This is a genomic window from Brevundimonas sp. (genome assembly GCF_046295595.1).
Taxonomy (GTDB): domain Bacteria; phylum Pseudomonadota; class Alphaproteobacteria; order Caulobacterales; family Caulobacteraceae; genus Brevundimonas.
This window is the reverse complement of record NZ_JBKBMX010000008.1, coordinates 57,672-111,569: the sequence shown is the minus strand read 5'-3', so window position 1 is coordinate 111,569 and position 53,898 is coordinate 57,672. Positions and strand designations below refer to the sequence as shown.

At 67.8% G+C, this 53,898-nt stretch carries 67 protein-coding genes and 1 tRNA gene (2 of these 68 running past the window's edge); 63 read left to right on the top strand and 5 right to left on the bottom strand.

Features of this window, described 5'->3' with window-relative positions:
- A protein-coding gene (locus ACK4JY_RS07805; protein ID WP_409604415.1) for a DNA adenine methylase crosses the window boundary here: on the bottom strand, positions 1-25 show its 5' portion. Its footprint begins 779 nt before the window's first position; 25 of the gene's 804 nt are visible here — the first part of the coding sequence; the start codon lies at positions 23-25; the stop codon falls past the left edge of the window.
- A 407-nt stretch (positions 26-432) separates the two neighbouring features.
- Here ACK4JY_RS07805 and ACK4JY_RS07800 point away from each other — a divergent pair, with 407 nt between their 5' ends.
- Positions 433-1,074: a hypothetical protein gene (locus ACK4JY_RS07800; protein WP_409604413.1), complete on the top strand. Its 642-nt coding sequence runs from the start codon at positions 433-435 to the stop codon at positions 1,072-1,074.
- Here the strand turns inward: ACK4JY_RS07800 and ACK4JY_RS07795 are convergent.
- Positions 1,071-2,135 (bottom strand): phage portal protein, encoded by a 1,065-nt coding sequence (locus ACK4JY_RS07795; RefSeq protein WP_409604411.1) that lies wholly within the window; start codon positions 2,133-2,135, stop codon positions 1,071-1,073. The genes ACK4JY_RS07800 and ACK4JY_RS07795 overlap by 4 nt on opposite strands.
- On the bottom strand, positions 2,128-3,975 hold the full coding sequence (locus ACK4JY_RS07790; RefSeq protein ID WP_409604409.1) for a terminase large subunit domain-containing protein: 1,848 nt from the start codon (positions 3,973-3,975) through the stop codon (positions 2,128-2,130). The genes ACK4JY_RS07795 and ACK4JY_RS07790 overlap by 8 nt, the downstream gene beginning before the upstream one ends.
- A 233-nt stretch (positions 3,976-4,208) precedes the next feature.
- On the opposite strand from ACK4JY_RS07790, the gene ACK4JY_RS07785 reads away from it, so the two are divergent.
- The 29 genes from ACK4JY_RS07785 (at position 4,209) to ACK4JY_RS07645 (ending at position 23,314) form a co-directional block, all read left to right on the top strand.
- A complete protein-coding gene (locus ACK4JY_RS07785; protein WP_409604407.1) occupies positions 4,209-5,111 on the top strand; it encodes a GPO family capsid scaffolding protein in 903 nt (300 codons plus the stop codon).
- A gap of 56 nt (positions 5,112-5,167) precedes the next feature.
- A complete protein-coding gene (locus tag ACK4JY_RS07780) occupies positions 5,168-6,235 on the top strand; it encodes a phage major capsid protein, P2 family (protein WP_409604405.1) in 1,068 nt (355 codons plus the stop codon).
- Between the two features lie 56 nt (positions 6,236-6,291).
- Positions 6,292-7,239 carry a phage terminase small subunit gene (gene gpM / locus ACK4JY_RS07775; protein WP_409604403.1) on the top strand — a complete coding sequence of 316 codons (948 nt, stop codon included), beginning with the start codon at positions 6,292-6,294 and terminating at the stop codon, positions 7,237-7,239.
- Positions 7,240-7,398: 159 nt separating this feature from the next.
- On the top strand, positions 7,399-7,893 hold the full coding sequence (locus tag ACK4JY_RS07770; protein ID WP_409604401.1) for a head completion/stabilization protein: 495 nt from the start codon (positions 7,399-7,401) through the stop codon (positions 7,891-7,893).
- Complete coding sequence (locus ACK4JY_RS07765) at positions 7,893-8,120, top strand: tail protein X (protein ID WP_409604399.1); 228 nt, start codon at positions 7,893-7,895, stop codon at positions 8,118-8,120. The genes ACK4JY_RS07770 and ACK4JY_RS07765 overlap by 1 nt, the downstream gene beginning before the upstream one ends.
- 3 nt (positions 8,121-8,123) lie before the next feature.
- Positions 8,124-8,423, top strand: a complete 300-nt coding sequence (locus tag ACK4JY_RS07760) for a hypothetical protein (RefSeq protein ID WP_409604397.1) — start codon at positions 8,124-8,126, stop codon at positions 8,421-8,423.
- Complete coding sequence (locus ACK4JY_RS07755) at positions 8,420-8,758, top strand: hypothetical protein (protein ID WP_409604395.1); 339 nt, start codon at positions 8,420-8,422, stop codon at positions 8,756-8,758. The genes ACK4JY_RS07760 and ACK4JY_RS07755 overlap by 4 nt, the downstream gene beginning before the upstream one ends.
- Positions 8,755-9,219, top strand: coding sequence for an N-acetylmuramoyl-L-alanine amidase (locus ACK4JY_RS07750; RefSeq protein WP_409604393.1), 465 nt, complete (start codon positions 8,755-8,757; stop codon positions 9,217-9,219). Before ACK4JY_RS07755 ends, ACK4JY_RS07750 begins: the two co-directional genes overlap by 4 nt.
- Positions 9,219-9,479: a hypothetical protein gene (locus ACK4JY_RS07745; RefSeq protein ID WP_409604392.1), complete on the top strand. Its 261-nt coding sequence runs from the start codon at positions 9,219-9,221 to the stop codon at positions 9,477-9,479. Before ACK4JY_RS07750 ends, ACK4JY_RS07745 begins: the two co-directional genes overlap by 1 nt.
- Positions 9,480-9,520: 41 nt before the next feature.
- Positions 9,521-9,967 (top strand): hypothetical protein, encoded by a 447-nt coding sequence (locus ACK4JY_RS07740; RefSeq protein ID WP_409604390.1) that lies wholly within the window; start codon positions 9,521-9,523, stop codon positions 9,965-9,967.
- Positions 9,918-10,148, top strand: a complete 231-nt coding sequence (locus tag ACK4JY_RS07735) for a hypothetical protein (protein WP_409604388.1) — start codon at positions 9,918-9,920, stop codon at positions 10,146-10,148. Before ACK4JY_RS07740 ends, ACK4JY_RS07735 begins: the two co-directional genes overlap by 50 nt.
- Before the next feature lie 4 nt (positions 10,149-10,152).
- On the top strand, positions 10,153-10,650 hold the full coding sequence (locus tag ACK4JY_RS07730; protein ID WP_409604386.1) for a phage tail protein: 498 nt from the start codon (positions 10,153-10,155) through the stop codon (positions 10,648-10,650).
- Positions 10,651-10,672: 22 nt separating this feature from the next.
- Positions 10,673-10,813, top strand: a complete 141-nt coding sequence (locus ACK4JY_RS07725) for a DUF2158 domain-containing protein (RefSeq protein WP_409604385.1) — start codon at positions 10,673-10,675, stop codon at positions 10,811-10,813.
- Positions 10,813-11,508: a phage virion morphogenesis protein gene (locus ACK4JY_RS07720; protein WP_409604384.1), complete on the top strand. Its 696-nt coding sequence runs from the start codon at positions 10,813-10,815 to the stop codon at positions 11,506-11,508. The genes ACK4JY_RS07725 and ACK4JY_RS07720 overlap by 1 nt, the downstream gene beginning before the upstream one ends.
- Positions 11,509-11,621: 113 nt before the next feature.
- A complete protein-coding gene (locus ACK4JY_RS07715) occupies positions 11,622-12,563 on the top strand; it encodes a baseplate J/gp47 family protein (RefSeq protein ID WP_409604382.1) in 942 nt (313 codons plus the stop codon).
- A complete protein-coding gene (locus tag ACK4JY_RS07710; RefSeq protein ID WP_409604380.1) occupies positions 12,560-13,114 on the top strand; it encodes a phage tail protein I in 555 nt (184 codons plus the stop codon). Before ACK4JY_RS07715 ends, ACK4JY_RS07710 begins: the two co-directional genes overlap by 4 nt.
- An 11-nt stretch (positions 13,115-13,125) precedes the next feature.
- Complete coding sequence (locus ACK4JY_RS07705; RefSeq protein ID WP_409604378.1) at positions 13,126-14,820, top strand: hypothetical protein; 1,695 nt, start codon at positions 13,126-13,128, stop codon at positions 14,818-14,820.
- A complete protein-coding gene (locus tag ACK4JY_RS07700) occupies positions 14,820-15,212 on the top strand; it encodes a hypothetical protein (RefSeq protein ID WP_409604376.1) in 393 nt (130 codons plus the stop codon). Before ACK4JY_RS07705 ends, ACK4JY_RS07700 begins: the two co-directional genes overlap by 1 nt.
- Positions 15,213-15,364: 152 nt before the next feature.
- A complete protein-coding gene (locus ACK4JY_RS07695; protein ID WP_409604374.1) occupies positions 15,365-15,502 on the top strand; it encodes a hypothetical protein in 138 nt (45 codons plus the stop codon).
- Positions 15,503-15,587: 85 nt separating this feature from the next.
- The gene (locus ACK4JY_RS07690) at positions 15,588-16,169 is read left to right on the top strand and encodes a phage baseplate assembly protein V (RefSeq protein WP_409604372.1); all 582 of its coding nucleotides are present in this window, start codon (positions 15,588-15,590) and stop codon (positions 16,167-16,169) included.
- A complete protein-coding gene (locus ACK4JY_RS07685; RefSeq protein WP_409604370.1) occupies positions 16,166-16,516 on the top strand; it encodes a GPW/gp25 family protein in 351 nt (116 codons plus the stop codon). The genes ACK4JY_RS07690 and ACK4JY_RS07685 overlap by 4 nt, the downstream gene beginning before the upstream one ends.
- 11 nt (positions 16,517-16,527) lie before the next feature.
- Positions 16,528-17,685 (top strand): phage tail protein, encoded by a 1,158-nt coding sequence (locus tag ACK4JY_RS07680; RefSeq protein ID WP_409604368.1) that lies wholly within the window; start codon positions 16,528-16,530, stop codon positions 17,683-17,685.
- 50 nt (positions 17,686-17,735) lie between these two features.
- On the top strand, positions 17,736-18,242 hold the full coding sequence (locus ACK4JY_RS07675; RefSeq protein WP_409604366.1) for a phage major tail tube protein: 507 nt from the start codon (positions 17,736-17,738) through the stop codon (positions 18,240-18,242).
- A 183-nt stretch (positions 18,243-18,425) separates the two neighbouring features.
- The gene (locus tag ACK4JY_RS07670; protein ID WP_409604364.1) at positions 18,426-18,743 is read left to right on the top strand and encodes a phage tail assembly protein; all 318 of its coding nucleotides are present in this window, start codon (positions 18,426-18,428) and stop codon (positions 18,741-18,743) included.
- Positions 18,744-18,760: 17 nt separating this feature from the next.
- Positions 18,761-18,883, top strand: a complete 123-nt coding sequence (locus ACK4JY_RS07665) for a GpE family phage tail protein (protein WP_409604422.1) — start codon at positions 18,761-18,763, stop codon at positions 18,881-18,883.
- 1 nt (position 18,884) lies between these two features.
- Entirely contained in the window at positions 18,885-21,434 is a 2,550-nt protein-coding gene (locus tag ACK4JY_RS07660) for a phage tail tape measure protein (RefSeq protein WP_409604362.1), read from the top strand.
- Positions 21,434-21,853, top strand: coding sequence for a phage tail protein (locus tag ACK4JY_RS07655; RefSeq protein ID WP_409604360.1), 420 nt, complete (start codon positions 21,434-21,436; stop codon positions 21,851-21,853). Before ACK4JY_RS07660 ends, ACK4JY_RS07655 begins: the two co-directional genes overlap by 1 nt.
- Positions 21,850-22,893: a phage late control D family protein gene (locus tag ACK4JY_RS07650; protein WP_409604358.1), complete on the top strand. Its 1,044-nt coding sequence runs from the start codon at positions 21,850-21,852 to the stop codon at positions 22,891-22,893. Before ACK4JY_RS07655 ends, ACK4JY_RS07650 begins: the two co-directional genes overlap by 4 nt.
- 94 nt (positions 22,894-22,987) lie before the next feature.
- Positions 22,988-23,314, top strand: a complete 327-nt coding sequence (locus ACK4JY_RS07645; protein WP_409604356.1) for an ogr/Delta-like zinc finger family protein — start codon at positions 22,988-22,990, stop codon at positions 23,312-23,314.
- 268 nt (positions 23,315-23,582) lie between these two features.
- Here ACK4JY_RS07645 and ACK4JY_RS07640 read toward each other — a convergent pair whose 3' ends face one another.
- Positions 23,583-23,756, bottom strand: coding sequence for a hypothetical protein (locus ACK4JY_RS07640; protein ID WP_409604354.1), 174 nt, complete (start codon positions 23,754-23,756; stop codon positions 23,583-23,585).
- Positions 23,757-24,030: 274 nt separating this feature from the next.
- Positions 24,031-24,107 (bottom strand) — tRNA-Asp (locus tag ACK4JY_RS07635).
- A 265-nt stretch (positions 24,108-24,372) separates the two neighbouring features.
- Here ACK4JY_RS07635 and ACK4JY_RS07630 point away from each other — a divergent pair.
- From ACK4JY_RS07630 to lpxD, 33 genes are all read left to right on the top strand, one after another.
- The gene (locus ACK4JY_RS07630; protein ID WP_409604352.1) at positions 24,373-24,750 is read left to right on the top strand and encodes an NADH-quinone oxidoreductase subunit A; all 378 of its coding nucleotides are present in this window, start codon (positions 24,373-24,375) and stop codon (positions 24,748-24,750) included.
- A complete protein-coding gene (locus ACK4JY_RS07625) occupies positions 24,720-25,376 on the top strand; it encodes a NuoB/complex I 20 kDa subunit family protein (RefSeq protein WP_409604350.1) in 657 nt (218 codons plus the stop codon). The genes ACK4JY_RS07630 and ACK4JY_RS07625 overlap by 31 nt, the downstream gene beginning before the upstream one ends.
- Before the next feature lie 23 nt (positions 25,377-25,399).
- The gene (locus ACK4JY_RS07620) at positions 25,400-25,996 is read left to right on the top strand and encodes an NADH-quinone oxidoreductase subunit C (RefSeq protein WP_409604420.1); all 597 of its coding nucleotides are present in this window, start codon (positions 25,400-25,402) and stop codon (positions 25,994-25,996) included.
- Entirely contained in the window at positions 25,996-27,276 is a 1,281-nt protein-coding gene (locus tag ACK4JY_RS07615; protein ID WP_409604348.1) for an NADH-quinone oxidoreductase subunit D, read from the top strand. Before ACK4JY_RS07620 ends, ACK4JY_RS07615 begins: the two co-directional genes overlap by 1 nt.
- Positions 27,276-27,674: a hypothetical protein gene (locus ACK4JY_RS07610; protein WP_409604346.1), complete on the top strand. Its 399-nt coding sequence runs from the start codon at positions 27,276-27,278 to the stop codon at positions 27,672-27,674. Before ACK4JY_RS07615 ends, ACK4JY_RS07610 begins: the two co-directional genes overlap by 1 nt.
- Positions 27,671-27,859, top strand: coding sequence for a hypothetical protein (locus ACK4JY_RS07605; protein WP_409604344.1), 189 nt, complete (start codon positions 27,671-27,673; stop codon positions 27,857-27,859). Before ACK4JY_RS07610 ends, ACK4JY_RS07605 begins: the two co-directional genes overlap by 4 nt.
- A complete protein-coding gene (gene nuoE / locus ACK4JY_RS07600; RefSeq protein ID WP_409604343.1) occupies positions 27,859-28,521 on the top strand; it encodes an NADH-quinone oxidoreductase subunit NuoE in 663 nt (220 codons plus the stop codon). Before ACK4JY_RS07605 ends, nuoE begins: the two co-directional genes overlap by 1 nt.
- Positions 28,518-28,784: a hypothetical protein gene (locus ACK4JY_RS07595; protein WP_409604341.1), complete on the top strand. Its 267-nt coding sequence runs from the start codon at positions 28,518-28,520 to the stop codon at positions 28,782-28,784. The genes nuoE and ACK4JY_RS07595 overlap by 4 nt, the downstream gene beginning before the upstream one ends.
- A gap of 3 nt (positions 28,785-28,787) precedes the next feature.
- Complete coding sequence (nuoF, locus tag ACK4JY_RS07590; RefSeq protein ID WP_409604339.1) at positions 28,788-30,101, top strand: NADH-quinone oxidoreductase subunit NuoF; 1,314 nt, start codon at positions 28,788-28,790, stop codon at positions 30,099-30,101.
- Between the two features lie 2 nt (positions 30,102-30,103).
- On the top strand, positions 30,104-30,601 hold the full coding sequence (locus tag ACK4JY_RS07585; protein ID WP_409604337.1) for a hypothetical protein: 498 nt from the start codon (positions 30,104-30,106) through the stop codon (positions 30,599-30,601).
- Positions 30,601-30,846: a hypothetical protein gene (locus tag ACK4JY_RS07580; protein WP_409604336.1), complete on the top strand. Its 246-nt coding sequence runs from the start codon at positions 30,601-30,603 to the stop codon at positions 30,844-30,846. The genes ACK4JY_RS07585 and ACK4JY_RS07580 overlap by 1 nt, the downstream gene beginning before the upstream one ends.
- Positions 30,846-32,903 (top strand): NADH-quinone oxidoreductase subunit NuoG, encoded by a 2,058-nt coding sequence (nuoG, locus tag ACK4JY_RS07575; protein WP_409604334.1) that lies wholly within the window; start codon positions 30,846-30,848, stop codon positions 32,901-32,903. Before ACK4JY_RS07580 ends, nuoG begins: the two co-directional genes overlap by 1 nt.
- A 6-nt stretch (positions 32,904-32,909) precedes the next feature.
- Complete coding sequence (nuoH, locus tag ACK4JY_RS07570; protein ID WP_409604333.1) at positions 32,910-33,974, top strand: NADH-quinone oxidoreductase subunit NuoH; 1,065 nt, start codon at positions 32,910-32,912, stop codon at positions 33,972-33,974.
- Positions 33,971-34,195 (top strand): hypothetical protein, encoded by a 225-nt coding sequence (locus tag ACK4JY_RS07565; protein WP_409604331.1) that lies wholly within the window; start codon positions 33,971-33,973, stop codon positions 34,193-34,195. Before nuoH ends, ACK4JY_RS07565 begins: the two co-directional genes overlap by 4 nt.
- The gene (gene nuoI / locus ACK4JY_RS07560) at positions 34,195-34,686 is read left to right on the top strand and encodes an NADH-quinone oxidoreductase subunit NuoI (RefSeq protein ID WP_409604329.1); all 492 of its coding nucleotides are present in this window, start codon (positions 34,195-34,197) and stop codon (positions 34,684-34,686) included. The genes ACK4JY_RS07565 and nuoI overlap by 1 nt, the downstream gene beginning before the upstream one ends.
- Before the next feature lie 73 nt (positions 34,687-34,759).
- On the top strand, positions 34,760-35,386 hold the full coding sequence (locus ACK4JY_RS07555) for an NADH-quinone oxidoreductase subunit J (RefSeq protein ID WP_409604327.1): 627 nt from the start codon (positions 34,760-34,762) through the stop codon (positions 35,384-35,386).
- Positions 35,386-35,694 carry an NADH-quinone oxidoreductase subunit NuoK gene (gene nuoK / locus ACK4JY_RS07550; RefSeq protein ID WP_409604325.1) on the top strand — a complete coding sequence of 103 codons (309 nt, stop codon included), beginning with the start codon at positions 35,386-35,388 and terminating at the stop codon, positions 35,692-35,694. The genes ACK4JY_RS07555 and nuoK overlap by 1 nt, the downstream gene beginning before the upstream one ends.
- A gap of 2 nt (positions 35,695-35,696) precedes the next feature.
- The gene (gene nuoL, locus ACK4JY_RS07545) at positions 35,697-37,784 is read left to right on the top strand and encodes an NADH-quinone oxidoreductase subunit L (RefSeq protein WP_409604323.1); all 2,088 of its coding nucleotides are present in this window, start codon (positions 35,697-35,699) and stop codon (positions 37,782-37,784) included.
- Between the two features lie 11 nt (positions 37,785-37,795).
- Positions 37,796-39,274: an NADH-quinone oxidoreductase subunit M gene (locus ACK4JY_RS07540; RefSeq protein ID WP_409604418.1), complete on the top strand. Its 1,479-nt coding sequence runs from the start codon at positions 37,796-37,798 to the stop codon at positions 39,272-39,274.
- Between the two features lie 7 nt (positions 39,275-39,281).
- Positions 39,282-40,727, top strand: a complete 1,446-nt coding sequence (gene nuoN, locus ACK4JY_RS07535; RefSeq protein ID WP_409604417.1) for an NADH-quinone oxidoreductase subunit NuoN — start codon at positions 39,282-39,284, stop codon at positions 40,725-40,727.
- A 2-nt stretch (positions 40,728-40,729) separates the two neighbouring features.
- Entirely contained in the window at positions 40,730-41,482 is a 753-nt protein-coding gene (locus ACK4JY_RS07530; protein WP_409604321.1) for a biotin--[acetyl-CoA-carboxylase] ligase, read from the top strand.
- Positions 41,479-42,261, top strand: coding sequence for a type III pantothenate kinase (locus ACK4JY_RS07525; RefSeq protein WP_409604319.1), 783 nt, complete (start codon positions 41,479-41,481; stop codon positions 42,259-42,261). The genes ACK4JY_RS07530 and ACK4JY_RS07525 overlap by 4 nt, the downstream gene beginning before the upstream one ends.
- Complete coding sequence (locus tag ACK4JY_RS07520; RefSeq protein WP_409604317.1) at positions 42,258-43,934, top strand: ribonuclease J; 1,677 nt, start codon at positions 42,258-42,260, stop codon at positions 43,932-43,934. The genes ACK4JY_RS07525 and ACK4JY_RS07520 overlap by 4 nt, the downstream gene beginning before the upstream one ends.
- Positions 43,935-43,952: 18 nt before the next feature.
- Complete coding sequence (locus ACK4JY_RS07515) at positions 43,953-44,879, top strand: hypothetical protein (RefSeq protein WP_409604315.1); 927 nt, start codon at positions 43,953-43,955, stop codon at positions 44,877-44,879.
- A 61-nt stretch (positions 44,880-44,940) separates the two neighbouring features.
- Complete coding sequence (gene pyrH / locus ACK4JY_RS07510) at positions 44,941-45,684, top strand: UMP kinase (RefSeq protein WP_409604314.1); 744 nt, start codon at positions 44,941-44,943, stop codon at positions 45,682-45,684.
- Between the two features lie 29 nt (positions 45,685-45,713).
- Positions 45,714-46,271: a ribosome recycling factor gene (gene frr, locus ACK4JY_RS07505; RefSeq protein ID WP_409604312.1), complete on the top strand. Its 558-nt coding sequence runs from the start codon at positions 45,714-45,716 to the stop codon at positions 46,269-46,271.
- A 32-nt stretch (positions 46,272-46,303) separates the two neighbouring features.
- On the top strand, positions 46,304-47,059 hold the full coding sequence (uppS, locus tag ACK4JY_RS07500; protein ID WP_409604310.1) for a polyprenyl diphosphate synthase: 756 nt from the start codon (positions 46,304-46,306) through the stop codon (positions 47,057-47,059).
- A complete protein-coding gene (locus ACK4JY_RS07495; protein ID WP_409604309.1) occupies positions 47,059-47,874 on the top strand; it encodes a phosphatidate cytidylyltransferase in 816 nt (271 codons plus the stop codon). Before uppS ends, ACK4JY_RS07495 begins: the two co-directional genes overlap by 1 nt.
- Positions 47,871-49,067, top strand: a complete 1,197-nt coding sequence (dxr, locus tag ACK4JY_RS07490; RefSeq protein ID WP_409604307.1) for a 1-deoxy-D-xylulose-5-phosphate reductoisomerase — start codon at positions 47,871-47,873, stop codon at positions 49,065-49,067. The genes ACK4JY_RS07495 and dxr overlap by 4 nt, the downstream gene beginning before the upstream one ends.
- A 23-nt stretch (positions 49,068-49,090) precedes the next feature.
- Positions 49,091-50,305 carry a M50 family metallopeptidase gene (locus ACK4JY_RS07485; protein WP_409604304.1) on the top strand — a complete coding sequence of 405 codons (1,215 nt, stop codon included), beginning with the start codon at positions 49,091-49,093 and terminating at the stop codon, positions 50,303-50,305.
- Positions 50,306-50,337: 32 nt separating this feature from the next.
- On the top strand, positions 50,338-52,761 hold the full coding sequence (gene bamA, locus ACK4JY_RS07480) for an outer membrane protein assembly factor BamA (RefSeq protein ID WP_409604303.1): 2,424 nt from the start codon (positions 50,338-50,340) through the stop codon (positions 52,759-52,761).
- Positions 52,762-52,795: 34 nt separating this feature from the next.
- Entirely contained in the window at positions 52,796-53,374 is a 579-nt protein-coding gene (locus tag ACK4JY_RS07475; protein WP_409604301.1) for an OmpH family outer membrane protein, read from the top strand.
- Position 53,375: 1 nt separating this feature from the next.
- On the top strand, positions 53,376-53,898 hold the 5' portion of the coding sequence (lpxD, locus tag ACK4JY_RS07470; protein ID WP_409604300.1) for a UDP-3-O-(3-hydroxymyristoyl)glucosamine N-acyltransferase. It continues 506 nt past the right edge of the window; the window shows 523 of its 1,029 coding nt (coding positions 1-523); its start codon is at positions 53,376-53,378; the stop codon falls past the right edge of the window.

Here is a 53,898-nt window from a genome sequence, read left to right as displayed (position 1 = left end):
GGAGGAGAGGGGAGGTTGCGCTCACGTTGGACTCAATCACGAATAGCCCTGCCGGTCAGGCCGGTGGCGGGGCGAGAAGGGGGTGCACCCCTGGACGTGCTGAGTTCCGGCTCGGCGGCTTGGGTGCGCTAACACCCGGGCCCCCGCCTCTTCGACGGCGGCCCGCTTCCGACTGCTCGGTCGTTTCACCTGCCTCTACGCGGGCTTGTTGTCGGGAGCCGCCGGAACAACAAGATGAAGCTCCGAAACCTCCAAGCGTTGGCCGTAGCGGGCGGGTGGGCCTGGGCCGTGCTGTTTGCCCTTTATGGGGCCCGGCGGTGGATGTGCGGAGTGCCATGGGCGGAAGGGTGCCTAGCCGAGTTCGGCAGGCAGACTGAAGCGGCAGTCCTGCTCCTGTGGGTGAGTGAACGCGAGACGCTATTAGGGGCGGCCTTGGCGCTGCTGGGCGGCTTTCTCCTCTACCGGCAGATCCGGCAGGAGCGTGACTTTGAACATCAAAGGCTCGAGCGGCGGTATCGCGCTGCCCGTGCCGTCACGCCCTTGGCGTTGAACGCTGTCATCGACTGGGCCGAAACCATGATTCACCAATGGGTCCTCGCCGGGCGGCGCGTGGACCAGTCAATGTTCGACGAGATATTCCCGGTCGCCCCCGGCGGGCCGACCGCGCCGACCGTGTTCGATATCGTATTTCCGCGGCTAGACAGGTCCGTCGTCCGCGACCTGCAGGGCATGATCGAGGCCACCTTCGCAGACAAGGACGCATCGCCTTTCGTAGCACTCCTGCAGCGCATACAGATCATGGAGAGCCGTTCCCAAGGCTTCCATGCAAAGCTCAATAGTCCACGCACCGTCGAGGTCCTCGTAGGACCCTATTGTTTCGGCCAAGCGGCCGAATGCGCCGAGGTTCACGCGCGAGCCAAAACTCTATTCCGCTTCGCCCGGAACGACGAGGCGACGAAGTCTTCCGAGGTCACCCTGACTGAGATCCAGGAGTCGCTGTACCTCGCCAAGGCCTATGAAGGCTCCAACCCGGAGGTCTTTGAGGCGGCAGAGCGCGCTTTCGGGCCCGGCTAGATCACCGCCGCCGGCGGCGTCCGGTCCACGAACCGCACCACCTCCTGGCCCATCCAGTCGTTCAGCTGCAGGAACCGCTGCTGCAGCGGCACGATCTCGGCCCAGTAGAACACCTCGGCGGCCTTCTGCGGGTCGCCGAGGCCGCCGGCGTTCTGCGGCATGACGCCGATCAGGACGGGCGGGACGCGGTGAGCCGCCAGGACGTCGTCCCGGGTGGTGCCCTTCACGCCCAGGAACTCGTCCTTGGCCGCGGCCTCGCCCGGGTGGATCAGCTGGACGCCCTTCTCCTTGCCGCCGGGGATATGCAGGAACAGGTTCTTGAAGTTCCCGACGCCCTTCGACTTCATCAGCGCCTGCTCGATCTGGTCGGCGTCGACGTCGGAGAGTTTCTCCTCGGAAACGTACATGATGAAGCCGGCGTGAGAGCCGTTCAGGTAGTATCGCCGGCGGAACAGGACCGCCGCCTCGTTCAGGAACGCCGACTGCAGGGCGCTCAGATATTCGGGAACGCCGTAGATCTCTTGGTCGAGGCCCGGGCGCATCAGCTGGTGAACGCTGCCCGGCTCGAATTCGATCTCGCGCGGGATTCCGAGGCCCCCACCCGCCTGCAGGTACCAGAACGCACCCTCGGCCACGCCCCGCCGCGTATACTTGGCCAAGGCGCGCTGCAGCTTCATCGGCCGGCCGAGCATGTTGTCGCGGCGCTCGAGGTACCCGTTGGCCAGCACCAGATAATCCCGGGCCCAGCCTTCGAACGTGAACCGATCCAGCAGCGGATGCGGGATGAAGTCCCTGACCAGCTGCAGCAGCTTGTACTCGATGGCGCTCGAGTGGTGCGGGCTGACGTTGGCCGCCCGCGTCAGCGCGCCCATGGGGATGGGGGTGTGGTAATACCGGCCGTTGTGCCAGCAGTCGATGTGATCGATCAGCTCGCGCCGCGACATGATCGGCTCCGGATCCCCGAAGCCGAACGACCGGACACCGGCTGGCTCCATCGATCCCTCGTCTGTAGCCAGCGCCGGCGGGTCGCCGATCGTCATCAGGTCGGTCGAGTCAGTCATCTTGCTGGATCCTCACGCGGGAGCGTTTCGTGGGTGCGACCGAGGCCTCGAGCGCCTCGTTGTCGAGAGATTGGAACAGGGCCCAGGCCAGGTCGCCATGGCCGCTCTTGCGGGTCCGCGGCGCGTCATAGGTCAGGTGGCGGCCGCCGGCCGTCAGCGTCCGGCGGATCGACATCAGCGCGCTGGTCAGGTCCTGCCAGCCGCGCGGGTACTGCAGGCGCTTCCGGCCGACGACGTCGAGCGTCTTGAGCACCATCCGCGTCTTGGTCGCGGGGTCGTAGCGATGCCCGCGGGCCCGCGGGAAGAAGATCTGCACCAGCTGCAGGACCGCCTTGCCGATGCCGGTCTCGTCGATATCGATCTTCTCGACGTTGTAGCGGCCGCAGAGCTCCTCGATCCGCTTGGCCTGCGAAGCGAAGTCGGCGCCCTTGAACTGCTCTTTCCAGATGACCCGGAAGGCGCCCTTGCCCTCGATCTCGGGCGGCGCGACGATGACCAGGCCGGCGTTGTCGGCGTTCTCGCCGTCGCCGTTCGGATCGTAGGACAGCCAGACCCGACCCTCGTATGGCCGGCCATAGCCCAGCAGCTGCCGGCCGAAGTCGACGTCGTCCCAGGCGTCCCACTCGTCGACCATGCACGGCTGCAGCGCCGCCATCGGGAACACCGACATGGAATCGTCGACGAACTGGCACATGTAGAGGTTCGCCCACGCGGCGGCCCCCTTGCGCCGGCGCAGGCCCTCGAGGTCGAAGAAGTCGAAGCCCAGCGCCACCGCGTCCTCGACGGTGACGATGTGGCGCCAGATCCCGTCGGCGCAGAGGTGACCCTCGCGCAGCGCCTTGTGCGAGACGTCGATCTCGACGCGCTCGGCCTTCGGCCGGTCCTCATTCCAGGCCCGGCCGGTCCAGAAGGGATAGGCCTCGTCATTGATCGAGCTGGGCGTCGAGAAATACGTCAGCCGATATTGCTTGTGCGACGCCATCCCCGAGGCGACGTCCTCGAGCTTCTTGAAGCCGTGGACCCAGAAGAATTCGTCAAAATAAAAATCGCCGTGATAGCTCTGCGCCGTCCGGCTATTGGTCCCCAGGAAGTAGATCGTCGGCTGCGTCTTAAGCAGGCCGGTCTCCGGATCCTCGCCGCGGTCGATCTGGATATGCTCGCCGGTCAGCTCGACGCCGATCGTCAGCTGGACGAACTCGACGATGTAGGACCGGAACACCTGCGCCTGGCTCTTGGAGGCCGACAGGTTGATCTGGTTGTTGCCGGTCTCGAGCGCGTGGATCAGCTGCTCGCGAGCGAAGTAGAAGGTCGCGCCGATCTGGCGCGACTTCAGGATCATCCGGTGACGCTGCAGCCGGTTTTCGTGCCAGATCTTCTGGTGGCCGATCAGCTCGTCCAGATGACGCTGGCGCAGGATCTCCAGCTGCTCGTCCGTGATGACGTTCCGGCGCGGCGCCTTCTTCGCGCCGGCGTTCCGGTTGGCGACCTTTTCGTTCAGGTGGCCGCTATGTCCGCCTTCCGACTCATATTTGCGGATCTTGGCGAAGGTGACGGCCTGGCGGCCGAGGAGATCGATCTCCTTGAAGTCGCGGCCGTCCTTCTGGCCCTTGAGCACCAGGGCGATGAACCGCGCCTCGACGACGCCCTCCATCCGCTCGAGCGTCGACGCGACGTCCCAGCCGTCGCGGCGCTTCCAGCTGGCGACCGTCGCCTCTGACTCGCCCAGGACCGCGGCAATGTCGCAGACGCGCCAGCAGCTCCAGTAGAGGAACTTCGCGGCCCGGCGCGGCTCGAGGTTTTCAGTGACCGGAAAGCCGATCGCGCCCGAGCGCACGAGCATCGCGCCCAGGTCCTCGGGCCCGGCGTCCTGTCCGCTCGCATGATGTTCTGGCCGCTGCCTCATCGGCGCGGACGCTAACCGCGCGACCCCCGGCCGGCTGACGGGCGCTTGTTGTCACGACGCGCCCGGACAACAGCCCCGGCTTGAGAAAGAGGCCGTCTCGACGGTGATCTGCAGCCTCTTAACGGCGCCACGGAAGGCGCTCCGCACCGAAGCAGCTGGATCGCTCACCCATGGCCGACAAGACCGCCCGCAAGTCCAAGTCCTTCCGCGTCGCCGTCGAGGGCGCCACCGCCACGGACGGCCGCACGATCGAGAAGTCGTGGATCCAGGACATCGCCGCCGGCTACAACCGCGAGACCTACGGCGCCCGGGTGAACCTCGAGCACATCCACGGCTATACGCCGAACGGCGACTTCAAGGCCTATGGCGACGTCCTGGCGGTCCACGCCGAGGAAGTCTCGATCGAGCTGAACGGCAAGGCCGAGAAGCGCCTGGCGCTGTTCGCCGAGATCGAGCCCACCGACGAGCTGGTGGCGATGACCCAGGCCAAGCAGAAAATCTACACCTCGATAGAGGTGGCCCCGAACTTCGCCGGCACCGGCAAGGCCGGCCTGGTCGGTCTCGCCGTGACCGATACGCCGGCCTCGCTGGCCACCGAGATCCTGTCGTTCTCGGCCAAGCCGGAATTCGCCGCCTTCAAGACCATGCTGGATGGCCGCAAGACCGACCCCGCCAACCACTTCTCGGCCGCGCTCGAGACCTCGATCGAATTCGAGGAGCCGGCGGCCCCGACGGAAAGCGCGCTCGAGAAGTTCGCCGGCCTGCTGATCGCCAAACTGACCGGCAGCGACAAGCCCGCAACCGAGCCGGTCGTTCAGCAGCAGCTCACGCAGGAGAAGACGGCGCCCGCTGACGGCACGGCCGCCATGGCTGGCATGTTCAAGGACCTGACCGAGGCCCTCGCCGCCGACCGCAAGGCCGACGCCGCGGCCGCCGAGACCCGGTTCAAGACCCTCGAAACCACCATCACCTCGCTCAAGTCGGACCTCGAGAAGACTCCGAAGGGCGGCCAGCCCACCCGCCAGCTCTCGAGCGGAGGCGACTCCACCGCCCGCATCCAGGTCGACTGCTGATCCGCCCCGCCCGTCCCGCCAACGCCTGACCCACTCCCAGCCGGAACCTGACCACCATGCGCAACGAAACCCGCGTCCTTCTGAACGAATACCTGGACCGCCAGGCCGAACTGAACGGGGCGGACGCGGAAGCCGTCCGTGACGGCAAATCCTTCGCCATCTCGCATCAGGCCTTCGCCGCCGGCGAGCCGTCGGTGCAGCAGCGCCTGGTGGACAAGCAGCAGGAAGACTCCGCCTTCCTGAACGCCATCAACATCGTCCTCGTCGAGGAGATGAAGGGCGAGAAGCTGGGTCTGGGCGTCTCGGGCCCGCTGGCCAGCCGCACCAACACGACCGGCGCCGGCCGCCGCGTCACCTCGGATCCCAGCGGCGTCGACGCCGAGGGTTACGAGTGCCGCCAGACGAACTCCGACACCCACATCACCTACGCCAAGCTCGACATGTGGGCGAAGTTCGCGGACTTCCAGGTCCGCGTGAGCAACCAGATCCGCCTGCGCCAGGCGCTGGACCGCATCATGATCGGCTTCAACGGCACCAGCGCCGCGCCGACGACCGACAAGGTCGCCAACCCGCTGCTGCAGGACGTCAACATCGGCTGGCTCGAGAAGTACCGCCTGAACCGCCCGGGCGCCGTCGTCGACGAGGGCGAGACCGAGGCCGGCAAGATCATCATCGATCCGATCGGCGCCGGCGACTTCCGCAACATCCACGGCCTGGTCACCGCCGCGATCTTCGACCTGATGCCGAGCTGGGCCCGCAACGACAGCGACCTGGTCTGCATCCTGGGCGACGACCTGCAGCACGACGTCTTCTTCCCGCTGGTCGACGGCCAGAACGTGCCAACCGAGATGATCGCGGCCGACCTGCTGCTGGGCGCCAAGCGCATCGGCGGCAAGCGCCCGGCGACCGTGCCGTTCATGCGCCCGAGCTCGATCTTCATCACCCGCTTGGACAACCTTTCGATCTACGAGCAGGAGGGCAAGCGCCGGCGCACCGTCAAGGAGGTGCCCGAGGCCAACCGGATCGAGACCTACGAGAGCTCGAACGACGACTATGTGGTCGAGGACTACGACTACGGCTGCCTGATCGAGAACATCCAGTTCGGCCCGACCCCCGCCCCCTGATGACCCGGGGCCGGCTTCGGCCGGCCCTGACCATCCCGTTCTGACCAGGAGCCGATATGTCCCTCTTCAAGCGCGTCCAGGAACGCAAAGCCGCCGGCGAGGCGTTCGATCACGCCGCCGCCCGGGCTCGTGCATCCGAGGCGCAGGCGGCCACAGCCGCTGCGGAAGAGGCCGCGGCGCCGGCGAGCGAGGCGCCCGCCCCGGTGCTCGCCACGCCGCGCCCCACCATTTTCCGCAATCATCGCCTCCGGGTGATGGCCGCCTCAGGCTCCCGGGTCCTGGCGGCGACCGGCGTCCGCGCGCCGACGCGCGCCGGCAACGACAACGCCGAGCCGCAGTCGGTCGAGGAGGCGGAGATCCGCATCCTGCTGATCGACCACAAGCGCAGCCTCAAGGCCATCCAGTCGCGCGAGCAGAAGATCGCCCTCAAGCGTGAGCTGCTGCCGCAGTACGCGGCCTGGTGCGACGGCGTCCTCTCGGCCGACACCGGCGCCTACGACGAGGTGTTCGCCACCATCATGATCTGGCGCATCGACGTCGGCGACTATTTCGCCGCCCTTCCGCAGATCGACTACGTCATCCGCCACAAGATGGAGCTGCCCGCTCACATCGACCGGACGCCGGCGACCTTCGTCACCGAAGAGATTGCCGAAGCCGCCCTTCGCGCCTTCCAGCTTGGCCCGGAGGAGGGCAAGGCCTTCCCCGCCGGAATCCTGGCCGCCATCGAGGAGCTGGTCGACTCGCCCGTCGACGAGCTGCGCTGCGACATGCCGGACGAGGTCCGCGCCAAGCTCCAGAAGGCGATCGGCCTCGCCGTCATCGCTGCCGACGACGAGGACCGCAACCGCCTCGAGGAGGGTCTCAAGCGCTTCCAGCGCGCCCTCGAGCTCGATCCGAAGTCCGGCGTCAAGAAGACGATCGACGGGCTGCAGCGCCAACTCAAGAAGGTGACGGCCCCGGCCGACGCCACCACCCAACCGCCGGCCCCGGAAGGGACCGGCTGACCAGCTCGCCCCCCGGCGCTCGGCGGCGGGGAAGTGGACGACGTCAGCGGGTTCGCCCGACCTGCCGCGGACCTTCCCCCCACCGCCGTAGCCGGGGGGTGATCGAGAGAAAGAGATGCCGGCAGGCGGCACCCCAATAGGAACCCTCGCGTCAGCGCCATGAGCGGCATCTCTTTCAACCCTCCGAATTCCGACAGCCAGCAGCCGGCCGCCCCGCCGCCGGCCGATGAAGTGCGCCTGTCGGACTTCTGGCCCGCGGTGAACATCACCGCCGTCCGCGAGGCCGTGCGCCTCGATCCGAACATCACGCCCGGGCGGCTGCGCGATGCGGTCCGCCTCGCGATGCTGGATATCGCCGGCGAACTCGCGCCCTGGCGGGCCCTGCAGGAGGCCGCCGGCCACGCCGGGCTGACCGACGTCCCCGCCCGGATCATGGTCGACGACGTCAGCGACTACGTCATGCGCTTCAACCGCGCTGTCTATTCGGTCGTCGGCGCGGACCTGGGCGAGCGCCAGATCGGGGGCGGCGTCACGGCCGCCGGCGCGGACCGCGCGGACCAGCTGCGCCTCGACGTCGATATTCACCTGCGCAATGTCCGGTACGCCGTCCGGGACTTCCTCGGCCAGCCCCGCGCCCGCGTGGCGCTCGTCTGATGACCCGCCTTGTATCTCCCCTGATCGCCCGGGCGCTCACAGACGAAACCGTCGACGCCCTGGTCTTCCGCGTGATCGGCAAAGGCTCCTCGGCCGTCGAGGCGGTTCTCGAGGCCAATCCGAACCTGGCCGACCTCGGCCTCTTCCTGCCGCGCGACCAGGCCGTGGTGATCCCGATCGCGGCCGCGGGCCCCGCCGCGCGGCCGATGATCCAGCTCTGGGACTGACCGATGACCTTCTCCGCCTTGCCCCCGCCGCCCCCGCGCATCGGTCTGAACACCGCTACCGTCGGCCTGATCATGGCGATCGCCGTCCAGTTCGCCTGCATCGTCGCTTTCGGCGCCCGTGTCGAAGCCCAGGTTTCGGAGCTGCAGCAGCGGACCGAGCCGTTGCGGAACCGCGGCGAGCTGACCACGCGCGTCCTCAAGCTCGAGGAGACGACCGAACCCATCCGCCGCGGCGACCTGATCGCCATCCAGCGCGACGTCGCGTGGATCCGCGAGAACATGGAACGGGAGCGGTCGCGATGAACCGAGAGCAGATCTTCGCCCTCCTCAAGTCCCTGCCGATGATCCGCTTCGCCCTGATGCTGGGCGGCGGCGGCGTCGCCACCGCCGGCGTGGCCTCGGTGCTCATCTGGCTGCAGGGCGGCGGCGAGTTCCCGGCCGCCGAGTCGATCTGGCTGGCGCGCATCAACGGCGTCGTTGCCCTCGGCCTGGCCATGACCGCGATCGTCGCGATCGTGATGGTCACCCTCGCCTTCGGCCGGGCCGGCCGGCTCGGCGTGAAAGGCCCAGGCGGCCTCGAGCTGGACCTCGACTTCGACAACCCCGATCCGCCGAAAGGCGAGGGAGACCCTTCGTGAGAAAGATCAACCTCATCGTCGTGCACTGCGCCGCCACGCCGCCCACGCTGGACGTCGGAGTCGACTGGATCCGGCGTGTGCATCGCCAGAAGGGCTATGCCGACGTCGGCTATCACCACGTCGTACGCCGCGACGGCCGCCGCGAGGCCGGCCGCGCGGAACAGACGGTCGGCGCCCACGTCTACGGTCACAATCGCAATTCGATCGGCGTCTGCCTGATCGGCGGCGTCGACGCCGGCGGCAAGGCCGAGGCGAACTATACGCCGGCGCAATACACCGCGCTCGAACAGCTGCTGCGCGAGCTGAAGGCCCGCTATCCGGAGGCCAGGATCTGCGGTCACCGCGACCTGTCTCCCGACACCAACCGCAACGGCAAGGTCGATCGGCACGAATGGCTGAAAGAATGCCCGTGCTTCGACGTCGCCGCCTGGTGGAACCCACTCGCCTCGAGGAGCGCCTGATGCCCCAATTTCTCAAGGACTGGCTGGGCCTGGCCCTGCTCGCGGTACTTGCGGCCGGCGTCGCGGCCGTCGGCGCCGCCGCCTCCTTCTTCTTCGGCTTCGCCTGGGCGGTGCTGATCTGCGCCGCCCTCGTCTGGCTGTGTGATCGCTTCATCCCGACGGGCCACTACGGCGAGGGCTCCTTCGTCATCTTTTACATCCTTGTCCTGCTGGCGATCGGCGTCGTCATCGGCCTGATCGCGCGATGGGTGCTGCTGTGAAGATCTCCGACCTCCGCCGCTTCACGCCGGGCCATTGGATCATGATCGCTCTCGCCGGCGTGTGCGCGATCGTCGCCGTCTTCCAGATCGCCGGCGGCCTCGGCTTCCGCTGGGATCCGCTGAACCTGGCCGAGAAGCGCGCCGATAGCGCAGTCGCCGCCGCCGGCCGGGCCAAGGTCGACGCCTCGGCCCGACGCATCGAGACCGCCGGGGCCCAGGAGACGACCCGCATCGTCGAGCAGGCGGCCGGCGATCGCGCGGCCGCCACCGAGATCGTCCACCGATATGCCCTTCAACTCGAGGCCCCCGACCATGACCCTCAAGTATCCCCGCCTGCTGCTGCTGACGACGGCTCTGACCTGCGCGTTGTCTTTGGCCAGCTGTGCGACCTCCGGCCCGCCGTCTGCTCGGACCCCGGTCACGCCGCCGCAACGCGAGATGCCGGCGACGGCCCGCCAGGCCTGCCAAATCCCGGCGCTGCCGGTTGAGATCACCTTTTCCGCGCTGAAGCTGCTCGTTGCAGGCGCGGCCGCCGAGATCCTCCGCTGTGACATCGCCCGTCAGACCGCCGTCGACGTCCACGACGGTGAGCATTCCGACGAGGCCGCCTGGCTGAAGGCGAACACCCCCCGCCCGCTGGGCGTCGGCTCGATCGTCGGCGGGGACTGATAGCGTGAAGAAGCCCGCCCACCTTCGCGAAACCCTGGCGGCCGCCCTCGCGCACAAGCTCGAGCTCGCGACCGATCCGGACCGGCTGATCATGACCGCGACCAACTGGTCGCCGGCGGCGGACATGCGGCCGGGCAGCGGACTGCAGATCGGCTACACGCTCGAGCTCACCTTCCTGGACTTCGTCGGCGACCCGATCGAGATCACCATCCCGATCATGCTCTGGCTCGCCCGGTACCAGCACGACGCCCTGGCGGCATCCGACGGCCGCAAGGCGGTCGAGGGCACATTCGAGCTACTGCAGCACGACAAGTTCGACGCCCATATCCGCCTGCAGCTGACCGAGCGCGTCCGCTACCAGCCGCGCGAAAACGGGCCCGGCTTCGACGTCGTCTACCTCGACGAACCCGAGCCGATGGCGTTCGAGGACGGGCCGCCGCTCCACGAGCTGTTCCTCAATGGCGAGCAGCTCTTCCACTGCACGGCCCATCCCGATGCCTAGGCGGTTGCCGATCGGCGCGCGCGTGGCGCTCAAGAGTGGCGGCCCCGTCATGCTGGTGGTCGACTTCGCCGGCGACATGTTCGTCTGCGCCTGGCGGGGCGGGGCGGGCGCCCGCGAAGCCACCTTTCCGGCCGACCGGCTCTGGCGCCTGACGGACGGCTGATGGCCGAGGACCTGCAGCAGCTCCACAGCGTAGCGTCCTCGATGCTCGAATTCCTCGAGCCGCGGGTTCGCGCCCGCCTGTTGCGCACCCTCGCGCGGGATCTGCGCACGGGCAACCAGCGCCGGCAGGCCCGTCAGGTCGGGCCGGACGGCGAGGCGTGGGAAAAGCGAAAGGCGAGGGCGGAACAGGCCCCGGCCAGCCGGGCGACCCGATTCCTCTACCCGTCCGGAGGCGGCGGCGAGCCCCGCCTCGTTGACATGCGCAGCTGGCGCGGCAACGGCACCTACCTGATCGGTTTCGACCGGGAGGCTGACGGCCTGCGCACCTTCCGAAAGGACAAGGTCATCCGTTACATCACGGCCGAGGGCGCGGCCGAGCCGGGCGGCATGCCGCCGCGCGCCGGCCAGCGTCGCATCAAGGCCCAGGCGATGTTTCGCGGCCTGCGCAGCGCCCGATGGCAGAAGGCGGGCGCGGACGGCGACGGCGCCTGGGTCCAGTTCGCCGGTCGTGCGGCGCGCATCGCCGCCATCCACCACCACGGCGGCCGGGATCGAGTGACGCCCGGCGGGCCCGAGGCCGACTATCCGGAGCGCCGCCTGCTCGGCTTCGGCGCGAACGACGAGGCAATGGTCATCAATCGCTTCATCGACGCCGCAGGCGATGCGCTGGGCTGGGGGCGCCGCGCCGGCCGCTGACATAGGGTCCGCTGTTGTCCGGGCGCGTCGTGACAACAAAGGCCCGTCGCCCTTAAGCCCGCCGCCCGGCGACAACGGAGCCCCCGCTCCGCATCCCGGCAGGCTGAAACTCAGTGACCATTCTCGCAGGCCAGGCCAGCGGTTCCACCGCCGTCAACCTGTCGAAGCTGCCGTTCCCGGCGGTTATCGAGGCGATCTCGTTCGAGGCGATCGTCGCGGAAGCCAAGGCGCTGCTGGTCGCGGAGGTCACCGCCGAGGACGCCACCGCCGGCGCCGCCCTCGAGGCGACGCTGCAGCTCGAGAGCGAGCCCCTCGTCAAGCTGATCGAGATCTTCGCCTATCGCGAGGTCATGCTGCGCCAGCGCATCAACGATGCGGCTCGTGCGGTCACCCTGGCCTATGCCGTGGGGCCTGATCTGGACCATCTGGTCGCGCTGCTGGGCGTCCAGCGGCTCGAGCTGTCGCCGGAATCGCCAGACGGCCTGACGCCGGCCGTATTCGAGTCGGACGAGGCGCTGCGCCGCCGGGCCCTGCTCGCGCCGGAGGCTTTCTCGGTGGCCGGACCCGAGGGCGCCTATATTTTCCACGCACTCGACGCCTCGGGCGACGTCCTCGACGCCAGCGCGACCAGCCCCGACCCGGGCGTGGTGCTGGTGACGGTCCTCTCGCGCCTCGACGGCGGGGAGCCCTCGGCGGTCCTGCTCGATCTGGTCGAGGCGCGGGTCTCGGCCGAGGACGTCCGCCCCCTAACCGACCAGGTCGTGGTCGCCGCGGCCGAGATCATCGAGTACGCCATCGAGGCGGAGATCACGACCTTCGCGGGCCCGGACTCCGAGCTGGTGCTGGTGGAGGCGCAGCGGCGCGTCGAGGAGTATCGGGACGCCTGTTTCCGCCTCGGCCGCGACGCCACCCGTTCCGGCATCATCGCCGCCCTGTTCCCCGAGGGCGTCCAGAACGTCAACCTGGTCTCGCCGGCGGCCAATGTGGTCGTCTCTCGCCAGCAGGCGGCGCGATGCACCGGCATCATCCTGACCCATGCGGGCCTGGGCGAATGACCAGTCTGCTCCCGCCGACCTCCACGCCGCTCGAGCGCGCCGTCGAGATCCTGTCGCGCCGCCTCGATGGGGTGGCGGTTCCGCTCCGCTCGCTTTGGGATCCGTGGACCTGTCCGCTCAATCTGCTGCCCTGGCTGGCCTACGCCCTGTCGATCGACGCCTGGAACCCGGGGTGGCCGGAAGAGGTCAAGCGGAGTGTCATCGCCCATGCCATCGAGATCCAGCGCAAAAAGGGCACCGCCGCCTCGGTGCGCCAGGTGGTCACCGCTTTCGGCGGGCAGATCGCGCTGCGAGAGTGGTGGCAGCTGGATCCGCCGGGCGCCCCGCACACCTTCGACCTGGTGCTGACGCTGAACGGCCAGAACGGCGCCCCCGCCACGGCCCGCTTCGTCGAGGAGGTGGTTGGCGAGGTCTCCCGGACCAAGCCCGCCCGATCTCACTTCACCTTCTTGCAGGGACTGAAAGCGTCCGGCGCGGTCGCGCTGGGCGGCGGCGCGCGCGTCGCCGTCTACCGCCGCCTTTCCCTGTCTGAAGCCCCGATCGCTGCCTGACCGGAGCCACCATGGACCTGACCTTCATCCTGACGACCGCCGGCCTCAACGCCCTGGTCAACGCCGCCAACACCGGCAGCAACGCCATCGTCGTCGACCGCATCGGACTGAGCGCCAGCGTCCTGCCCGGCGATCCGGAGGACAACGTCGGTCTCGTCGCCCTGCCGGCCGAGATCAAACGGCTGGCCACTTTCGGCGGCGACGTCGTCGGCGACGACACCATCCACGTCACCATCCGCGACGAGTCGCCCGACGTCTACGAGCTGCGCACCTTCGGTCTCTACTCGGCCGGCGGCGTCCTGCTGGCCTTTTACACACAACCCTTGCCGATCATGGAGAAGGCGGCGTCTTCGATGCTGCTGCTCGCTGCGGATCTTAAGTTCACCACGCCGATCTCGGCCGAGCTGGTGTTCGGCGATACGACCTTCATCAACCCTCCGGCCACGTCGGAGACCGCCGGCGTCGTCGAGCTGGCGACGGCGGCTGAGACTGCCACCGGAACGGACGCAAGCCGAGCCGTCACCCCTTTCGGCCTCAAGTCCTTGCTGACGTCACTGCTGGCAGGCTTCTCGCCCACCGGTCACACCCACGCCGCTGCCGACGTCGTTTTCGGCACGTTCGCGATCGCGCGCATTCCGGACATCACGGTCGCGAAGATCACGGATTTTGCTGCCGCGATGACGGCGAAGGCTGACGCCGTGCACACCCATGCGATGACGTCGATCATCGGCTTGGCGGATGCGCTCGCCGGTAAGGCCGCCGCGGCGCACACCCACATCATCGGCGATATTACCGGCCTCACGGCGGCTCTGGGTCTCAAGCTTGCGATCTCCGACTTCTCCTGGGGGAGCCTGCCCGGCCGGCCGAATGTCGCCATCAACAACGAGAACGCAGGCTTCGTCGACCTTACGGCATCCGGCACAACTCGTCTTGCCGGATACACGGGGATCGGCACCACGAACCCGCTCGGCCGCCTTCACCTGGTCGGGGGGGTGAAAGCCACGCTGACCCTGGACCGGGCGGGCTCACCAGCGGCGCGTCGCTTCCAGCTCTTCGTGGGTGATGGAACGGCCGGCAGCATCGCAGACGAAGCGTACATCTGCGCCGTCAATACGGACCTGCACTTTGTGGGCGGAGGTTCTGGCGACACAGAGTTCATGCGGATCGGCTTCACGGGCGCGATCACTATGGCGCAGCGCCCGACTTTCGCGGGAAACGCCCCATGGGATAGTGGCAACTTCAACCCCGCCGACAAGGCGAACGCGATCCACTCCCACGACTGGGCCCAGATCACCGGCAAACCGAATGTGGCCATTCAGAACGCCGTCGCCGTCTTCACAGACATCGGGGCGGTCGCCGCGGGAGCGTTCTCGCCACAGGGTGTCCTTCGCCTGGGCGATCAGACCGGCGGCACGCGGATGCTCCACTACGATGGCGCGGTCTACAATCTCCCGGGCGCCCCGTTGATCCTGAACGGTCATCAGGTCTGGACCGCCGGCAACTTCACCCCCGCTGACAAGGCCAATCTGGAGAGCCCGACGTTCACCGGGGCTCCCGCCGCGCCAACGCCTGCCGCCGGCACCAATTCGACCACCCTGGCGACCACGGCCTTCGTCACCCGCGATTTCCAGAAGAAGGTAACGATCTCGACGGCCGAGCCCAGCGGCGGCGCCGCCGGCGACATCTGGTTCGTGGTGAACCCCTGATGCCGATCCGGGCCAATCATGGTGGCGTGGTGAAGTCGGCCTCGCCGCGGTGCCATGCCGGGGCGGGGGTCGTGACCCCCAAGTCGGTGCATATCAACGACGGCGGCGTCTGGAAAAAGGTCTGGCCAGACGGCCCGACCGGGGGCTCTATCAACGGCCAGTGGGCCTACTATTCCGAGTTCGGCGATTATCGGGCCCAGCTGGTCTGCAACGTCCAGGGCGGCGTGGCTCCCTACAGCTACCAATGGTTCACCGAGGGAGAGTTCATCGGTTTCGGGCCGGCCGCGAACCAGGCGGAGGCGAGAAGTTACGACGCCGCGCCGACGCAAATATCCTGCCTAGTCACCGACGGTGAGGGCTACAGCAGGCTGATCACCGGCACGATCCTATAACCGCGCCCCCGCTGTTACGGGCGCAGTCCGGCGATCAGCGTGAGAACTGCATTCTAGCTATGGAGCTCGCTATGGCGTCCAGAAAATCCACACCGAAACGCCAGAGACCGGCAAGGCCCGCCCCTGATCCGAGACCAGCCGAGCTCGCCCGCATGCGCGAGATCGCAAAACGCGATGCAGCGCGCCGATCGGCCGGCGCGCTGCCGGTGCTGTCCGCCGGCGACCTGTCCGGACTCACGCTGCGAATTGACGCCCTGGCCCGCACGCTCGAGGCCGAGCGCCCGTCATAATCGCTATGTCGCGCTGTTGTCCGGGCGCGTCGTGACAACAACACCCTGAGGCAAGCGGCGAGGGCCTGCGCCATCGTCGGGCCCGATGAACCGCCCGACCGCCCGAGATCCCGGAGCCGCCGACGCCGATCGCACGATCGGTGATCTGTTGCGCGTGGGCCTCGTCGAGAGCGTCGATCTCGAGGCAGGTAAAGCCGTGGTCAGCTTCGGCGACCAGGTCACGCCGCCCAGCGACTGGCTGATGCTGGTCGGTGACACGACGATCTGGATCCCGCCCACCGTCGGCGCCCAGGTCCTGGTGCTCTGCCCGGAAGGCGACGTCGACCAGGCGATCATCCTCAACGGGCTCCCGTCCTCGAGCTTCGCTCCCCTGTTTCTCGGCCTGCAGAACGCCATCCGCTTCGCCGACGGCGCCCAGGTCGCATACGACCCGGCGTCGGCCGAGCTCGAGGTTCACACCCCCGGCAAGGTCATCGTCACCGCGCCGGCCGGCGTCACGATCACCGGCGACACGACCATCACCGGCGACGTCTCGATCTCGGGCGACGTCGCGGTCGCCAAGACCGTGACGGCCGCGACGGACGTCGTCGGTGGCGGCAAGAGCCTCAAGGCCCATAAGCACACCGGCGTCACGACCGGCGGCGGCGTCACGGGGGCTCCGCAATGACGGCGATGAACCGCCAGACCGGCCGCGCCATGGACCCGAACAGCGACGCGCACCTGGTGCAGTCGATCGGTGACATCCTGACCACGCCCAAGGGCTCGCGCGTGATGCGCCGCGATTACGGCTCCGAGCTCCCGAACCTGGTCGATCTCCCGAACACGCCCTTGAACCGGATGCGCGCCTTCGCCGCGACCGCGCTCGCCCTGCAGCGCTGGGAGCCGCGGGTTCGCCTCAAGCGAGTCCAGCTGGCCGGCGGCGCCGACGGCGTCGCCGCGCTGCGCCTCGACGTCGTGCGCACGGATCTGCCGCCCCGCCCCGCCACCACCCTGACCATCCCGCTAGCCGTCTAGGAAGCCCGCACATGGCCCTCATGCCCCGCCGCCACGGCGTCACCGTCACTCAGGTTCTCGTCGGCGCCATCGCCCTGCAGGTGGCGTCCAGTTCCATTTGGGGCGTGGTCGTCATTGCCGACGACGCCGACGCCGCCGCCTTCCCGTTGAACACGGCCGTTCTCGTGACCGACACGGCGGCCGCCATCGCGGACGCGGGTCAGGAGGGCACCTTCGCCCGCACCCTGCAGGCGATCTCGGCCGCCGGCCGCTCGATCGGCGTCGTCGTTCGCGTCGCGGAAGGCGCGGGAGAGCTGCCCGAGGAGATTCAGGACGCCACCGACGCCAATGTGATCGCCGGCCTCGAGGTCCTGCGCCTGGCGGAGCAGAGCGTCGCCGTGCGGCCCGTCATCCTCGCCGCACCGGGTCTCGACACTGCGGCCGTGGCCGCCAGCCTGGCGATCCTCGCCGGACGTCTCGGCGGTTTCGCCTATGCATCCGCTGGCGGCGGCACCCCGGCCGAGATCGACACCTATCGCCAGACCTTCGGCGCCAAGGAGCTGATGCTGATCGACGGTGATTTCATCGCCTTCGACGCCGTCGCCGCGGAGGAGGTGACCAGCTTCGCCACCGCCCATGCCGTGGGCCTGCGCGCGGCCATCGACCAGACGGCCGAAGGGTACGCCAAGACGATCTCGAACGTGCCCGTTCCCGGGGTGACCGGCATCGTCTCGCCGCGCAGCTGGGACCTGAGCTCGGCTGACACCGAGATGGGCCTGATCAACGGCGCGGACGTCACCGGCCTGATCATGCGCAACGGGGTCCGCTTCTGGGGCAACCGCACCTGCTCGGCCGAGCCGCAGTTCGCCTTCGAAAGCGCGGTCCGCTCGGGCCAGGCGCTCACCCGCATGGAGCAGGAGCAGCTGCTGCCCTTCATCGACAAGCCGCTGCGCAAGTCCCTGATTGTCGATCTGATCGAGAGCCTCAACGCCGCCGGACGGCGCGAGGTGCGGTCCGGCCGCCTGATCGGCGTCGAGTACTACCTCGCCGACGGCAACACCCCCGATCAGCTGGCCGCGGGCAAGCTGCGCATCGGCCGCCGCTACACGCCGGCCGCGCCGCTCGAGGATCTGGGCATCGACGCCGTCATGACCGACGAATTCTACGTCGACGTCACCCAGGCCGCCTGATCGCGGCCGACCCGACCCACACCGCCTAGGAAAGTTCTCGAGGGATCGACATGAAACTGCCCCGCCAGCTCAAGGACATGAACGTGTTCAATGCCGCGAATTCGTTCGCCGGCGAATGCCTGAGCTTCACCCGGCCCAAGCTGGCCATCAAGACCGAGGCCTATCGCGGCGGCGGCATGCTGGGCGAGGTCCAGCTCGACATGGGCCTCGAGGCGCTCGAGGTGACGCACAAATACGGCGGCGACATCCCGGAGCTGAACCGCGAGTTCGGCGCCAACGAGCTCGACGCGACGCAGCTGCGCTTCGCCGGCGCCTACCAGAACGACGAAACCGGCGGCTACGACGACGTCCAGATCGTCGTGCGCGGCCGTCACGTCGAGATCGACGCCGGCGACGACGAGATCGGCTCCAAGTCCGGCACCGCCTACAAGACGGCATGCGTCTACTACAAGCAGACCCGGAACGGCCGCGTCGAATTCGAGGTCGATATGCTGGCCGGCAGGTTCGTCGTCGACGGCGTCGACCGCTGGGCCGAGCTGCGCGGCATCACCGGCTGATCATGACCCGCCCGTCGCATCCTCCGACCACTTCCGGATCTCCGCCGACATGTCGGCCGGAAAACGGAAGTGCGGCCGGCGAGGACACGCGGCGGGCGGTTCGCCCGCCTGCAGATCCATCCACCTTCAAGGGGGTGCGGCCTCGGCCGGATCCCGTTCACAAGCTCCGGGGAGCCTGAAACCATGTCCGACACGCCGTCGACCAAGAAGAAGTTCGCCACCGTCACCCTCGATGAGCCGCTCGTCCGCGGCGAGCAGTCGATCGACAAGGTCACGCTGCGTCGCCCGTCGGCCGGCGACTTCCGCGGCACGACCATGTCTGCGGCCTATCAAATGGACCCGGTCGCCCTGTCGAAGGTGATCTCGCGGATTTCGGATCCGGTGATCAGCGCGCCCGAGTTCCTGGCGATGGACGCCGACGATGCGGGGGCCTTGGCCGGCGAGGTGGTCGATTTTTTGCTCACGAGGCAGCAGAAGGCGGAAGCTGGCCTGACCGAGTAGAGGACGCCTGGGCGGATATCGCCCTCGTGTTCCACTGGCCGCCGGCCGAGCTCGACCGCATGAGCCTCTCCGAACTGATGACCTGGCGAGAGCTCGCCGTGCAGCGGTGGAACACCGCCCACGGATCCAAGGAGACGTGACGTGGACAAGAAGCTTCGCCTCGACCTGATCTTCCGCGCCGCCGGCAACGTGAAGGGCTTCCTGGGCGGTATGCGCTCGGATGCCGACAAGACCGGCAAGGCGCTCGCCGGCGCCCGCCAGCGCGTCCAGGAACTGCAGCGCGCTTCAAAGGACGTCACCGCCTTCCGCGCCCTGCAGGGCGGGCTGTCGGGCACGAGGGAGAAGATCGCCGCGGCACGGTCGGAGGTGGGCCGACTCGGCGCCGCGATGGACGCGACGACCAATCCGACGCGAGCGATGGCGCGCGGCTTTGATGTCGCCAAGACCAGGCTGCGCGAGCTCGAGACCCAGCAAGGCAAGCAGGTGGCGCGCCTGACCGAGCTCAAGGGCAAACTGGAAGCCGCCGGCGTGTCGACCGAGGCGCTGGGCGCGCATGAGCGGGGTCTCGCGCGCGATCTGCAGAAGGCCAACGTCGAACTCGCGGAACAGTCGCGCCGTATGGAGCAGGTCGCCGATCGGCAGGCGAGGATGCGCTCGGCGCGCGGCCGTTACGACCGAACCCAGCAAATGGCCGGATCTATGCAGGGCGCCGGGTTCAGCGGCATGGCCGCGGGCGCGGCGGTGGCGGCCCCGCTGGTGGCGGGCGTCAAGGCCGCGATGGATCTTGAGAGTCGCATGACGACCATCGCTCAGCGGTCCAACATGTCGGCCGAGGCGACCAATGCTTTCGAGCGCTCGATCCTCGCCACCGGTCGGGCGGCGAACCGGACCCGGGACGAGGCCCTCAACATGTTCGACGAGCTCACGGCCGCCGGCTTCGAGTCCAAGGCGGCGCTGGCGATGGGCGGCGACCTGGGCCGCGCCGCAACCGCGTACGAAATCGACGATCGGGACATCGCCGCCACGGCCGGCTCGCTTCGAAACCTGCATCTGGAGGCGGGGCAGACCGGACGCGCCCTGGACATCATGGCGGTCGCCGGGAAGCGCGGCCAGTTCGAGTTCAAGGACATGGCGGCCTCGTTCCCTTCGCTGACGGCCGGCGTCGAGCGCTATGGCATGAAGGGCCTCAAGGCGGTCGCCGAGATCGCGGCCGCTGCGCAGGTCGCGCGCCGCGGCGCCGGCTCTGGCGAGGAAGCGGCGACGAACCTCGGAAACCTCCTGCAGAAGATCGCCTCGCCCGAGACCGAAAGGAAGTTCGCCAAGCTCGGCATCAACCTCCGCGACGGCCTCGCCGCCGGCGCGAAGGAGGGCAAGTCGGCGCTCGAGACGATCATCGAAATGACCCAGCGGGCGACGGGAGGGGACAAGTCCAAGCTGGGCCAGCTGTTCGAGGACTCTCAGGTTCAGAAGGCCTTGCTGCCGCTGATGGCCCACATGGAGGAGTTCCGCCGCATCCGCGACGAAGCCCTGGGCGCTGATGGCGAGGTCGATCGGGACTTCGCGCGCCGCATGGAGGACAACGCCCAAGCGGTGAAGAGCCTGCACAACGAGGCCGGCGCCGCCTCTATCCGTCTAGGCCGGGACCTGATGCCTGCGGTCACTGCGGTGACGGGTGCTGTGACTGGCGTGCTGGGGGCTTACAACAGCTGGGCTTCCGTCAATCCAGGCGTCGCCAAAGGCGTCGCTGTTGTCGGTGCCAGTATCGCCGCGGTGGCAGTCGCCGGCGGTGCGCTGGCCTTGGTCGTCTCGGCTGTCCTCGGCCCGTGGGCCCTTATGCGCTTCGCGATTGCCGGAGCGCTGCCGTACTTGGGCGCCATGGCCGGCGGAATCGCCACCGCCTCCGGTGCAGTGTGGGCTTTCACCGCCGCGCTTCTCGCGAACCCTGTCACCTGGGTGGTGCTGGCCGTGGTGGCCCTCGCGGCCGCGGCTCTACTGATCTACCGCAACTGGGGACCGATCAGCGCCTGGTTCGGCCAGCTTTGGCAGGGGATCCGGACCGCCGCCTCGAGCGCGCTCGGTTTCCTCGGCCGGATGTTCATGAACTTCAGCCCGGTCGGGATCCTCGTCGGCGCAATCATGCGCGCTTGGCCGGCCCTGCAGGCGCTGGGCGGCCGCTTCATGCAGCTGGGCCGCCACCTGTTGTCGGGCCTCGTGAACGGCGTCCTGGGCGGCATCCCGGCCCTTGTACGGGCGGTCATGCGCGCCGGCGGCTCCGTCATCGCCGGTTTCAAGCAGCGGCTCGGCATCAGATCGCCCTCCCGGGTCTTCGCCCAGCTGGGCGACTACACCATGCAGGGCCTTGGCGTCGGCATCGGCCGCTCGGCCCGGAACCCGCTGCGCCAGATGCGCGGCGCCGCCGGCGCCTTGGCGGCGGCGGGCGTCGTCGGCCTCAACGCCGGCGCGCCCAACGTGCAGTTCGAGGCCGATCCCCGGCTCCAGGCGCCGCCTGCTGCGGCCTCGGCCGGCGCGGGTGCGTCTCGAGCAGGGGTTTCGATCGGCAACGTCACGATTCAGATCATCCAGCGGCCTGGGCAGAGCGATCAGGATCTGGCGCGCGAGATTGCGCGTGTGCTGCAGTCTCCGGATCTCGCTCGCCTCGGCGACGGATCCGACAGCTGGGGCGCGAATTGATGCTGCTCGCCCTCGGCATGTTCGTGTTCTCGATGGACAACGCCCTGTTCGACCAGCTGCGCCGCCGCCGCACCTGGCGCCATCCGTCGGGCGATCGCGTCGGCGCGCGCCCGGCCAGCCAGTTCGCCGGTCCCGGCGACGATAACATCAGCCTGGCCGGCGCGGTCGCACCGGGCCAGGTTGGCCGGCGGGAGGCTCTCGACGAGTTGGCCGCCTTGGCCGACGCCGGCGCGGCCTATCCGCTGCTCGATGGCGACGGCTACATTTACGGGGCATTCGTCATCGAGGGCCTCGACGAGACCGCGCGGAACCTTGGGACGACGGGCGCGCCGCGGCTGATCGACTTCTCGATCGAGCTGCGTCGCGTCGACGACGACGCCGGCGAAACCGGGGCGGCCGGCGAGCCGGTGCGCGCGTGACGAATCCGGCGGCGCGCTACATCCACAGGCAGGCGGCTTACGACCTGGTCGTCGACGGGCAGAGCATCAGCCCGACCGTGAACCCCCGCCTGCTGTCGCTCACTCTGACGGAGCGCCGCGGCGCCGACGCGGACGAGCTCGAGATCGTTCTGGACGATCACGACGGCAAGCTTGGGATTCCTCCTGCAGGGGCGGTGATCACTCTCAAGCTGGGATGGCTCGACCTGATCGAAGGCGCGTCGCCGCAGCTGATCGACAAGGGCAGCTTCAAGGTCGACGAGCGATCGCACTCGGGGACGCCCGATCAGCTGACCATCCGGGCCCGATCGGCCGACCTCACGCGTACCTTCCGATCCCGGCGGACACAGACATGGACCGATACGACGCTCGGCGCTGTCCTCGGCGACATCGCCGCTCGCAATGGCCTGCAGGCGCGCGTGGCGGCCGACAAGGCGGCTATCGTGGTCGACCACCTCAACCAGTCTCGCGAGAGCGACAGCGCCCTCCTGACGCGCCTGGGCCGCCTGCACGACGCTGTGGCGACCGTGAAGGCCGGCCGGTTGCTGTTCGCCGCTGTCGGGGCAGGGGAGACTGCTGGCGGCGGTCAAATCCCGCCGGCCTCGATCACCCGGCTCGACGGAGATCGCCACCGGTGGAAGGCTGCCGAGCGCGAGAGCTACTCCGGCGTCACCGCCGAATGGCAGGACCGCTCGACTGGCCAGCGCCGGACGGTCACCGCAGGAGCCGCAGACAACGCGCAGCGCCTCGGCCGCACCTACGCCAGCGAACGCAGCGCCCGGCGCGCGGCTGAGACCCAGCGGGCACGCCAGGACCGCAAGGGCGCGGAGTTTTCGATCGACCTCTCACGCGGCCGACCCGACCTCTATCCCGAGCGTCGGCTGGCCGTCGCCGGCTTCAAGCCCGAGATCGACGGCACCAGCTGGCTGATCAGTCAGGTTGTGCACCGCCTCGACAGTTCCGGCGGCCTTCGCACTGGCATCGAGATGGAGATCGCCGTCCCGCCGGCGCGCGCAAGCTGATGACTACGTCCGGTTTTGACGCATCGCTGAAAATATTCGCGCGGACAGGGAACCTTTCTGGTATGGAACAAAACAGGGGCAAGTCGGGGAAAAAATGATGTTGCCTACCAAGCGTTACTTGGGGCGCGGCTCCTGCCCTCATTGCAACGGTCCGACCAAGGTCCGCACAGTCCGAACAGTCTCTCCCACCTTTCAGGAACACTACCTCGACTGCCAGGATCAGGGGGACGAGGCCTGCGGTTGGCGTGGAGTCGCCAGCGTGGTGATCGAGCGGACTATCGCGCAGTCCGCCCGGCCGAACCCGAGGATCACTCTCCCGCTCGCCGCGCCGCGCCGCAAGCCGTCCGGGCTCCCGGTCCCCGCCAACGACGACACCGCGGCCGAGGCGAACGCCGCCGCTCCGGAGCAGCTGGCCCTCTAGGCCGCAGCTATCGGCTAGCTAGCCACAGGCCGCGCCGCCAGGCGCGCCTTCCATTCGGCCGCGTGTGCCGGGCAGAGATCCTTGTCCGGCGCGGGCACGTGGGTGCACCGCCGGCAGAGGGGCTTGTCGCAGGTTCCGCTGCGCTTCGACGGTACCTTCCAGTCGCAAAGCTGGGTCGAGACAGCGCCGCAGGCGCAGTGCTGGCGGCTCCTCGAGGTGCAGACAATCGCCCGGCCGCCGCCGGGCAGGGGGACGACATTGCAGGGCATCAGCGCCTGGGCGCGGCCGGCGTGGTGATGGCCGCCAGGCGTTGGAAGTAGCCGTCGACGACGTCCACCGCTCCGCGGCGCGCTGCAGCAGCGCCGATCTCGTCGTCTGCCATCCGCCCCTCGACGAAGAGCCGGCCCGCATCCTCGATCTGGAGCCAGATCTGCGCCGTCACCACGGCACCCGATAGCCGCAGCGGAGGCAAGTCGCCTTGCGGCTGAACATGCGACTGTCGGCCATCTCCTCGTGCTTGCAGGTGGCCCGCAGGATCGACCGGCGTAGGGAGCGCAGCGCGCCCCGGATTCGGGCCGACACGACACTCATCGGGCGGCCTCCGGAGAGAACGTCCGGGCGACAAAAGTTGGAACGGCCCGATTTTTGGAGTTGGAACGCGACCTCGCTAGGCGAGGGGGTCGCGCCACTTCTCCCTGATTTTGCAAAGGAAAAAGTGGCGCGAGTGACGGGGCTCGAACCCGCGACCTCCGGCGTGACAGGCCGGCACTCTAACCAACTGAGCTACACCCGCGTATCCCGGCCGCGGCGCTGTGGTGCGTCGCGGCGAGGGGCGTCGTTTAGGCGGGGGCGCCGCGCACTGTCAAGCGAGGATGCGCGCGCCCCGAACAGTTTTTCCATGGGTTCCGGAGCGCTCGTCAGGGTCTGGTCGGGCGCCTGAATTGCTGCGAACCATTCTCAAGAAAAACCTTTCGCCGCATGGGTTTGAACCAATGCGGTTCCGGGGCTAGAAAGCGCCGAATCCGCCCCTCCCTTGCGGCGGACGAGGTCCCTTCCGGATGAACGCATTCCTTCTCCAATACCTGCCGATCGTGATCTTTCTCGGGATCGCGACGGTGCTCGGCCTCGGCTTCATGCTGGCCGCCTGGGTGCTGGCCCCCAAGAACCCGGACTCCGAGAAGCTTTCCGCCTATGAGTGCGGCTTCAACGCTTTCGACGACGCGCGGATGAAGTTCGACGTGCGGTTCTACCTGGTCTCGATCCTGTTCATCATCTTCGATCTTGAAGTGGCCTTCCTGTTCCCGTGGGCGGTGTCGATGTTCGACCTGTCGCGCGAGGGGATGGTGTTCGCCTTCTGGTCGATGATGGTCTTCCTCGGCGTGCTGACCGCCGGCTTCATCTACGAATGGAAGAAGGGCGCGCTCGAATGGGAGTGACCACGACCAATACTGTCCCGCTGATCGGCGCGGGCAACCAGGGCGCGTCGCCGGTCGGGCCGGGTCCGTCCTCGCCGCTGGCCTTCGGGTCGGCCGGCCGGACCATGGTCGAGGGCTATGATCCCGCGATCCATGACAAATTCTTCGAGGCCGTCAACGCCGAGTTGGGCGAGCGCGGCTTTGTCACGGCCTCGCTGGACGACGTCATCAACTGGGCCCGGACCGGCTCGCTGATGTGGATGACCTTTGGCCTGGCCTGTTGCGCCGTCGAGATGATGCAGGCGTCGATGCCGCGCTACGACATGGAGCGGTTCGGCATGGCCCCGCGCGCCAGCCCACGCCAGTCGGACCTGATGATCGTCGCCGGCACCCTGACCAACAAGATGGCGCCTGCACTTCGTAAAGTTTACGACCAGATGCCGGACCCGCGTTACGTGCTTTCAATGGGTTCCTGCGCCAACGGCGGCGGGTATTATCACTATAGTTACAGTGTAGTGCGCGGTTGCGACCGCGTTGTACCGGTCGATGCTTATGTGCCGGGGTGCCCGCCGACGGCGGAGGCGCTGCTGTACGGGCTGCTGCAACTGCAGAAGAAGATCCGGCGCACGGGGACCATCGACCGATGAACGCTGTCGCCCGCATCGCGAACATGGAATCCGCCCTGACGCCGCTGGGCGCCGAGATGGTCGGCGCGCTGGGCGTGCAGGCCCAGGTGGCGTTCGGCGAACTGACGCTGGTCGCCGAGCGCGGACGCATTCTCGAGGTGTTGACCGTGCTGCGCGACCGCTTCGGTTTCCAGCAGCTGCTCGACATCTGCGGCGTCGACTTCCCGGACCGCGAGGAGCGGTTCGAGGTCGTCTACCACCTGCTGTCCCTGACGCGGAACGCCCGGGTCCGGGTCAAGGTGACGACCGACGAGGTCCAGCCGGTGCCCAGCGCCGTGTCGGTCTTCCCCTGCGCCGACTGGTTCGAGCGCGAGGCCTTCGACATGTACGGCATGCTGTTCTCGGACCATCCGGACCTGCGCCGGCTGCTGACCGACTACGGCTTCCAGGGGCATCCGCTGCGCAAGGACTTCCCGATGACCGGCTATGTCGAGGTCCGTTACGACGACGAGCAGAAGCGGGTCGTCTATGAGCCCGTCAAGCTGACCCAGGAATTCCGGCAGTTCGACTTCCAGTCGCCTTGGGAAGGCGCGGACTATCCGCTCCCGGTGCTGCCTGGCGACGAGAAGGTGACGGGCTGATGGCTGATTCCTCGACCCTGCCCCCGCCGATCGGCGCCACCGACGTGTTCGACGAGCCGCACGACACGCCTCACGATGGGCGCAACGAACACGCCCGCGCGCTCGACGACCGCAAGTTCACGATCAATTTCGGCCCGCAGCATCCGGCGGCGCACGGCGTGCTGCGTCTGGTGCTGGAACTGGACGGCGAACTGGTCACCCGCGTCGATCCGCATATCGGCCTGCTGCACCGCGGCACCGAGAAGCTGATGGAGGCGCGCACCTACCTGCAGAACATCCCGTATTTCGACCGGCTCGACTACGTGGCGCCGATGAACCAGGAGCATGCCTTCTGCCTGGCCATCGAGAAGCTGCTGGGCATGGACGTGCCGTATCGCGGCCAGTTGATCCGGGTGCTCTATTCCGAGATCGGCCGCATCCTCTCGCACCTGCTGAACGTGACCACCCAGGCCATGGACGTCGGCGCCCTGACGCCGCCGCTGTGGGGTTTCGAGGAACGCGAAAAGCTGATGGTGTTCTATGAGCGCGCCTCCGGGTCGCGTCTGCACGCCAACTATTTCCGCCCCGGCGGCGTCCACCAGGACCTGCCGATGGACCTGATCGACGACATCGGCCGCTGGTGCGCCGAATTCCCGGCGGCGCTGAAGGACATCGAGTCCCTCGTCACCGAGAACCGCATCTTCAAGCAGCGCAACGTCGACATCGGCGTGGTGTCGAAACAGCAGGCGCTGGAGTGGGGCTTCACGGGCGTCATGCTGCGTGGCTCGGACGTCGCCTGGGACCTGCGCAAGTCGCAGCCCTACGAATGCTATGCCGACCTCGAGTTCGACGTGGTCGTCGGCAAGAACGGCGACTGCTGGGACCGCTATCTGTGCCGCATCGAGGAGATGAAGCAGTCGGTGCACATCATGGAGCAGTGCATCCACAAACTGCGCAACTGCCCCGGCGAACCGGTCATCACCGAGGACAACAAGATCGTCCCGCCGCGTCGCGGCGAGATGAAGCGGTCGATGGAATCGCTGATCCACCACTTCAAACTTTACACCGAGGGCTTCCGCACGCCGGAAGGCGAGGTCTACGCCTCGGTCGAGGCGCCCAAGGGCGAGTTTGGCGTCTATGTCGTGTCCGACGGCTCGAACAAGCCGTACCGGGTCAAGGTCTCGGCCCCGGGTTTCCGCCATCTGCAGGCGATGGACTGGATGAACCGCGGTCACATGCTGGCTGACGTGTCGGCTATCCTCGGCTCGCTCGACATCGTCTTCGGCGAGGTCGATCGCTGATGGGATTCGCGGTCCAGCCCATCTTCACGACGACGCAGGCGATCTGGTTCGCCGTGCTGCTGACGTTCGGCGTCGCGGTGCAGCTGGCCTTTTCGCCGCGCCGGCGGGCGATGATGGGCGGGCTGAAGTTCGCCATGGCCTCGGCCCTGGTGGCCGCCCCGGCCGCGGCGGGGATCACCCTCGTGCGCGGGGCCTATCGGCTCGGCTATCTGGAAGAGGGCAGGGGCGTCCTCGAAGCCAATCTGCGCTCGGTCGTGTGGATGAGCGGGGCGATCTTCGCCGGGCAGATGGCGATGCGTTTCCTGCCGCCGATGTCGTGGCTGGCGCGCGATCTGAGAGCCGCCGGCAGCGCCGTGTGGAGCGAGCGGCTCGGCCGCTGGTTCGGGAGGCCGCAATGAGCGACAAGCCCCTGAGCGACGCGGTCCGGCAGGGCTGGGAAGTGATCGACTATTCGGTCACCGACAGCAGCGGCGAGACATGGCACCACAATTTCCTGCTGCGCCGCCAGGGCCAGCACAAGGTGCTGACGGTGCGCAAGAAGATGTTGGGCGGCGGCGTCGTCGCCTCGGAGATGGAAGTCTGATGAGCGTTCGTCGTCTCGCCAAGGAACAGCCCGCCTCGTTCGCCTTCTCGAAGGCGACGAAGGCCAAGGCCGACTGGTGGATCGCCAAATATCCGGCCGACCGGCGTCAGTCGGCGGTGATCCCGATCCTGTGGCTGGTGCAGAAGCAGGAAGGCTGGGTCTCCGAGCCCGCCATCCGCGCCATCGGCGAACTGCTGGGCATGCCGTTCATCCGGGTGCTGGAGGTCGCGACCTTCTACACGATGTTCATGCTCGCCCCGGTCGGCACCAGCGCCCTGATCCAGGTCTGCGGCACGACGCCGTGCATGCTGCGCGGGGCCGGCGATCTGATGAAGACCTGCCGCGACAAGATCGGTCCCAAGGACGTGCTGAGCGCCGACGGCCGCTTCACCTGGCAGGAGGTCGAATGCCTCGGCGCCTGCGCCAATGCGCCGATGGCCCAGATCAACGACTATTATTTCGAAGACCTGACGGCGGAGACCATGGCCCAGGTGATCGACGACTTCGCCGCCGGCAAGACGCCGAAGCCGGGCAGCCGCGTCGGCCGCGCCAGCTCGGAGCCTGAGGGCGGAGCCCTGACCCTGACCGATCCGAAGCTGTACGACGGCTCGGCCGCCCAGCCGATTTCGAAGCTGCCCAACAGCGATCCGGTCCCGGCATGACGCGTCCGGACCTCTCTGACGACCAGGCGGTCGCCCGCTACCGCGCCGAACTGCGTCTGGTCGGCCGCAACCAGCGGCTGGCCGGCTTCGCCCTGGTCATCGCCGGCGCCATCGCCGTTTACCTCGCCGGATCGGCCGGGGCCGCGGGCCCGACGATCCAGTGGGCCGGATACGCCGGCCTCGCGTTCGGCTGGGCCCTGATGCTGGCGGCCATCTTCCTGCGCACCCGTTACCACCGCCGCCGTATGCGGGAGATGGACTGAACCATGGTCGGAATCCTCGAAGACAAGGACCGCATCTTCACCAACCTGTACGGGCTCCAGGATTGGGGCCTCGAGGGCGCGAGGAAGCGCGGCGCGTGGAACGCGACCAAGGACATGCTCGACCTCGGGCGTGACTGGGTCATCACCAACGTCAAGAACTCCGGCCTGCGCGGCCGCGGCGGCGCCGGCTTCCCCACCGGCCTGAAGTGGTCCTTCATGCCGAAAGAGGTGAAGGACCGGCCGCACTATCTGGTGGTCAACGCCGACGAGTCGGAACCGGGCACCGCCAAGGACCGGGAGATCATGCGCCACGATCCGCAGCTGCTGATCGAGGGTTGCCTGATCGCCAGCTTCGCCATGCAGGCGCACGCCTGCTACATCTATCTGCGCGGCGAATATGTGCTGGAGCGCGAGCGCATGGAGGCCGCGGTCAAGCAGGCCTATGACGCGAAGCTGATCGGCAAGAACAACATCCACGGCTGGGATTTCGACGTCTACATCCACCATGGCGCCGGCGCTTACATCTGCGGCGAGGAGACGGCCCTGCTGGAGTCGCTGGAGGGCAAGAAGGGCCAGCCGCGACTGAAGCCGCCGTTCCCCGCCGGGGCCGGCCTGTACGGCTGCCCGACCACGGTCAACAACGTCGAGTCGATCGCCGTCGTCGGCACCATCCTGCGTCGCGGGGCCGAGTGGTTCGCCGGCTTCGGCCGCCCGAACAACACCGGCACCAAGCTGATGACCATCAGCGGCCACGTGAACCGGCCGTGCAATGTCGAAGAGGCGATGTCGATCCCGCTGCGGCAGCTGCTGGAGGATCATTGCGGCGGCGTGCGCGGCGGCTGGGACAATCTGAAGGCCATCATCCCCGGCGGGTCGTCGGTGCCGCTGATCACGCGCGAGATGAGCGAAACCGCGCTGATGGATTTCGACAGCCTGAAGGAGCTGCGCTCGGGCCTCGGCACGGCGGCGGTGATCGTCATGGACCAGTCGACCGATCTGGTCCGCGCCATCGCCCGCATCAGCTATTTCTACAAGCACGAGAGCTGCGGCCAGTGCACCCCGTGCCGCGAGGGCACCGGCTGGATGTGGCGCGTGCTGGAGCGGATGGCCATCGGCGAGGCCGACCCGTCCGAGATCGATCTGCTGCTGGACGTCTCGACCCAGATCGAGGGCCACACCATCTGCGCCCTCGGCGACGCGGCCGCCTGGCCGGTACAGGGGCTGATCCGGCATTTCCGTCACGAGATCGAGGAGCGCATCTCCTCCTACCGCAGCCGCCGCGCGAACTTCGCCGGCCACGCGATCGCGGCGGAGTGACGATGCGCCTGACCGCCGTCCTCATGCTGGCGCCTTTCGCCCTTGCCGCCTGCGGCGAGCGGACGGAGACGGCCGCGCCGACGCCGGCCGAAGTGGTGTCCGCCGCGCCCGTGCAGAGCGACGCCGCCGCGACCGCGCCGGCGGTGCTGAACGCCGCCGACCTGCGTCGCGTCTGCCGCGCCGGACTGGCCGGCATTCATGGTCAGGCGCTGGGCGACATCACCATCGACGGCCTCGACGGCCAGGTCGTCAACGCCTCGTGGCGCGCGCCGGTGGACGGCGGCCGCCGCCGGGCCCAGTGCCGGGTCGAGGGCGACCTGATCACATGGCGGCCGTCCGACGCCGCTGACCCCGCACAGGCCCGCTGGATGAACCAGTCCGGCGACCCGGTGACTCGCTTCGTCCTTGACGGCGAGGCCATCACCATCAACACGACGCTCCCGGATGGGACGACCGCCACGGAGACCTATGCCGTGGCGACTGAGCAAGAGGCCCGCTGATGGCTGACGAACCGGACAATCTGGTGCTGCAGATCCTTCGCCGGATCGAAGCTCGTCTGAACGCCGTCGAGGTCAAGGTCGACCGCGTCGGCGAGGACCTTCACGGCCTGAAGGTCCGGATGACCCATGTCGAGGAAGGGATGGCAGGCGTGAACCGCCGGCTCGACAGAATTGATGAACGAGTGGAGCGGATCGAGAAGCGTCTCGATCTGGTCGATCACCCCTACGGCGGAGTCCGCGAATAATGCCCGTCGCCAAGGTCAACGGCGTAGAAACCGAGTTCGAGGCCGGCATGACCGTGCTTCAGGTGGCCGAGCGCGCCGGGGTCGAGATCCCGCGCTTCTGCTACCACGAGCGGCTGTCGATCGCCGGCAACTGCCGCATGTGCCTGGTCGAGGTGAAGCCCGGACCGCCGAAGCCGCAGGCGTCGTGCGCCCTGCCGGCCGCCGAGGGCCAGGAGATCTTCACCGACACGCCGATGGTCAGGAAGGCGCGCGAAGGGGTGATGGAGTTCCTGCTCATCAACCACCCGCTGGATTGCCCGATCTGCGACCAGGCGGGCGAGTGCGACCTGCAGGACCAGGCCATGGGCTATGGCCGCGACGGCTCGCGCTACGCCGAGAACAAGCGCGCCGTCGAAGAAAAGAACATGGGTCCGACGGTCAAGACCTTCATGACCCGGTGCATCCAGTGCACCCGTTGCGTCCGCTTCATCACCGAGGTCGCCGGGGTGCCGGACATCGGCATGATCTCGCGCGGCGAGGACGCCGAGATCACCACCTATCTGGAAAAGAACATCGACAGCGAGCTGTCGGGCAACGTCAACGACCTGTGCCCGGTCGGCGCCCTGACCCACCGGCCGTGGCAGTACCACTACCGCCCGTGGGAGCTGAAGAAGACCGAGTCGATCGACGTCATGGACGCGCTCGGCTCGAACATCCGCGTCGACGCGCGCGGGGCCGAGGTCATGCGCGTGCTGCCGCGGGTGCATGAGGGCATCAACGAGGAGTGGCTGTCGGACATCAGCCGCTACGCCGTCGACGGCCTGCAGCGCCAGCGGCTGGACCGGCCCTATGTGCGCGAGAACGGCAAGCTGCGCGCCGCGTCGTGGGAAGAGGCGCTGGGCGTCGTCGCCGCGAAGCTGACCGCCGCCAAACCGGACCGGATCGGCGTGGTCGCCGGCGATCTGCAGGACGCGGAATCGATGAAGGCGGCGCTGGACCTGTTCCGCGCCCTCGGCTCGGCCAATACCGACTGCCGTCAGGACGGCAGCGCCCTGGGCCACGGCCCGCGCGAAGGCTGGCTGTTCAATTCCGGCCTGCAAGGCATTGAAAACGCGGACGCCGTCCTGATCGTCGGGGCCAATCCGCGGACCGAGGCGCCGCTGCTGAACGCGCGTCTGCGCAAGGCGTGGCTGACCGGCGAGATGCAGGTCGGGGTGATCGGCGAGCCGGTCAATCTGACGTTCGAACACAGCTGGCTCGGCGCCGGCTCGAAGACCCTGGCCAAACTGCCGAAGGCGGCCCTCGACTTCCTCGACAAGGCCGAGCGGCCGGCGATCATCGTCGGCGCGGGCGCCCTGTCCGGTGAGAACGGGCCCGCCGTGCTGAACGCGCTCGGCGCCCTGGCGAAGAAGGTCGGCGTCGTCGCCGCTGCCGAGACCGGCGTCTGGAACGGCTTCAACGTGCTGCACACGGCGGCCTCGCGCGTCGGCGGCCTCGACATGGGCTTCGTCCCCGGCGCGGGCGGCCTGTCGGCGGTCGACATGGTCAAGAAGGGCGCGCTGGACGTGCTGTTGCTGCTCGGCGCCGACGAGATCGACGCCTCGGCCACCGGCGCCTTCAAGGTCTATCTGGGCAGCCACGGCGATCGCGGCGCGCACGGCGCCGAGGTCATCCTGCCGGGCGCGGCCTATACCGAGAAGCCGGGCCTCTACGTCAACACCGAGGGCCGGGTGCAGATGGCCGAACGCGCTGTCTTCCCCAAGGGCCAGGCGAAAGAGGACTGGGCTATCCTGCGCGCCCTGTCGGCCCTGGTCGGCCAGACCCTGCCGTATGACACCCTCGACGCCCTGCGTTCGAAGCTGATGGCGGACCATCCGACCTTCGGTCGCATCGACTATCTGCCGGCGCCGGCGTCGTTCGACGTGGGGAGCCTCGGCAAGAAGGGCGACCTCGGCGACACCGCCTTCCATTCGGCGGTGCGCGACCCCTACCTCAACAACCCGATCGCGCGCGCCAGCGTGACCATGGCCGAGCTGTCCGCCCTGCGGATGGCCCCGGTCGCGATGGCGGCGGAGTAAGGCCCGATGGATTTCTGGACCACGCCCCTGGGTTGGACCCTGATCACCGCCGGCGGCATCCTGCTGGTCACCGTCGGCATCCTGATCTCGCTGGCCTTCCTGCTGCTGGCCGACCGGAAGATCTGGGCCAGCGTGCAGATGCGCAAAGGGCCCAATGTCGTCGGGCCGTTCGGCCTGCTGCAGTCGTTCGCCGACTTCTTCAAATTCGTGCTGAAGGAAATCGTCGTCCCGTCCGGCGCCGACAAGGTGGTCTTCCTGCTGGCCCCGCTGCTGACCTTCGTCCTCGCCTTCATCGCCTGGGCGGCCATTCCGTTCGCGCCGGGCTGGGTCATCTCCGACCTGAACGTCGGCATCCTGTACATCCTCGCGATCAGCTCGCTGGGCGTCTACGGCATCATCATGGGCGGCTGGGCTTCGAACTCGAAGTATCCGTTCCTCGGCTCGCTGCGATCGGCGGCGCAGATGGTGTCCTATGAGGTCTCGATCGGCCTGGTGATCATCAACGTCATCCTGCTGTCGGGGACGATGAATCTGACCGCCATCGTCGAGCAGCAGGGCGGCTGGTTCTGGGACTGGTTCGCCTTCGGCGGCGGGGCGGGGACATGGCCGCTGATCGTCGTGATGTTCCCGATGTCGATCATCTTCTTCATCTCGGCCCTGGCCGAGACCAACCGTCCGCCGTTCGACCTGCCGGAGGCGGAGTCCGAGCTGGTGGCCGGCTATCAGGTCGAGTATTCGTCGACGCCCTATCTGCTGTTCATGATCGGCGAATACGCCAACATCGTCTTCATGTGCGCCATGATCAGCCTGCTGTTCTTCGGCGGCTGGCACCCGGGCTTCCCGACCGACTTCCTCGCCGACTGGCCCGAGTTCCTGGCCAACCTGTTCTACTTCCTGGTCTTCTTCGCCAAGATCATCTTCTGGTTCGCGATGATCGCCATGGTGAAGGCCTTCGTGCCGCGCTACCGCTACGACCAGCTGATGCGGCTGGGCTGGAAGATCTTCCTGCCGACCTCGCTGGTCGCCGTGGTTCTGGTCGCCGCCTGGCGCGTGTTCGCGGTGGGCGCATGAGCCGGCTGCTGACCCTGACCGTGATGGTTGCGGCCGCGACGACGGCCGCCTGCGCCGTGCCGATCTACGAGCCGGAGCCGGTCTCGGGCTATCAGTGGGAACGCCGCCAGCAGGCCATCGAACGGCAGCAGGCCGAGCGCGAACGCCTGTGCCGCATCACGAAAGATGAGGACCCGCGCAAGGAAGAGCTTTGCCGCGGCGTCGAGAGAGAGAACGACTGATGTTCACCCGGATCGTCCAGGCGACCAAGGGCGCGATGATGCTGGACATCATCGGCGCCATCGGTCTGTCGCTGAAATATATGGCGCGGCCCAAGGCCACCGTGAACTATCCGTTCGAGCGGAATCCACAGTCGCCGCGTTTCCGCGGCGAGCACGCCCTGCGCCGCTATCCGAACGGCGAGGAACGCTGCATCGCCTGCAAGCTGTGCGAGGCCGTCTGCCCGGCCCAGGCCATCACCATCGAGGCCGAGCCGCGCGCCGACGGCAGCCGCCGCACGACCCGGTACGACATCGACATGGTCAAATGCATCTATTGCGGCCTGTGCCAGGAGGCCTGCCCGGTCGACGCCATCGTCGAGGGGCCAAACCTCGAGTTTACCGTCGAGACCCGCGAAGAGCTGCTTTACGACAAGGAAAAACTGCTTTCGAACGGCGACCGCTGGGAGCGGTTGATCGCGAAGAATCTGGAACTCGACGCGCCTTACCGCTAAGGCGCACCGCTGAACGGGCCGGGCGATTCCGCGAGGGATGGCCGGCCATAACCGAAAGGGGCGCAGGCCTCAGATGTTGACAGGAATCGCCTTCTATCTGCTGGCGGCGGTGGCCGTGGTCGGCGGCCTGATGGTCGTCACCGCGAAGAACCCCGTGCACAGCGTGCTGTGGCTGATCCTGACCTTCTTCTCGTCGGCGGGTCTGTTCGTGCTGCTGGGCGCGGAGTTCCTGGCGATGCTGCTGGTCGTGGTCTACGTCGGCGCCGTCGCGGTGCTGTTCCTGTTCGTGGTGATGATGCTGGACGTCGACTTCGTGCGCCTGCGCGAGGGGTACGCCCGCTATCTGCCGCTGGCGGCCGTGGTCGCCGGCGTGCTGCTGGTCGAGATGATCATGATCTCGCTGGTTGTGGTGAGCGGCGGGGCCGCCGCCGACGCGACCGGGCCGGCCGTCGCGGCCGCCGACATGACCAACGCCGAGGCCATCGGCCGGGTGCTGTACACCGACTATGTCTACATCTTCCAGGCGGCGGGGATCGTGCTGCTGATCGCCATGATCGGGGCCATCGTCCTGACCCTGCGCCACAAGCCCAACATCAAACGCCAGAATCCCTCCGACCAGGTCGCCCGCGACCGCACGACCGCCGTCGAGGTCAAGGGCGCGGCCACCGGCGCGGGCGTCTCCGCCGAGGATCTGATCTGATGGACATCACACTGCAGCACTATCTGGCGGTCGGCGCCATCCTGTTCACCATCGGCGTCTTCGGCATCTTCGTGAACCGCAAGAACGTCATCATCATCCTGATGTCGATCGAGATGATCCTGCTGGCGGTGAACATCAATTTCGTCGCCTTCTCGGCCTATCTAAACGACGTCTCCGGGCAGATCATGGCCATGTTCGTGCTGACCGTCGCCGCGGCCGAGGCCGCCGTCGGCCTGGCCATTCTGGTGACCTTCTTCCGCAATCGCGGCGACATCGCCGTCGATGACGCCTCGGTCATGAAGGGCTGATCGTGAACCTCGCGCTTCTCGTCACTCTCGGCGTTTTCGCCCCGCTGCTCGGCGCGGCCATCGTCGGCCTGTCCGGCCGGCGGCTCGGCGACCTGCTGTCCAGATCGATCACCACCGGCCTGCTGTTCTTCTCCTGCCTCGTCGCCTGGATCGTCTTCGCCCAGTGGACCTGGGGCGGCCTCGAGGCCTTCACGGTGCAGATCGCGCCGTTCGTCAATGTCGGCGACTTCCAGTCGAACTGGGCCATCCGCATCGATGCCATGTCGGCCGTCATGCTGGTCGTGGTCACCAGCGTGTCCTCGCTCGTCCACCTCTATTCGTGGGGGTATATGTCCGAGGACCCGGACCAGCCGCGCTTCTTCGCCTATCTGTCGCTGTTCACCTTCGCCATGCTGGCGCTGGTCACCGCCGCCGACTTCATGCAGCTGTTCTTCGGCTGGGAAGGGGTGGGGCTGGCGTCCTATCTGCTGATCGGCTTCTGGTTCAAGAAACCGACCGCCAGCGCCGCCGCCATCAAGGCCTTCGTGGTCAACCGGGTCGGCGACTTCGGCTTCGTGCTGGGCATCTGCACCGTCTTCTGGATGTTCGGCACCATCGAGTTCGCCGAGCTGTTCCCGATGATCGCCGCCAGGGCCGGAACCGGCTGGGACTTCCTCGGCTACACATGGTCGGCGCTGGATCTGGCGGGCTTCCTGCTGTTCATCGGCGCCATGGGCAAGTCGGCCCAGTTCTTCCTCCACACCTGGCTGCCCGACGCCATGGAGGGCCCGACGCCGGTGTCGGCCCTGATCCATGCGGCGACCATGGTCACCGCCGGCGTCTACATGGTCTGCCTGCTGTCGCCGATCTATGAGTACGCCCCGGTCGCCTCGGCGATCATCGCCCTCGTCGGCGCGGTCACGGCCCTGTTTGCCGCCACCGTCGGCCTGGCGCAGAACGACATCAAACGGGTCATCGCCTATTCGACCTGTTCGCAGCTCGGCTACATGTTCTTCGCGGCGGGCGTCGGCGCCTATCAGGCGGCCATGTTCCACCTGTTCACCCACGCCTTCTTCAAGGCCCTGCTGTTCCTCGGCGCCGGCTCGGTGATCCACGGCATGCATCACGAGCAGGACATGCGGAAGATGGGCGGGCTGTGGAAGCTGCTGCCGGTCACCTATGCGGTGATGACCATCGGCACCATCGCCATCACCGGCCTGGGCATCCCCGGCGTCGGCGGTCTGTCGGGCTTCTACTCCAAGGACTCGATCATCGAGAGCGCCTTCGCCTCGTTCACCAACGGCCACAGCGCCATCGGGCTGTTCGCCTTCATGGTCGGCATTCTCGCCGCCGGCCTGACCGCCTACTACTCATGGCGTCTGGTGTTCATGACCTTCCACAACAAGCCGGTGTGGAAGGACGAGGCCCATGCCGATCACGCGCATGACGACCACGCGGCGCATCCGGCCCAGCTCGAGACGCATGACGAGCCGCTGGTCGAAGACGGCCATGCCCATGACGATCATGCGCATCACGGACCGCTGAAGCCGCACGAGAGCCCGTGGATCATGCTGGTTCCGCTGCTGCTGCTATCGGTTGGCGCGGTCGCGGCCGGCTTCATCTTCGCGCCGTACTTCATCGGCGATCACGAACACGACTTCTGGCGCGGCGCGATCTTCGTCGCCGAGGCCAACCATGTGCTGCACGACAGCCACTATGTGCCCGTCTGGGTGAAGTGGTCGCCGCTGATCCTGACCCTGATCGGGACCTTCGCCGCCTTCTGGCTGTATGTCCTCAAGGAAGGCATGGCGCGCCGCATGGCCGATCGCGGCGGCATCATCCACGGCTTCCTCTACAACAAATGGTATTTCGACGAGCTGTATGACGTCGTGTTCGTGAAGGGCGCGAGGGCCGTCGGCGACCTGTTCTGGAAGATCGGCGACGTGAAGATCATCGACGGCCTCGGCCCGAACGGCGCGGCCTGGGCCTCGCTGAAATCCGCCGCCCGACTGGGCAAGCTCCAGTCCGGCTATGTGTACCACTATGCGTTCGTGATGCTGCTCGGCGTGGCCGGTTTCCTCGCCTTCGCCATCTATGCGTGGGGAGCCTGATCTTGCCCCAGATCCCCTTCATCCTCAGCGTCGTCACCTTCCTGCCGCTGGTCGGCGCCGGTCTGATCCTGCTCGCCCGTCTGCTCGGCAAGGGCGACGCCGCCGGCGCCGCGCGCTGGATCGCCCTCGGCACGACGCTCCTCGCCCTGGCCGTTTCGGCCGTGCTGGTGGCCGGCTTCGACGCCTCGAGCGCCGCCTATCAGTTCGTCGAGCGCTACGTCTGGTTCGCGGGCGCCGAATACCACATGGGCGTCGACGGGATTTCGATCCTGTTCGTGCTGCTGACCGCCTTCTTGATGCCGATCTGCATCCTGGCCAGCTGGACCACCATCAAGGACCGGGTGGTCGACTATATGATCGCCTTCCTCGTGCTGGAGACGCTGGTCATCGGCGTCTTCACCTCGCTGGACCTGTTCCTGTTCTACATCTTCTTCGAAGGCACCCTGGTGCCGATGTTCATCATCATCGGCGTCTGGGGCGGGGCCAACCGGATCTACGCCGCCTACAAATTCTTCCTCTACACCCTGCTGGGATCCGTCCTGATGCTGCTGGCCATGCTGTGGATGGCGGCCGAGGCCGGCACGACCAGCATTCCGGCGCTGAAGGCGTTCGACTTCCCCGCCTATGCCCAGCCCTTGTTGTGGTTGGCCTTCTTCGCCTCGTTCGCGGTCAAGATGCCGATGTGGCCGGTGCACACCTGGCTGCCCGACGCCCACGTCCAGGCGCCGACGGCGGGTTCGGTCATTCTGGCCGGCATCCTGCTGAAGCTGGGCGGCTACGGCTTCATCCTGTTCAACCTGCCGATGTTCCCGCTGGCGTCGCAGATGTTCGCGCCGCTGGTCTTCGCCCTGTCGGCCATCGCCATCGTCTACACCTCGCTGGTCGCCTTCCGGCAGACCGACATGAAGAAGCTGATCGCCTATTCGTCGGTCGCGCACATGGGCTTCGTCACCATGGGCATCTTCGCCGGCAACGACCAGGGCGTGCAGGGGGCGGTGTTCCAGATGCTGAGCCACGGCCTGATCTCGGGCGCGCTCTTCCTCTGCGTCGGCGTGGTCTATGACCGGATGCACACCCGCGAGATCGCCTTCTACGGCGGCCTGACCTCGCGGATGCCGTGGTTCGCGGCCATCTTCCTGCTGTTCACCATGGCCAACGTCGGCCTGCCAGGCACCTCGGGCTTCATCGGCGAGGTGCTGACCCTGACGGGCGTTTACATCGTCTCGACCTGGACGGCGCTGTTCGCGGCCTCGGGCGTGATCTTCTCGGCGGTCTACGCCCTCACGCTGTATCGCAACGTCATGTTCGGCGAGATCACCAATCCGGCGCTGAAGGCCATCACCGACGTCGACAAACGCGAACTGCTGCTCTTCGCGCCGCTGATCATCGGCACCCTGTGGCTGGGCGTTCAGCCCGGTCTGGTGCTGGATTACACCGCTGCCTCGGTCGAGGCCCTGACTTCCGCCTATCAACTTGCGATCGGCGGGTGAGACCATGATGCCTGATCTGATTTCCGCCCTCCAGCTCTCGGCCCCGGAAGCCGCCCTCGCGGTCGGCGGCCTCGTGCTGCTGATGATCGGCGCCTTCGTCGGCGAGAAAAGCGCCCGGCTGGTCTCGGCCCTGTCCATCCTGCTGCTGCTGGGGGCCACGGCCCTGGCGGTGACCGGTCCGCTGGGCCAGGCCTTCAACGGGGCCTATGTGGCCGACCCGCTGGCCGTCTACGGCAAGGCGCTGATCTTCCTGTCCAGCGCCGTGGCCATCGTGCTCGGCGACGGCTGGATGAAGCGCACCCGGATCGCCAAATTCGAATATCCGGTGCTGATCGTGCTGGCCTCGGCCGGCATGGGGATGATGGCGTCGTCGGGCGATCTGATCTCGCTGTATGTCGGCATCGAGCTGCACTCGCTGGCCCTCTATGTGCTGGCGGCCTTCCACCGCGACGACCTCAAGGCGTCCGAGGCGGGGCTGAAGTATTTCGTCCTCGGCGCCCTGTCGTCCGGCCTGCTGCTGTACGGCGCCAGCCTGATCTACGGCTTCACCGGCTCGATGCGGTTCGACGAGATCGCCGCCTATGCCGCGACAAACGCCTCGCCCGGCCTGATCTTCGGCCTCGTGTTCCTGATCTGCGGCCTGGCCTTCAAGGTCTCGGCCGCGCCGTTCCACATGTGGACGCCGGACGTCTATGAGGGCGCCCCGACGCCGGTCGTGGCCCTGTTCGCCACGGCGCCCAAGGTCGCGGCCATGGTGCTGATCGCCCGCACGCTGGAAGGGGCCTTCGCCGGCTCGCACGACCAATGGGCCCAGGTGCTTATCCTGATCTCGCTGATCTCCTTCGCGGTCGGGGCCTTCGGCGGTCTGGTGCAAAAGGATATGCAGCGACTGCTGGCCTATTCCTCGATCGCCAACATCGGCTACGCCCTGCTGGGCATCGCCGTGGGCACGACGCTGGGCGTCCAGGCCATGCTGCTGTTCATGACGCTGTACGTCATCGACCAGTTCGGCTTCTTCGCCCTGATCCTGTCGCTGAGCCGCAATGGCCGGCCGATCCGCCGCATCCAGGACTTCGCCGGCCTGCGCAAGGACCGGCCGGTGATGGCGCTGGTGCTGACCGTGCTGTCGCTGTCGGTGCTGGGCATGCCGCCGCTGGCCGGCTTCTGGGGCAAGTGGGCGGTGTTCGGCGCCGCCGCCGACGCCGGCTACTGGATGGTCGGCGCCGCCGGTCTGGTCGCGTCGGTCGTGGCCGGCTTCTACTATCTGCGCATCATCAAGCTGATGTGGTTCGACCCGGCGCCGGAAGGCATCGAGGCGATCGATCGTTCGCCGATCGAGGCGAAGACCATCGCCATCGCCGCGGCGCTGTTCTCCTTCCCGCTGGTGCTGGTCGCCCTGACCTGGTTGGAGCCGCTGACGCGGGCGGCGGCGGTCGGCTACGGGGCGGGCTGACGGTGGCTTCGGCCGCGCCCGTCCTGCTGCTCGACCAGACCGACTCGACCAATGCGGACGCCCGTCGCCGGGCCGAGGCCGGCGAGAGCGGCCCGCTGTGGATCGTCGCCCGGCGGCAGTCGGCCGGCCGCGGGCGGCGGGGCCGGGCGTGGGAGAGCGATCGCGGCAATCTGTTCGCCACCCTGCTGACCACCACGCGCAAGCCGCCGGCCGAGGCGGCCCAGGTGACCTTCATCGCCGCCCTCGCCATCGCCGATCTGCTGGACGCCTTCGCGCCGCCGTCGCTGGTGACGATCAAATGGCCCAATGACGTCATGCTGGCCGGGGACAAGGCGTCCGGCGTGCTGGTCGAGTCCGGGGCGCACGAGGGCGGCGGCCTGTGGCTGGCGGTCGGCATCGGGGTCAATCTGGCCCAAGCGCCCGAGGGGACCGAACGGCCGGCGACGGCGCTGGCGAACCATCTGCGCGGCGATGTGCTGACCCCGCCGACGGTGGAGGCCGCGGCGGCGACGCTGGCGGCGGCCTTCGCCGTCTGGATGGAGCGCTGGGAGACGCTGGGCTTCCAGCCGATCCTCGACGCCTGGCAGGCGCGGACGCCGGGGCTGGACGGTCCGGCCGTGGCGCGGCTGGGGCGCGAGACGGTCGAGGGCCGGGCCGAGGGCGTGGCCGCGGACGGGGCGCTGAAACTGAGGCTGGCGGACGGGTCGCTGCGGCTGATCTCGGCCGGCGACGTCTTCTTCGGGGAGGCCGCGTGATGCTGCTGGCTATCGAGCAGGGCAACACCAATACGCTGTTCGCGGTGCATGACGGCGAGGCGTGGATCGCCCAGTGGCGCACGGCCACCGAGGCCAGCCGCACGGCCGACGAATACGCCGTCTGGCTGAGCCAGCTGCTGTCGATGCGCGGCCTGGCGATCAGCCAGCTGGACGGCTGCATCATCTCCAGCGTCGTGCCGCAGTCGATCTTCAATCTGAGGAACCTGTCGCGCCGTTATCTGTCGGTCGAGCCTCTGGTGATCGGCGACAATGTCGAGCTGGGCATGACGGCGCGGATCACCAAGCCGAGCGAGGCGGGGGCCGACCGGCTGGTCAACGCCATCGGCGCGCATCTGGTCTATCCCGGCGACCTGATCGTCATCGACAGCGGCACGGCCACCACCTTCGATGTGATCGCCGCCGACGGAGCGTTCGAGGGCGGACTGATCGCGCCGGGGATCAATCTGAGCCTTCAGGCGCTTCATGAGGCCGCCGCAATGTTGCCCCGCATCGCCATCCAGAAACCCGATCGCGTGATCGGCAAGGACACGGTGTCCAACATGCAGTCGGGCGTCTTCTGGGGCTATGTCGCCCTGATCGAAGGCCTGGTCGCGCGCATCAAGGCGGAGTGGGGCAAGCCCATGACCGTCATCGGCACCGGCGGCGTCGCCTCCCTGTTCGAAGGCGCCACAGAATCCATCGACCGGTTTGATCCGGACCTCACTATCCGCGGCCTCCTCGAAATCTGGCGGCGGAACACCCATCTAAAGGACACATGAAAAAACAATCCAACGACGAACTCGTCTTCGTCCCGCTCGGCGGGTCGGGCGAGATCGGTATGAACCTGAATGTCTACGGCTACGGGCCGGAGGCGAATCGCGAATGGCTGATCGTCGATGTCGGCGTCACCTTCGGCGACCTTTCGACGCCCGGCGTGGACGTGATCGTGCCCGATCCGTCCTTCCTCGACGGCGAGAAGATCCGCGGCATCGTCCTGACCCACGGGCATGAGGACCATATCGGCGCCCTCGGCTGGCTGTGGTCGCGCATCAAGGCGCCGATCTATGCGACGCCGTTCACCGCCTTCCTGATCCGCGAGAAGCTGCGCGAGGCGGGCATCCTCAACGAGGTCAAGATCATCGAGGTGCCGCTCAGCGGCACGATCGACCTCGGCCCGTTCCAGGTGACGATGATCACCATGACCCATTCGATCGCCGAGCCGAACGGTCTCGCGATCAAGACGCCTCTGGGCACCGTTCTGCACACGGGCGACTGGAAGCTGGATCCCAGCCCCGTCATCGGCCAGCCGACCGACATCGCCGCCATCACCAAACTGGGCGACGAGGGCCTGCTGGCCATGGTCTGCGACTCGACCAACGTCTTCGTCGAAGGCCAGGCCGGATCGGAGCTGGACGCCCAGGAGGGGTTGATCGAGCTGATCGGCAGTCTGAAGACCGGCCGCATCGCCGTCGGCTGCTTCGCCTCGAACGTCGCCCGGATGTACAGCGTGATGAAGGCGGCAACCCTGGCCGGACGCCGGGTGGCCCTGGCCGGTCGCTCGATGCACCGCATCACCGCCGCGGCCCGCCACGTCGGCCTGTTCGGCGAGGCCCAGCGCATCCTGACCGAGGAAGAGGCCCGCGTCTGGCCGGCCGACGAGATCCTGTATCTGTGCACCGGCAGCCAGGGCGAGGACCGCGCGGCCCTGTCACGCGCGGCCCAGGGCACCCACCCCTTCATCAAGCTGGGCTTGGGCGACCACTGCATCTTCTCGTCGCGGGTCATCCCCGGCAACGAACTGTCCATCGCCGCCCTGCAGGACAAGCTCGCCGACCGCGGCGTGCGCCTCTACACCGAGAAGGACCATCCGCACGTCCACGTCTCGGGCCACCCGTGCCGGGACGAGATGAAGCAGATGTACGCCTGGGCGCGTCCGCGCATCGCGGTGCCGACGCACGGCATGCGGCGGCACCTGGCCGAGCACGCCCTTATGGCGAAGGACCTCGGCGTCGCCGAACAGGTCACGCCGCGCAATGGCGACATGGTGCGCCTGGCCCCCGGGCTGGCGGCGATCATCGATGAAGTGCCCAGCGGCCGGCTGTATGTCGACGGCGGGCGTCTGGTCACCGAACAGGGCGAAGCCCTGCACGAACGCCGTCACGCCTCGACCAATGGCGTTCTGATCGTCAGCTTCGCCATGGATCGGCGCGGCAAGATCGTCAGCGACATCGATGTGCGGGCCATCGGCCTGCCGGGCGACGCGGAATCGCCGCTGGGCGACGCCCTCGACGATCTGGCGGAGCGCGCCGAACAGGCGGTGCTGAAGCTGAAGGGCCCGGCGCTGGAGGACGAAATGGTCATCGAACAGGCCGTGTCGCGGGCGCTGAAGAAGGCCAGCCAGCAGATCTGGGACCGCCGTCCGATCGTCGAGACGGTCATTCTCAGGCTCTGACGTCACGGAGCGTCGCGAATGAACCAGCGCGTGCGGGATCGGCTGAAGGCCCGGGGCCGCGCGACGCTGGAGCATGTCCGGCACGCGCGGCACCCGCTGCATGGCTGGCGCAAATGGGCGTTGATCCTGCTGCAGGCCTTGCTGGGGATCGTCCTGCTGTTCGCCGCCGTGAACCTGACGCTGAGTCTGACGGCGTTTCGCGGGGCCAACCCGCTTGAGCGGTCGGTCCACGAGGTGCGTGGGCTGTGGTTCAGCCCGGCCGACGGCAAGGCGGTGTCTCCGGACGCCTTTGAAGCCATCTATGGCGATGAGCTGGGCTCCCGGCCGGCCGAGGCGGACATCCGCGCGTACTTCAGCCGGCAGGCCGAGCGGGGAATCTTCCTGCTCGACCATGTGATGGCGGACCATATCGTACGGCGGTTCGGCCGGATTGACGGCCGCACCCTGCCGTCGGGCGTCTATGTCGGGGCGCATGCGCTTGGCCCCGACGGCGACCCGTGGGTCGGGGTGACCAAATGGCCGGCGCATTATCTGATGTTCCCGCGCCACGCCTATATTCTGGTCGTGCCGGAGACCGGGCCGGCGCTGGTCTTTTCGGCCAGCCAGAACGCCAAATTCGATCCCGACCTGCCCGAGGGCGACCGCCTCGGCGCGCGGATGGCGGTCTATGACCGCCACGCCTACGACTTTCCCGGCTCGGGGCAGGCGCTGCACGAGATCACCCTGATCACCGACGATCCGGCGCAGGTGGCGGCGGCACCGGCGGCGCTGGAGCGGGCGCGGGCGGGGCTGGACGCCAGCAACCTGCGCTACGGCCTGCTGGCGCCGAACTCCAACACCGTGGTCGGCTGCATTCTTGAGACGTCGGGGGCGATCAGCCGCGAGCAGCGCGGCCGCATCCTGCTGGCCGTCCGGGCGCCGGGAATCGGCGCGGCCTGCTGGTAGTCTTTGAATCCCGCGCGGGGCCTACCTATAAGGAGCCGAATCCGCCCCCCAGGACCGCCCCATGCCCGAAGTCTCGCCCGAGTTCCGCTACAAGCGCGTCCTGCTGAAGGTCTCGGGCGAGGTGCTGATGGGCGACCAGCCCTATGGCATCGACATGAAAACGGTCGCCACAGTGGCCGAGGCCGTGGCCCAGGTCGCGCGCGAGGGCGTCGAGATCTGCCTCGTCATCGGCGGCGGCAACATCTTCCGCGGGCTGAGCAAGGCCGCCGGCGACATGGAACGCGCCACCGCCGACTATATGGGCATGCTGGCGACGGTCATGAACGCCCTCGCCATGCAGGCGGCGCTGGAGAAGATCGGCGTCCAGACCCGGGTGCAGAGCGCCCTGACGATGAACGCGGTGGCCGAGCCCTATGTGCGTCGCCGCGCCCTGCGCCATCTCGAAAAAGGCCGGGTGGTGATCTTCGCCGCCGGCGTCGGCGCGCCCTTCTTCACCACGGACTCGGGCGCCGCCCTGCGCGCCGCCGAGATGGGCTGCGACGCCCTGCTGAAGGGCACCAGCGTCGACGGCGTCTATACGGCGGACCCCAAGAAGGACCCGTCCGCGACCCGCTACGAGACCCTGACCTATCACGACGTCCTGGCGCGGGACCTCAAGGTCATGGACGCCTCGGCCATCGCCCTGATGCGTGACTCCGGCATTCCGATCGTGGTCTTCTCGATCCGGGAAGACAATTCGCTGCGTCGGACGTTGACCGGGGAGGGGACCTTCACGGTCATCACCTCGAACGCCAAGTCAGCCTGACAAGCCATTCAAGAACGAGAGAAACGACCATGGCCAAGCCTGATCTCAAGACCTATCGCGACCGCATGGAGAAGGCGGTCGGCGCCCTGCGCGAGGAGTTCGCCGGCCTGCGCACTGGCCGCGCCAACGCCGGCCTGCTGGAGCCGGTCCAGGTCGACGCCTATGGCTCGATGTCGCCGCTGCACAGCGTCGCCGCCATCAGCGTGCCCGAGCCGCGCATGATCTCGGTCAGCGTCTGGGACAAGAGCATGGTCGGACCGGTCGAAAAGGCCATCCGCGCCGCGGGCCTGGGCCTCAACCCGATCGTCGACGGCCAGACCCTGCGCATCCCGGTCCCGCCGCTGACCGAGGAGCGCCGCAAGGACCTCGCCAAACTGGCCGGCAAATACGCCGAACAGCAGAAGATCGCCGTTCGCAACGTTCGCCGCGACGCCAATGACGATCTGAAGAAGGCCGAGAAGGCTTCCGACATCAGCCAGGACGAGCAGAAGAAGATGGAGGCCGAGGTCCAGAAGGACACGGACGCGGCCATCAAGCGCATCGACGAGACCTTGAAGGCCAAGGAAGTTGAGATCATGCAGGTTTGACGGCGCGTTTTGCCGTAGGATACGCGCCGGTCATGCCTGTCGAACCCCTTGAGCCTTCGCCCGCCTCTGACGGGCCCCGCCATGTCGCCCTGATCATGGACGGCAACGGGCGCTGGGCGCAGGCTCGCGGCCTGCCGCGCACCATGGGGCATCGCGAGGGCGTCCAGGCGCTGAAGCGCACCGTCCAGGCGGCGCCGGCCCTGGGCATCCGCTGTCTGACGGTGTTCGGCTTCTCGACCGAGAACTGGAGCCGGCCGGCCGAGGAAGTCTCCGACCTGATGGGTCTGGTCCGCTCCTATGTCGCCAGCGACCTGAAGCGGCTGGAACGCGAAGGGGTCCGGGTGCGGGTTCTTGGCAGCCGGGCGGGCCTGCCGGCCGACATCATCGCCATTATCGACAACGCCGAGGCGACGACGGCGCACAACGACAAATTCCTGCTGCAGGTCGCCTTCAACTACGGCGGCCGGGCCGACATCGTCGACGCCGCGCGCCGCTATGCGGATCGGGTGCTGGCCGGGGAAGCCGTCGGCCCGCTGGACGAAGCCGCACTGGGGCAGGGGCTGTCGACCGCCGGCGGACCGCCTGTCGACGTCATCGTTCGCACCTCCGGCGAGCAGCGCCTGTCGAACTTCCTGCTGTGGGAGGCGGCCTACGCCGAACTCGTGTTCCAGCAGGTGCTGTGGCCCGACTATGGGCCCGAGGCGCTGGCGGACGTCGTCGAACAGTACCGGAACCGCGATCGCCGCTTCGGCGGACTGTCATCCGCTCCCGCGCGAGCGGCCGGCTGATGGCGATGCGCGCCGGCGATATCGGCCTCAGGGTCGCGTCGGCCGTGGTGCTGGCCCCGGCGGCGTTCCTCGCCATCTGGGCCGGCGGCCTGTGGTTCCTCGCCCTCGTGCTGCTGGCCTGCGCCCTGCTGGCGGTGGAATGGGCGACGATGAGCGCGGCGACGGCGTGGCGGGTCATGGCCGGCGCGGTCGGCTTCGGGCTGTTCGCCTCGGTTATTTCGGCCCACGCCGAGCAGCTGTCGTTGGCGCTGGTGATGCTGGTGTTCTGCGCCGCCGCCGCCGGGCTGTTCGCCCGCAGCCGCGGGCAGGAGGCGGTCGACGCCGCTTACGGGGTTCTTTACCTCGGCTGGCCGGCGGTGCTGCTGATCTGGCTCAGGGACGGCACAGAGCCGGGCGGGCTGGCCTGGACAGTGTCGGCCTTCGTCATCGCCTGGGCCTCCGACATCATGGCCTATCTGGTCGGTAACCTGATCGGCGGAAAGAAGCTGTGGCCGCGCTTCTCGCCCAACAAGACCTGGTCCGGCTTCATCGGCGGCCTGGCCGCGGGCACCGGCGCGGGCGTGCTGCTGGCGACCTTCCTCGACATGGGAATCGGGCCGGTATGGGGCGCAGTCCTGGGCCTGGCCGCGGCATTGGCCACCATGGCCGGCGACCTGTGGGAGTCGGCTCTCAAGCGGCGCTATGGCGTCAAGGACGCGGGCAAGCTGATCCCCGGCCATGGCGGCCTGCTGGACCGGGTCGACGGCCTGATGTTCGCGGTCGTCATTGTGGCCTGCGGCCGCCTGCTGGTTGTGACGTTCGGGACCGGCGCATGATCCGTCGCCGCGTCACGGTGCTGGGCTCGACCGGTTCGGTCGGGTCTTCCACCCTCGAACTGATGGACCAGGCCGAGGCGGCGGGGACCGGGGCGTTCGAGGTCGAGGCCCTGACCGGCGGCGCCAATATCGCGCGCCTGGCTCAACAGGCGAAGCGCTGGAAGCCGAAACTGGCCGTCACCGCCGATCCTGCCCGGCTCGAGGAACTGCGCCGGGCCCTGGCCGGAACCGGCGTCGAAGCCGCGGCCGGGGAGGGGGCGGTGATCGAAGCCGCCGCCCGACCGGCCGACTGGGTCATGGCGGCGATCGTCGGGGCGGCCGGCCTGCGCTCGGCCTGGGCGGCGGCGAATACGGGAGCGACCCTGGCCCTGGCCAACAAGGAAAGCCTCGTCTGTTGCGGCCCGGCCCTGCTTCAGCGGGTGCGGCGCGCCGGCGGCAAGGTCATTCCGGTCGATTCGGAGCACTCCGCCATCTTCCAGGTGTTTCCGCACGACGCGCCGCGCCAGGTCGCCAAACTGGTTCTCACCGCCTCGGGCGGGCCGTTCCGCGGCATGCCGCGCGACTCCCTCGCCGACATCACGCCCGAACAGGCCGTCGCCCACCCCAACTGGAGCATGGGGCCCAAGATATCGGTCGACAGCGCGACCATGGCCAACAAGGGTCTGGAGGCGATCGAGGCGGCCTATCTGTTCGACATGCCGGCCGATCGGATCGATGTGGTCGTGCATCCGGAATCGATCATTCACAGCCTGGTCGAATTCGTCGACGGCTCGACCCTGGCCCAGCTGGGTCCGCCGGACATGAGGACCCCGATCGCCTGCGCCCTTGCCTGGCCGGATCGGATCGCCTGGCCGGCGCCGAAGCTGGACCTTGCGGCGTTGGGCCAACTGACGTTCGAGCGGCCTGACGAAACCCTGTTTCCGGCCCTCGGACTGGCGCGGGAAGCGCTCCGGGCAGGCGGTTCGGCGCCGATCGTGTTCAACGCGGCCAACGAGGTCGCGGCCCTCGCATTTCTTGACCGTCGGCTGGGCTTTCTCAATATTGCCGCAGTCGTCGCCGACACCTTGTCGCGCGTAACGACGTCGGGGGTGGATTCCGGGTCTCGCAACGCCTGTGACGCGGCTTTGGCCGTGGATGCTCAGGCGCGGCGAGAGGCGGAGTCGATCATCCGGAGTTTGGCCGCAGCGGCCTGAACGGCGAAGGATATCATATCGGCATGACGGGCTTCCTCGGCCAGGCGCTGCTCTACATCGTGCCGTTCCTGCTGGTGCTGACGTTCATCGTCACCATCCACGAACTGGGCCATTTCCTTGTCGCGCGCGCCTTCGGCGTGAAGATCGACCGCTTTTCCGTCGGCTTCGGCAAGACCATTGTCAGCCGGATCGACCGCCGTGGCACCGAATGGCGGCTGGCCTGGCTGCCGCTGGGCGGCTACGTCAAATTCTCCGGCGATCTGGACGCTTCCAGCGTCCCGGACCAGGCGGGTCTCTCGGAGCTGCGTCAGCGGGTGATCGCAGAGCACGGCCCCGGGGCCGAACGCGACTATTTCCATTTCAAGCCGATCTGGCAGCGGGCGCTGATCGTGGCCGCGGGCCCGGCGGCCAACTTCCTGCTGGCGATGGTGCTGTTCACCATCCTGTTCAGCGTGGTCGGCGAGCAGGTGGCGGCGCCGCGGGTGCACGGGACGCAACCCGGCAGCCCGGCCGCGGCGGCGGGCTTCCAGCCGCGCGACCTGATCGTCGCCATCAACGGGCGTCCGGTCGAGGACCAGCGTGACGTGGCCCGCATCGTCGTCATGAGCGCGGGCGATCCGGTTCGCTTCGAGGTCGACCGCGGCGGCCAGCTGATCACCCTGACGGCGGTTCCGGTGCGGAACGAGGTCGACGATGAGATCGCCGGACGGGTGAAGATCGCCCAGATCGGCATTCAGATGCAGGCGCTGCCGGGGGATCTGAGTTTCCGCACCCTCAATCCGGTTCAGGCCTTCGGTAAGGGGATCGAGACCATCGGGTCCACCGTCTCTACGACCGTGACCTATATCGGCCGCATCTTCATCGGAAAGGAGTCCGGCGACCTGCTCAACGGCCCGATCGGCATCGCCAAGGCGGCCGGGGGCGTGACCCAGCAGGCCGTCGACGCCAACCCTGATCCCGGCTGGATGGCCGCCAATCTCGCCCTGACCTTCCTCAGCTTCGCCGCCCTCGTTTCGATTGGAATCGGTATCGTCAATCTGCTGCCGATCCCCGTACTCGACGGGGGCCACCTTCTGTTCTACGGCTATGAAGCTGTAGCGCGCCGGCCCGTTCCCGCACGTGTTCAGGAAGCCGGCTACCGCGTCGGTCTTGCTTTGCTGGCGGGATTGATGTTGTTCGCCACCTGGAACGACCTGCAGAAAAACGGCCTGTTCACCTTCCTCGGCGGGCTCGCCTGATGAGCCGACGCCAGCCCCCGATGGTTTCCCGCATGATCCGACAAGACGCGTCCGCCCTTCGTTTCGCCCGCGGCCTGAGCCCGAGCCTGCTGGCCCTTGTGGTGGCGGCCGGCCTCTCCGGCCCTGCGCTGGCCCAGACGGCGCCGGCGGCTTCGCCGACCCCGACGGTTGTCGTGGAGGAGGCCCCGCAGACGGCGCAAGCGGCTCCGGAAGAGCGGGTGCTGGTCAATCGCATCCTTGTGCGGGGCAACCAGCGCATCGACCAGACCACGATCCTGTCCTACCTGCCGATCCAGGCCGGCGACACGGTTGACGCGGCCGTTCTCGACGTCGCGCTTCGCACCCTGACCCGCACCCAACTGTTCGCCAACGTCCAGCTCGGTGTTCAGCCGAATGGCGACCTGGTGGTCGAGATCGTCGAGAACCCGATCATCAACCAGGTGGTGTTCGAGGGGAACAGCGCCCTCAGCGAGACCAAGCTGCGCGAGGAGGTCACGCTGGCCCCGCGCGGCATCTACACCCGCGCCCGGGTCCAGGAGGACGTCGGCAAGATCGTCGAGCTCTATCGCCTGTCCGGCCGCATCTCGGCCACGGTCACCCCCAAGCTCGTCCAGCTTGAGCAGAACCGCGTCGATGTCGTCTTCGAGATCGACGAGGGGCCGGAGACGGGCGTGCGGGCAATCACCTTCCTTGGCAACACCGCCTATCCGGACGGTGACCTGCAGGAAGTCATGGTCACCAAGCGGTCCGAATGGTGGAGGCTGTTCTCGTCGAACGACAACTACGATCCCAACCGGCTGGACTACGATCGCGAACAACTGCGGAAATTCTACACCAACCGCGGCTATTACGACTTCCGGGTCCTGTCGGCGATCGCGGAGCTGGCTCCCGACGACAGCGCCTTCGGCATCACCATCACCCTCGACGAAGGCGACCGCTACACCTTTGGCGACGTCGAGGTGGTCACCGAGAATGACCGTCTGAATCCCGACTTCCTCAAGCTGTTGCTGCCGATCCGTTCGGGTCAGTTGTACGAAAGCGACAAGATCGAGTCCGCGGTCGACGCCCTGACGTTCGCCGCCGGGTCCGCCGGCTACGCCTTCGTCGAGATCGAGCCGACCTATACCGCCAATCCCGAGACCGACACGATCGACATCACCTTCAACATCAAGGAAGGCCAGCGGGTCTACGTCGATCGCATCAACGTCATTGGCAACACCCGCACGCTCGACAACGTCATCCGGCGCGAGATGATGCTGACGGAGGGCGACGCCTTCAACCGCACCCTGCTGGAACGGTCGCGCAACAATCTGCGGGCGCTCGGCTTCTTCAAGGAGGTGGCGGTCGAGGAGTCCCGTGGCTCGGCCCCTGACCGGTCGGTCGTCAACGTCACGGTCACCGAACAGCCGACTGGCGAACTGTCGGTCGGCGCCGGCTTCAGTTCGGTCGACTCCTTCGTTGTCAATCTCGGCATCACCGAGCGCAACTTCCGCGGCCGCGGGCAGAACGTCGTGGCCCGGGTCGAGTGGGGTTCGCTGCGACAGCAGGTCGATTTCCGCTTCACCGAACCGAAATTCCTCGGTCGTGACCTGCGCGCCGGCTTCGACGCCTTCCACTCCCGCTACGATCTGAGCGAGTATTCGTCATACGACTACCGTTCGACCGGCGGCGGGGTGCGCCTGTCCTATCCGCTGAATGCCTATACCCTTCTAAGCACCCGGTATTTCCTGAAGGCGGACGAGATCATCGTCCCAAATAATTTCTGCGATAGTGGGACTGGCTCGACGGCGCTTTGCGATCAGGTCGGCTCCTTCCTCAACTCGTCGGCGGGCTACACCCTGCTGGTCGATCGCCGTAACGATCCGGTTCGGCCCACGCGAGGCTGGACCGGCACGATCCGCCAGGATCTCGCCGGCATCGGCGGTGATGTGAACTATGTGAAGACCGAGGCTGACGTCTCGGCCTACTGGGGCATCACCCCCAACTGGGTCGTCACGGCCGCGGCTTCGACCGGCTATGTCTCCGGATGGGGTGGCGATCCGATCCGGATCAACGACCGCTTCTTCAAGGGCGGCAACAGTTTCCGCGGGTTTGAGACGGCGGGCATCGGTCCGCGCGACCTGAGCACCACGGACGCCCTCGGCGGCAATTTCTACGCCATCGGCACGCTTGAGCTGACGGTTCCGAACGGACTGCCGGAAGAGTACGGCATTCGCACCTCGCTGTTCACCGATGTGGGCACGGTCGGGCTGCTGGATGACCGCTATACCGTCGACGCCAACGGCAATCCCAGCAGCCGGATCATCGATGACCTGGAGCTGCGAGCCTCCGCGGGGCTCAGCATTCACTGGCGCTCGCCCATGGGGCCGATCCGCTTCGACCTTAGCCACATCCTCGGCCAGGAAGAGTACGACAAGACCGAAACCTTCCGCTTCTCGACTTCAACCCAATTCTAACCGACGGGCCCTCAGCCCGCGCAAAGGCTTACACATGAAAATCCTCGCTTTCGGCGCCTTCACCGTCGCCTTGCTCGCCGGATCGGCCGCGGCCGCCCAGGACCAGAATTTCGGCCCCGCCATCCCGGGCGTCTGCGTCTATCACCATGATCGCCTGCTGGCCCAGTCGACCGCCGGCCAGGCCGTGCAGACCGGCATGCAGCGTCTGCAACAGGAAGTGCAAGCCGAGCTGGCTCCCTATGAGCAGTTCATCCAGTCGGAAGGCCAGCAGCTTCAGCAAGGCCGCGGGACCATTCCGCAGGCCGATTTCGCCACGCGCGAACAGGCGCTGCAGACCCGCTACCAGGAAGCCCGCAATCTGGCCCAGACCCGCGAAGGCGAGCTGCGCTACACCCAAGCGATGCAACTCCAGCAGATCGCCCAGGCCGCCGATCCGGTCATTCTGGCGCTCTACAACGAGCGCGGCTGCGGCATACTGATCGCCCGTGACGGCGTCATGCGCGTCAACCCGACCATGGATCTGACCGACGCCGCGATCCAGCGGGTGAACGCGGCTCTGCCGACGCTCTCGTTCAGCCGCATGCCGGTCCCGGCGCAACAGCCGGCCCAGTAATATGGGGCAAGGGCCCGACACGCGATTCTTCGAGCGTCTGCCGGCCATGACGGTCGCGGCGCTCGCAGACCGCATCGGGTGTGAAGCGGTGCGAGGCGGAGATCGGATGGTCTCCGCCGTCGCGCCGCTGGCCGCCGCCGGCGAAGGCGACATCGCCTTTCTGGGAGATCGGCGATTCCTTCCCGCGCTGACCGCCACCCGGGCCGCCTGCGTCATCGTTGCAGCCCCGGCGGTGGAAGCGGCTCCCGCTGACGCCGCCGTCATTGTCACCGGCGAGACCCAGGCCGCCTGGGCCAGGGCGTCCCTCCTTTTTCATCGCGCCATCCCGCTGACCCGTTCAGTCCCGCCGGCGGAGGTCGTCGAGGACGAGACCGTCGTGCTGGAGCCCGGCGTCGTGCTTGGCGGCGGAGCGCGGATCGGTCGCGGAACCCGTGTGGGCTCCAACACCGTGATTGGTCCCGGAGTCCAGATCGGCCGCGACTGCGTCGTCGGATCGAACGTGACCATCGGCTTCGCGCTGGTCG

Excerpts from the sequence above, each read along its gene's own strand:
- ACK4JY_RS07795 (WP_409604411.1), bottom strand. The coding sequence starts at position 2,135 with ATGACTGACTCGACCGACCTGATGACGATCGGCGACCCGCCGGCGCTG.
- ACK4JY_RS07790 (WP_409604409.1), bottom strand. The coding sequence starts at position 3,975 with ATGCTCGTGCGCTCGGGCGCGATCGGCTTTCCGGTCACTGAAAACCTC.
- ACK4JY_RS07785 (WP_409604407.1), top strand. The coding sequence starts at position 4,209 with ATGGCCGACAAGACCGCCCGCAAGTCCAAGTCCTTCCGCGTCGCCGTC.
- ACK4JY_RS07780 (WP_409604405.1), top strand. The coding sequence starts at position 5,168 with ATGCGCAACGAAACCCGCGTCCTTCTGAACGAATACCTGGACCGCCAG.
- gpM (WP_409604403.1), top strand. The coding sequence starts at position 6,292 with ATGTCCCTCTTCAAGCGCGTCCAGGAACGCAAAGCCGCCGGCGAGGCG.
- ACK4JY_RS07770 (WP_409604401.1), top strand. The coding sequence starts at position 7,399 with ATGAGCGGCATCTCTTTCAACCCTCCGAATTCCGACAGCCAGCAGCCG.
- ACK4JY_RS07765 (WP_409604399.1), top strand. The coding sequence starts at position 7,893 with ATGACCCGCCTTGTATCTCCCCTGATCGCCCGGGCGCTCACAGACGAA.
- ACK4JY_RS07760 (WP_409604397.1), top strand. The coding sequence starts at position 8,124 with ATGACCTTCTCCGCCTTGCCCCCGCCGCCCCCGCGCATCGGTCTGAAC.
- ACK4JY_RS07755 (WP_409604395.1), top strand. The coding sequence starts at position 8,420 with ATGAACCGAGAGCAGATCTTCGCCCTCCTCAAGTCCCTGCCGATGATC.
- ACK4JY_RS07745 (WP_409604392.1), top strand. The coding sequence starts at position 9,219 with ATGCCCCAATTTCTCAAGGACTGGCTGGGCCTGGCCCTGCTCGCGGTA.
- ACK4JY_RS07740 (WP_409604390.1), top strand. The coding sequence starts at position 9,521 with ATGATCGCTCTCGCCGGCGTGTGCGCGATCGTCGCCGTCTTCCAGATC.
- ACK4JY_RS07735 (WP_409604388.1), top strand. The coding sequence starts at position 9,918 with ATGCCGGCGACGGCCCGCCAGGCCTGCCAAATCCCGGCGCTGCCGGTT.
- ACK4JY_RS07720 (WP_409604384.1), top strand. The coding sequence starts at position 10,813 with ATGGCCGAGGACCTGCAGCAGCTCCACAGCGTAGCGTCCTCGATGCTC.
- ACK4JY_RS07710 (WP_409604380.1), top strand. The coding sequence starts at position 12,560 with ATGACCAGTCTGCTCCCGCCGACCTCCACGCCGCTCGAGCGCGCCGTC.
- ACK4JY_RS07705 (WP_409604378.1), top strand. The coding sequence starts at position 13,126 with ATGGACCTGACCTTCATCCTGACGACCGCCGGCCTCAACGCCCTGGTC.
- ACK4JY_RS07700 (WP_409604376.1), top strand. The coding sequence starts at position 14,820 with ATGCCGATCCGGGCCAATCATGGTGGCGTGGTGAAGTCGGCCTCGCCG.
- ACK4JY_RS07695 (WP_409604374.1), top strand. The coding sequence starts at position 15,365 with ATGCGCGAGATCGCAAAACGCGATGCAGCGCGCCGATCGGCCGGCGCG.
- ACK4JY_RS07690 (WP_409604372.1), top strand. The coding sequence starts at position 15,588 with ATGAACCGCCCGACCGCCCGAGATCCCGGAGCCGCCGACGCCGATCGC.
- ACK4JY_RS07685 (WP_409604370.1), top strand. The coding sequence starts at position 16,166 with ATGACGGCGATGAACCGCCAGACCGGCCGCGCCATGGACCCGAACAGC.
- ACK4JY_RS07680 (WP_409604368.1), top strand. The coding sequence starts at position 16,528 with ATGGCCCTCATGCCCCGCCGCCACGGCGTCACCGTCACTCAGGTTCTC.
- ACK4JY_RS07675 (WP_409604366.1), top strand. The coding sequence starts at position 17,736 with ATGAAACTGCCCCGCCAGCTCAAGGACATGAACGTGTTCAATGCCGCG.
- ACK4JY_RS07670 (WP_409604364.1), top strand. The coding sequence starts at position 18,426 with ATGTCCGACACGCCGTCGACCAAGAAGAAGTTCGCCACCGTCACCCTC.
- ACK4JY_RS07655 (WP_409604360.1), top strand. The coding sequence starts at position 21,434 with ATGCTGCTCGCCCTCGGCATGTTCGTGTTCTCGATGGACAACGCCCTG.
- ACK4JY_RS07645 (WP_409604356.1), top strand. The coding sequence starts at position 22,988 with ATGATGTTGCCTACCAAGCGTTACTTGGGGCGCGGCTCCTGCCCTCAT.
- ACK4JY_RS07630 (WP_409604352.1), top strand. The coding sequence starts at position 24,373 with ATGAACGCATTCCTTCTCCAATACCTGCCGATCGTGATCTTTCTCGGG.
- ACK4JY_RS07625 (WP_409604350.1), top strand. The coding sequence starts at position 24,720 with ATGGAAGAAGGGCGCGCTCGAATGGGAGTGACCACGACCAATACTGTC.
- ACK4JY_RS07620 (WP_409604420.1), top strand. The coding sequence starts at position 25,400 with ATGGAATCCGCCCTGACGCCGCTGGGCGCCGAGATGGTCGGCGCGCTG.
- ACK4JY_RS07615 (WP_409604348.1), top strand. The coding sequence starts at position 25,996 with ATGGCTGATTCCTCGACCCTGCCCCCGCCGATCGGCGCCACCGACGTG.
- ACK4JY_RS07610 (WP_409604346.1), top strand. The coding sequence starts at position 27,276 with ATGGGATTCGCGGTCCAGCCCATCTTCACGACGACGCAGGCGATCTGG.
- ACK4JY_RS07605 (WP_409604344.1), top strand. The coding sequence starts at position 27,671 with ATGAGCGACAAGCCCCTGAGCGACGCGGTCCGGCAGGGCTGGGAAGTG.
- nuoE (WP_409604343.1), top strand. The coding sequence starts at position 27,859 with ATGAGCGTTCGTCGTCTCGCCAAGGAACAGCCCGCCTCGTTCGCCTTC.
- ACK4JY_RS07595 (WP_409604341.1), top strand. The coding sequence starts at position 28,518 with ATGACGCGTCCGGACCTCTCTGACGACCAGGCGGTCGCCCGCTACCGC.
- nuoF (WP_409604339.1), top strand. The coding sequence starts at position 28,788 with ATGGTCGGAATCCTCGAAGACAAGGACCGCATCTTCACCAACCTGTAC.
- ACK4JY_RS07585 (WP_409604337.1), top strand. The coding sequence starts at position 30,104 with ATGCGCCTGACCGCCGTCCTCATGCTGGCGCCTTTCGCCCTTGCCGCC.
- ACK4JY_RS07580 (WP_409604336.1), top strand. The coding sequence starts at position 30,601 with ATGGCTGACGAACCGGACAATCTGGTGCTGCAGATCCTTCGCCGGATC.
- nuoG (WP_409604334.1), top strand. The coding sequence starts at position 30,846 with ATGCCCGTCGCCAAGGTCAACGGCGTAGAAACCGAGTTCGAGGCCGGC.
- nuoH (WP_409604333.1), top strand. The coding sequence starts at position 32,910 with ATGGATTTCTGGACCACGCCCCTGGGTTGGACCCTGATCACCGCCGGC.
- ACK4JY_RS07565 (WP_409604331.1), top strand. The coding sequence starts at position 33,971 with ATGAGCCGGCTGCTGACCCTGACCGTGATGGTTGCGGCCGCGACGACG.
- nuoI (WP_409604329.1), top strand. The coding sequence starts at position 34,195 with ATGTTCACCCGGATCGTCCAGGCGACCAAGGGCGCGATGATGCTGGAC.
- ACK4JY_RS07555 (WP_409604327.1), top strand. The coding sequence starts at position 34,760 with ATGTTGACAGGAATCGCCTTCTATCTGCTGGCGGCGGTGGCCGTGGTC.
- nuoK (WP_409604325.1), top strand. The coding sequence starts at position 35,386 with ATGGACATCACACTGCAGCACTATCTGGCGGTCGGCGCCATCCTGTTC.
- nuoN (WP_409604417.1), top strand. The coding sequence starts at position 39,282 with ATGCCTGATCTGATTTCCGCCCTCCAGCTCTCGGCCCCGGAAGCCGCC.
- ACK4JY_RS07520 (WP_409604317.1), top strand. The coding sequence starts at position 42,258 with ATGAAAAAACAATCCAACGACGAACTCGTCTTCGTCCCGCTCGGCGGG.
- ACK4JY_RS07515 (WP_409604315.1), top strand. The coding sequence starts at position 43,953 with ATGAACCAGCGCGTGCGGGATCGGCTGAAGGCCCGGGGCCGCGCGACG.
- pyrH (WP_409604314.1), top strand. The coding sequence starts at position 44,941 with ATGCCCGAAGTCTCGCCCGAGTTCCGCTACAAGCGCGTCCTGCTGAAG.
- frr (WP_409604312.1), top strand. The coding sequence starts at position 45,714 with ATGGCCAAGCCTGATCTCAAGACCTATCGCGACCGCATGGAGAAGGCG.
- uppS (WP_409604310.1), top strand. The coding sequence starts at position 46,304 with ATGCCTGTCGAACCCCTTGAGCCTTCGCCCGCCTCTGACGGGCCCCGC.
- ACK4JY_RS07495 (WP_409604309.1), top strand. The coding sequence starts at position 47,059 with ATGGCGATGCGCGCCGGCGATATCGGCCTCAGGGTCGCGTCGGCCGTG.
- dxr (WP_409604307.1), top strand. The coding sequence starts at position 47,871 with ATGATCCGTCGCCGCGTCACGGTGCTGGGCTCGACCGGTTCGGTCGGG.
- ACK4JY_RS07485 (WP_409604304.1), top strand. The coding sequence starts at position 49,091 with ATGACGGGCTTCCTCGGCCAGGCGCTGCTCTACATCGTGCCGTTCCTG.
- bamA (WP_409604303.1), top strand. The coding sequence starts at position 50,338 with ATGATCCGACAAGACGCGTCCGCCCTTCGTTTCGCCCGCGGCCTGAGC.
- ACK4JY_RS07475 (WP_409604301.1), top strand. The coding sequence starts at position 52,796 with ATGAAAATCCTCGCTTTCGGCGCCTTCACCGTCGCCTTGCTCGCCGGA.